The following is a 56,957-nucleotide window of genomic DNA, read 5'->3' on the forward strand; positions in this document are numbered from 1 at the left end:
CACAGCCATGCTATTGCGCAGCGGACGGCCGAATGCCGGCACGTCTATTTCGAAGACATCGCCGTCAGTCGTCGTGACGCCGTTTGCGCAACTGAGAATAGGTGCACCAAAGAAGTACGCATGCAAATCGCCCGGACGACGGAACATGTCGTAGCGAAAGTGGTAGTGCTCGAGATTGCGAACCGAGTGCGACATGTTGCTCTCGCCGCTGAGGAACTCGCCTTCCCAGATCGGTGCGCCGTCGCGTACGACGCGCACACTGCCTTTGAGATCTTGAGGGAGCGGACCCAGCAACAACTCCGGACCGAACGAGCACGGGCGCAGCTTGGAGTGCGCGAGGTATAGATAGTTGAGTGCTTCGGTGACTTGATCCGAGAACTCGTTGCCGATCGCAAAGCCGATACGAAATGGCGTACCGTCTTCCGCGATGATGTAGAAGCCGACTACCTCGGCTTCTTCTCCGCCTGCGAGTGCGAACGAAGGCGACGGAAGCGGTACTTCCGGAGGCACTACGCAAGTGCCGACGCCTTTGAAGAACCACTCGGGTTGCACGCCGATGGCGTCGGCGTCGGGCTTGCCGCCGTCGAGTCCCATGCGGAAGATTTTCATCGAGTCGGTCAGGTCTTCGTCGGCGCCATGCGCGAGCTCGTGCATCTTGTCACGTGCGTCGGCACTGCCGAGATGAGTCAGACCGGTGCCGGTAATCAGGAAGCGCGCAGGCTCCGGATGATCGAGCGGTGCGAGAATGCGCCGCTCGCGAAGGATCGCATCGTAGTCCGCCAGCTCGTCGCCGAGTTGTGCGCGAACGGTCTCATCCAGCGTCGTACCTGCTGCGATTGCGCGATTCGCCAGTTCGTAGACCGTGTGATCGCCGGTTACGACGCGCAACGCGCCGTCGTCGTCGATTGCGCCGACGCGGCGTTCGCCCTGCGAGGTCATGAACTGGATGAGGCGCATCGAAACTCCAATGGTTGATGGGTCGACAGGAATGCCGGTTGGTCTCCTCGCGCTGTGCGAGACCGGCGAATCGTGCGTTCCGTTTAGGCAAGCCGCTCTGGCTGGAATCTGGTTGCGATCCTGAGGATGCAAGATTCTCTATTTGTTCGGCTTGACGGAACGGCGTTCCGTGAATATGATCCAGATTGCCACATCACTTTCTATTGCGCAAGCTTGGCGCGTGCGCGCGCTCGTCCATGCCACCGGAGGTCACTCAGTGACAGAACCAGCCAAAACCGCTGAAAAGACCGCTGACGGCGCGCAAACGCTTCGTAGCGTGAGTCGCGCGCTGGAGGTGTTGTTGACCTTGGGGCGGGGCGATAAAGACGGCATGGCCGTCGCGGAAATCGCAAAGGAAGTGGGTGTATCGAAGAGCACCGCATTCGCGTTGCTCCAGGCGCTGCTCGCACAAAACTTCGTGTCCGATGTGCGGCTCGGTGGCTCGCGTCGCTACAAACTCGGGCTCGCGCTGGTGCCGCTCGGCGATCGCGCGGCAGCCGGCGTTGCGATCTCGCAGCTCGCCACGCCGGTGCTCCAGCAACTGACCGAAGCAACCGGTCTGACATCGCGTCTCGCCATTCTCGACGACGGTTACGCGGTGGCACTCAACCGTGTCGACGGTCCGGGCATCTTTCGTATCGCCACCTCGCTCGGTCAACGCGAATTGCCGCACTGTTCGGCACTTGGCAAGTCGCTGCTCGCACTGTTGCCGCCGGGGCGCGTGCTCAAACTGCTCAAGCGCATCGGCATGCCGCGTCGCACCGAACACACCATCGTCGTGCCGACCGATCTGATGAAGGATCTCGTGCAAGTGGTCGAGCGCGGTTATGCGTTCGACGACGAAGAGGACCATCTCGGCGTGGTCTGCGTGGCCGCGTCCATTAGCGATCGCAATGGCGACGGCGTCGCGGCGATCAGCGTCACGTGCATGAAAAGCGGTCGCTCGCAAGACGACCTGAATGCGTTGGGGCGCACCGTGCGCGACTATGCCGACCGCGTCAGCGCGTTGCTCGGCGCCACCGCAGGCGACTGATACACGCTTTATCGATGTCTGTCCGGACGAGCGCGCCGCTCACGCCGCGCATTGTCTCGCCGCGCTTTTTCCGCCGATTGACACCCTATATATGAATGAATAGTATGGGCATCGCAGAACGTCGTTCGGCCAAGCAGAACAGTAAACGTACTTTGATCGGATGTGGTTAGACATGCGGCGTCTCGCGAACCTTCCGTCGGCGGGTTTCGACTGTGCCGCCGACGCTGGGGATTTTTATGTTCAAGCCGTTTCTCGACCTGTTCAATTTTCAGGGCGTGTCCGATTATCTGCCGGACTTGCTGCGCGGCGCGCTAATCAGTATCGAACTCACCTTATGCGTGATGGTGATCAGTTTGCCATTCGGTCTGGTGCTGTGCCTGATGAAAATCGGCCGTTCCCGATTGCTGGCGACGCTCGCGTCGTTTTATATCGAGGTGATCCGCGGCACGCCCGCGTTGCTTCAGCTTTTTTATATCTATTTCGTGTTGCCGGCATTTGGTGTGCGTTTCGATCCGTTTACGGCGGGTGTAATTGGTCTTTCAATTAATTACTCGGCGTACCTTTCCGAAGTTTATCGCGCCGGTATCGTGTCGGTGCCGAAAGGGCAGATCGAAGCCGCTAAAGCGCTCGGCATGTCACGCGTAAAGATGCTTCGGCTGATTATCCTGCCGCAAGCGATCCGGATCGTCGTACCGCCGCTCGGCAATTATTGTATTTCGCTTTTCAAAGATACCTCGCTTGTGTCAATTGTCACCGTTCGCGAGTTGATCTTCACCGGTCAGATCATCTCATCGACCAATTTTCAATATTTCACGGTATTCACGATCATTGGCGCGATTTATCTGGCATTCTCCTATCCCGGTGCGCTGATCGTCAGATGGCTGGAGCGAAAGATGGCGGTGGGAGCCAAGGCTCGGCGCAATCCCGAAGCAGGAGTCAATGCCCAATGATTCGCCTCGATCACATCAATAAGTATTTTGGACATCACCATGTCCTGAAAGACCTGTCGTTGACCGTCGACGAGGGCGAGGTGGTGTGCGTGATCGGTCCGTCGGGTTCCGGAAAATCGACGATGCTTCGCTGTATCAACAAGATGGAAGATATTGCGGACGGCACGATCTCGATCGAAGGACGGCCGGTATATCGCCATCAGCGGAACGGCAAAACCGTCGTCGATAGCGAAAAGCAGATCGAGGCAATTCGCGCGAAAGTCGGGATGGTGTTTCAGTCGTTCAATCTGTTTCCGCATCTGAGCGTCGAGAAGAACATCACGGTCGGGCCGGTTCACGTATTGAACCTGCCGGCCGCGCAAGCAAAACAGGATGCGCATGCGTTACTCGAGCGCGTCGGGCTCGCGCACAAAGCCGATGCGTATCCGCACGAATTGAGCGGCGGTCAGCAGCAACGGGTCGCAATTGCGCGCGCGCTCGCGATGCGGCCGAAAGTCATGCTGTTCGATGAAGTCACCTCCGCGCTCGATCCCGAACTGGTCGGCGAAGTGCTGCAGGTGATGCGCTCGCTGGCGGCCGACGGCATGACGATGATCGTCGTCACGCATGAAATGGGTTTTGCGCGGGAAGTCGCGGACCGCGTGGTGTTCATGGCCGATGGCCGGATTGTCGAAGAAGGCGCACCGTCGGCGTTATTTCAATCGCCGACACAGGAACGGACCCAGAATTTTCTCCGCTCGGTGATGGTGAGGAATCGGGAGTTGGGTACGGCCGTAATCTAAAGAACCATGAAATATCCACATCTAAACGGGAGTCAACTATGAAATCGTTGGTCGGGGTTTTTGTCGCGCTTGGATTACTGTCGATGTTCGCCCAACCGGCGTTGTCCGCCACGACGGCCGGTATTCCGGGCGTCAGTTTCAACGGCGGCGACGGCTCCTACAAACGCGCGGTTGAAAAAGGCATCACGCTGGTGATCGCGGCGGATCCGCCTTCCACGTTCCAGGACGAAAAGACCAAAGAATTCGACGGCACCGACGTGCGCGTGTTCAAGGAAATCACGAAACGACTCGGCATTAGCAAGGTCACGTGGAATATCGTACCGTTCGACGCGATGATCCCGACGCTGCTCGCCGGTCGCGCGGATGTGATCGTCGACAACCTGCACGAGAACGAAAAGCGCCTCCAGGTCGTGCAATTCACGAGTCCGGCGTACTGGTACGGCTCCGGCATCGCGGTGCCGCGCGGCAATCCGAAGAACATTCACGGCTGGAAGGATTTTGGCGGCAAGACGATCGGCACGCTGCGCGGCACGGTCAATCACCAGTTGCTGGCAGACCGTAAGGACCTGAAGGAACTGAAGCTCTACACGAGCAATGAAGCGGAGTTTTCGGATCTGATCGCAGGACGTATCGACGTCGCGATGGAAGACGACGTGAAAATCGGCCAGTTCCTCAAGCAGCATCCGAACGTGGCGATGGAAATGGTGACGGACTATAAGCCGCTGCCGGAAGAGTACGGCTATGCCCGTTACGCGCTGCGTCCGGCCGACGTCGATCTGAACTACGCGGTGTCGCGTGCGCTGGACGAAATTCGCGCCGATGGCACGCTGTCGCAGATCGTCAAGAACTTCGGCTACACCGACCGCAATCTCTGGTACTTCCCGGTCAAGAACTGATCGTTCTACCCGTTGTATTGCATTACCGGCCGCCTGCCGCGGCCGGTTTCACCGAAGCCGCCACCGCAGGCGTCACCTCGATCCGCCGGAAGATCAGCGCGGACACCAGCGTAATCACGCCGACGCATACGAAGCTCATGCGAAACCCGAGCGCCGCCGATCCCCATTGATCGGAGAACAGGCTGACGAGTCCGCCGCCGATCGACACGCCCAGACCCATCGCCAGCATTTGCACCATCGAAAACAGGCTGTTGCCGCTGCCTGCGTCTTCGTGCGAAAGCCCTTTTAGCGTGACGCTGTTCATCGCCGCGAACTGCATCGAATTGGACGCGCCGAAGATAGCGAGCACGACGATCTCGACTGCGATCGGTGTGCCGCGCGTGATCAATGCAAACGCAACGATCGACGCACCCACGATCAACGTATTCACCAGCAGGAACGTGTCGTAGCCGTAGCGGCGAATCAGCGGCGCGATCGCGCGCTTGGCGATGATGCCGGCAATCGCCGCGGGCAACATCAACAGGCCGGAATGCAGCGGCGTATAGCCGAGTTCGAGTTGCATCAACAGCGGTACGAGAAACGGCACCGCGCTCGATCCAATCCGGCACACCAGATTGCCGATCAGCCCGACGCTGAAATTCGGCTCGCTGAACAACGCGAGTTTGAACAGGGGATTGCGGCGACGCCGTGCATACGGCACGTACGCGAGCGCGGAGGCGAGACCCAACACGAACAGGCCGGCCGACCATGCGCCGCGATGTGCATGGACCGGCGCGTCGACCGCCAGCGAAAACGCGATCATGCACAGCGACACCAGCGCGCAACCGGCCAGATCGAACGGCGGTGCCGCGCTGCCGTTCGAGCGCGGCAGATAGCGCTGCACCGCGAACATTCCAATCACGCCGATCGGCACGTTGATCAGGAAAATCCAGTGCCACGTCGCGGCTTCGACGAACCAGCCGCCGAGCGTCGGTCCGATGATCGGCCCGACCTGTCCCGCGACCGAAATGAGTGCCAGCGCGGACACGTATTGTTCGCCGGTCACGCTGCGCAGCACGGCAAGGCGGCCGATCGGCATCAGCATCGACCCGCCGACGCCTTGCAGCACGCGCGCGATCACCAGTTGCCCCAGGCTGTGCGCGCTTGCGCAGCACAGCGAGCCCAGCACGAAGATCAGGATCGCCGCGAAGTACACGCGGCGTGTGCCGAAACGGTCGGCGAGCCAGCCGGAAGCGGGCGTCAGCATTGCCATCGTCAGCGTGTACGCGACGATGACCGGTTGCATCACCAGCGGCTTGACGCCGAGGCTGTGCGCGATGGAGGGCAGCGCGGTGTTGACGATCGTCGTGTCGAGCGCCTGCATGAAAAAGCCTGCGGCGACGATCCACAACAACGCGGTATGGCTTGAATCCTTGCTCATCTGAACTTCTCGGTACGCCGCTGCTCGCGACGGACATCGCGTTGTGCGCGGATGTCGCGCACATTCGACGCAATCATTGGAATTCCGACATGATATTGTCATCGACGTCGATCGGGAACCCCACTGGCGACGCTGACTGTCAAAACGCCCTTGGCGGGTTTTTTTTCCGCCGCCATACTCGGCGCAGCGCGTGCCCGACGCGGCGCGCCAGCAGACTTTCAATGCGCTTGCGGTCGATCCCTGAGGAGCACGGACATGAAGCCAATCACCGCTGAGCTCGCCGCGCCGCTGCCGCTCGATGGCGCGACCGTTTCCGCGCTGCTCGATCTGGCGCGCGGCGGTCCGTTCGATGCGATTCGCGACCGCTGTTTCGATCGTCTTTCGGAATGGTTTCGCGAACCGGCGCTGGGTCTGTATCTGCTCGATGGCGGTGGCGCGCCGTTGAGTCGCCACACGCGCGACGTCCCCGACGGCTTTCTCGACGAATACGAAGCATCGGTGCGCCGGCGCGATCCGGTGTTGCGCTATTTGCTGCGCGCGCAATGTGTGGTCGCCGGTGAATCGCTGTTCGGCGCGAACTGGCGCCGCTCGACGGTCGGCACGCATCTGCTGCGCTGGGGTTTCGCGCACAACATGCAAGGCCCGCTGGTGGTCGGCGGGACGGTGATCGGCACGTTGAACGTCGCGGTGTCCGGCGATCGCGAGGCTTTCAGCGTCGCGAATGTCGAGCGATTCGGCTGGGTGTGCCGCGCGGTATCGGTTGCGCTGGATAGCGGTGCGGTCTCGGCGCAACACGCCGAACGCGCAGCCGTCCGCGATCGCGACGACGCCATCGCGCAGTTGCCGCCGCGTGCCGCGGCCGTCGCGCGTCTGATCTGTACCGGTGCGTCGAACAAGGCGATTGCCCGCGCTCTGGATATCTCCGAGTACACGGTCAAGGACCACGTGCAGGGCTTGTGCCGACGCTTCGGCGTACACAACCGCACCAGTTTGTGCGCGCATCTCACCGGCCGGTCAACCCCCTCTTTCGGCGGGATTGAGGCGCTAAAAGTGGCGCATTAAGTTTCCGTCTAGCGGTCCGCCGGGCCGCATCGACACACGGAAACCATGAACGCCTCCACACAAAACGGATCGCTGGACGCGGCCGACACGAAAGACCGATCGACACACTGCCGCCTGAACGACGGCGGATTCATCACGCGCTCGGCACTGATTCCGTGGACGCGGCTGAACAAACCCGGACTCGAAGGGATTCAGTACAAGATCCTGAATTTCGACGAGAACCGCAGCTATATGGTGGTGCTCAATACGTTCGATCCCGGCTCGCGTTTTGCGCCTCACAAGCATCTCGGCGCGGTGGAAATCTTTATGTTGTCGGGCTCGTTCTTCTACGATAACGGCCAGGTGTTCGCCGACGATTTCATGCTCGAAGCCGGTGGCGTCACGCATGCGCCCGGTTCGGACGAAGGCGCGCTGATGCTGGCGATTTTCCACGGCCCGCTACAGATTCTCGATAACGAAGGGCAGGTGCTGGTGACGGTCGGAATCGACGAGATGTACGACCTTGCCAAAGACAACGACGCGGTCGCGCATCTGCAAAAGACCCAGCATCGCGTGGCGCTGACGTCGGAGGGTTGACGCGTTCAAGTGCAGCGATAACCGTCGGGATGCGCGATAGCACGCCGACGGCCGCGCACTTCAGGCAGGCTTCGATACATCTGTGATGAACGCGGCGAGTAGCGGATCGAATGCGTCCGGACGATCCCAGAACGGCGCGTGTCCCGAGCGTTCGATCGTCAGTTTTTCGCCGCGCCACAGATTGCCGATCTTCACGCCGGACATGAAATCGAGGTTCACGAACGGCTCGTCGATCCCGTTGACGACCGCCAGCGGCAGCGTAGCGTTGGCGGCGATCAGCGCCTGATTCGCGCCTTTGCCCGCCGCGAAACTCTCGAACATCAGCCGGCGCGCGCGGCCGTCGGTGCGCGCAACCGCGTCGAACAGAAACGGTTCGAACGGCTCGCCGCAAGTGCTCTTGCCGTAGGCTTGCACGTCGGCGGCCGAGAAATGTTCCTGGCCCGCGAGTCCGAGATCGCCGCTCGCGATAAACGCGTTGCCGACGTTCTCCGCATCGACGGGCGGCGTGCCGGTAATCATCAGGCCGAGCATGCCGGGAAAGCGCGAAATCATTTCCAGCCCGATGTGTCCACCCAACGACCAGCCGAACACCACGGCCTGGCGAATCTCCAGCCGTTCGAGCACTTCGGTCATCGCGTCCGCGTAGCCGTCCATGCTGTAGCTGCGCACGGGGTCGAGCGCGTCGGACGAGTTGCCGTGGCCGGGCAGATCCGGCGCGATCAGACGCCACGTGTCGCCGAGGCTGCCTTCGAGTTGATTGCGGAAGATCGCACCGGCGCTCGAATTGCCGTGAATCAGGATGACCGGAACGCCTCGACCCCCGCTCTCGCGCACTGCGATCGATCCGTGGCTCGTCTTCACTGCATATTCCCGCACGCTCATGTCGAGGTCTCTCGTGGGAGGCGCATCGAGGCGCCCATACTGCGTTGGTGGATGAGAATCAGGGGTAATGTATGGCGTTTTATGCGTTGTTACTTCGACAGCCGCAGCTTTCGCGACAACACGATTCCCTTCGCCGGACTCACCAGCCACACCGCTTGCACGTCCACATGCAATGTCGATGTACGGGTGGTGATGTCGGTCGGTTCGTCGTTGGTCGGATCGGTGTGCTCGACGCTGTCGGTCAGATACGGCGGCGCAAGCCGTCCCACCAGCACCACCGCGAAGTCGCCGTTGGCTTCGTCGAAGGCGGTATGCGTCAGCGGCACGCGCCCTTGAATCTGCGCCTTGTTCACCTGGCCCGAGTCGAGCTGGATCACGTCGATATGCTGGATATAGCCCTTCGCTTTCGCTTCCGGCGCCACCACCAGTCCGCGTCCGCGCGGCCCGGTAATGGTCTTTTTCAACAGGATCAAACCCGGCGTGCCGTCACCGGAAAGATCGACGTTTACCGACAACGAGCGCGCTTTGGGACGGTACAGGATCCCGTAGGGCGCCTGCACGACGAAGGCGATCTCGTGATCGAGGCCGGCTTTCGCGAGATCGGGGTCGTGCTGCGCGGCATGCGTCGGCACGCGAATCAGCTTGCGCACGCGATCGGTCAGCGAAGGCTTGTCGGCCACCGGCGCTTGCGTCGCGAGCGCGTCGCGAATCGCGACCGGATCGTCGCCCTTCATGGGTTTGGTCGCGAGCGACGGGATCGATTCGGGCGCTTCGGTGCCGGTCGCTTCGGACACGGCATGCGTGACCTTGTGCGCGACCGCGGCCGCGCCCGTCAGGATGTCGGCGTGCGCGACCGACGCCACGCAAAGTGGGAGGCAAGCCAGAGCGCTAACAAGTTTCACGCGGCTGAACGGATTTTTCGGCTTGAGCACAACCAGGTCCTATCGATTCCAGGTCCAACTTCCGACGACTGCCTCGCCTGAGTAGCGCGCACGCATCGCCGATCAAGCTGTCGGCAAAATCCAGAATCTTAAGCCAGCAAAATAGATCCGGTACAGAAGTCGAGCGTGCGGCCACGCGCTTCCGGCAGCCCGGCGTCCGGCTTCGGACGCATATCGCGCGAATTGAACCGAACCGCAGGCAAGTTGCCGCTAAAGCGAAGTTCGATCCGAAAGGGTTCGTAATACGGAGCGCAGTCGCAGCGGGCGCGAATCCATATTCAACACCTTGCATGCGCGCCGCGCTACGCCGATAGATCGCAGGCCCGCTCCACGCCGTCACACGACTTCCAGAAAATGTGAAGATATTCACATTTCGCCGAAGCCCGCCTCCTGTTTGACTTCGTTTCGCGTTGCAACGCGCGCGTCGAATCGCCATCCCACATACTGTTCCGCGCGGCTGAAAGCCTTTTGCCAGCAAGCTTTGGTGCGGCTTTCAGGGCCACGTCCGCGATGCAGGTTTTCCCTATGTGATGATCGTAACAAAAATGGTGTAATCTGATATCAAGTTATCAATCAATGTTGTGCGACGCGCAACGGAAGACCCTCTATGTACGATGAAGCATCTCGTTCTGTCATTGCCTGGCCTGGTCGCGCACCCGCTTCGACGGCGCGTGCCCGCAATCCTGGCGTTCCGTTCGATCTCGGCTGGCTCGACACGCTGCGCGTGAACCGTTCGGCGGTCGAGCAGCGTGTTGCCACACTCGGCACGCGCCGCTCGGTGAAGAAAGACGCCCAGGCCGGCTGGCTGCTCAAGGCCATCACCTGCATCGACCTGACGACGCTTGCCGGCGACGACACGGCGGGGCGCGTCGAGCGTTTGTGCGCGAAAGCGCGGCGGCCGGTGCGCGACGATCTGCTCGAAGCGCTCGGCATGCAGGATCACGCCATCACCACCGGCGCGGTCTGCGTCTACCACCGGTTCGTCGGTACAGCGGTCGCGGCGCTTGCGGGCAGCGGCGTTCCGGTCGCGGCGGTCTCGACGGGTTTTCCGGCCGGATTGATTCCGCATCCGCTGAAGCTGAAGGAAGTCGAGGCATCGGTGGCGGACGGCGCGGCGGAAATCGATATCGTCGTCACGCGCGAACACGTGCTGACCGGCAACTGGCAAGCGCTGTACGACGAGATGCGCGATTTCCGCGCGGCGTGCGGCGACGCGCACGTAAAGGCAATTCTCGCGACCGGCGACATTCGCACGCTGTCGAACGTCGCCAAGGCTTCGATGGTTTGCATGATGGCGGGCGCCGATTTCATCAAGACGTCCACCGGCAAGGAAAGCGTCAACGCCACGCTGGCCGTGTCGCTGGTGATGGTGCGGATGATCCGCGAATACTTCGAGCGCACCGGCATCGAGATCGGCTTCAAACCGGCCGGCGGCGTATCCACCGCGAAGTCGGTGCTCGACTACCAGATCCTGATGAAAGAAGAACTCGGGCGTCAGTGGCTCGAACCGGATCTGTTCCGGATCGGCGCATCGAGCCTGCTGGCCGATATCGAACGCCAGCTCGAACACCACGTGAGCGGACGTTACTCCGCTTTCCACCGTCACCCGGTTGCGTGACCTCGCATTAACGAAGACCCCAAATGAGCGTAGCTGAATACTTTTCTTCGATGGAATACGGTCCCGCCCCGGAAGACGACAAGGCCGCGCGCGCGTGGCTCGACACCCACGCCAACGGCTTCGGCCATTTCATCGGCGGCGCGTTTCATGCGTCGGCGTCGGTCTCGTCAGCGGGTGACGGCGAGTCCGCGGAGACCTTCGAGACGCGCGAACCCGCAACCGGCCGCGTCCTCGCGACGATTGCGCAAGGCGGAGCGAAAGACGTCGATGCCGCTGTGTCGGCGGCGCGCGATGCGTTGCCTGCATGGCAGGCGCTGGGCGGCCCGGGACGTGCGCGGCACCTCTATGCATTGGCGCGGATGGTGCAGCGGCACAGCCGGCTGTTTGCGGTGCTGGAATCGCTCGATAACGGCAAGCCGATCCGCGAAACCCGCGACATCGATATTCCGCTCGTGGCCCGACATTTTCTGCATCACGCCGGTTGGGCGCAACTGCAGGACAGCGAGTTGTCCGGATGGCAATCGCTTGGCGTGATCGGTCAGATCGTGCCGTGGAATTTCCCGCTGCTGATGCTCGCGTGGAAGATCGCGCCCGCATTGGCGACCGGCAATTGCGTCGTGCTGAAACCGGCCGAATTCACGCCGCTGACCGCGTTGCTGTTCGCCGAACTCGCGCACCGCGCCGGTTTGCCCGCAGGCGTGCTGAATGTCGTGACCGGTGACGGCCGCACCGGCGCGGCGCTGGTCGAGCATCCGAAGGTCGCGAAGATCGCGTTTACCGGTTCGACCAGCGTGGGTCGTCAGATTCGCGCGGCCACGGCGGGCTCGGGCAAGTCGCTGACGCTCGAACTCGGCGGCAAGTCGCCGTTCATCGTGTTCGACGATGCGGATCTCGACGGCGCGGTCGAAGGCGTCGTCGATGCGATCTGGTTCAACCAGGGACAGGTGTGCTGCGCGGGTTCGCGTCTGCTGGTGCAGGAAGGCGTCGAGGCGCGTTTTATCGACAAGCTCAAACGCCGGATGGCGACGCTGCGGGTCGGCAATTCGCTCGACAAGAGCATCGACATGGGCGCGATCGTCGACGAAGTGCAGCTGGAACGGATCGCGTCGCTGGTCGCGCAAGGCGAGCGGGAAGGTTGCGAAGTCTATCAACCGTCGAATCTGACGATGCCCGAAGGCGGCGTGTTTTTCCCGCCGACGCTCGTGACCAAAGTTGCGCCCGCATCGACGCTGGCGCAGGAAGAAATCTTCGGACCGGTGCTGATCGCAATGAGCTTTCGCACGCCCGACGAAGCGGTCGCGCTGGCGAATCATTCGCGCTATGGCCTCGCCGCGAGCGTGTGGAGCGAGACCATCGGCCGCGCGCTCGATATCGCGCCGCGCCTCGAATGCGGCGTCGTGTGGATCAACGCAACCAATCTGTTCGACGCGGGCGTGGGTTTCGGCGGCTATCGCGAGTCGGGCTTCGGCCGCGAAGGCGGACGTGAGGGCATATACGAGTACCTGAAGCCGCGCGCGTGGACTAATCTGCCGCTGCGTTCGAACTCGCGCGGCGATGCGAAGCACGCGGAAACAGATGCAGGCGCCGACGTGTTCGCGAGCACGATGGATCGTACGGCAAAGCTCTTTATCGGCGGCAAGCAGGCGCGCCCCGACAACGGTGCGTCGCGGGTGGTGCGTTCGCCGTCGGGCGTGATCGTCGGGGAAGTGGGCGACGGTACGCGCAAGGACATTCGCAATGCCGTCGCGGCTGCGCGCAACGCGGCAAAGTGGTCGCAGGCGAGCACGCATAACCGCGCGCAAGTGCTGTACTACCTCGCGGAAAACCTGTCGGCGCGAGCGGACGAATTCACGCGTCAACTGATGCTGCGTGCCGGCGCCGACGCGTCCGACGCGAAGCGCGAAGTCGAGGCGTCGATCACGCGTCTGTTCACTTACGGTGCATGGGCCGACAAGTTCGACGGCGCGGTGCATACGCCGCCGCTGCGCGGTGTCGCGCTGGCGATGAACGAGCCGCTCGGCGTGGTGGGCGTAATCGCGCCGGACGAAGCGCCGCTGCTCGGCTTCGTGTCGTTGATTGCGCCCGCGCTGGCGATGGGCAATCGCGTGGTGGCGGTGCCGGCCGAGACATGTCCGCTGATGGCGACGGATTTTTATCAGGTCGTCGAGACCTCGGACGTGCCGGCGGGCGCGTTGAATATCGTCACCGGCGAGCAGGCGTCGCTGGCCAGAACGCTTGCGCAGCACGACGACGTGGACGCGGTCTGGAGCTTCGGCGGCGCGGCGCTGTCGGCGATGGTCGAGCGTGAGTCGGTCGGCAATCTGAAGCGAACGTTCGTCGATTACGGGCGTGTGTTCGACTGGCACGACGCATCGACCGAAGGCTTGCCGTTCCTGCGGCAGGCGGTGCAGGTGAAGAACATCTGGATACCGTACGGCGATTGACCTTACCGGCTGGATCGCCTGATTCCCAATGACGCAGGCGCGGGCTCAGACCTGATAACAGGCACCCGCATGATGGAGGAGACACATGCTGAAGAATATCGATCCGTTGCTTAACGCCGATGTGTTGTACGCACTCTGCGCGATGGGCCACGGCGACGAAGTCGTGATCTGCGACGCGAATTTCCCGGCGGATTCCGTCGCGCGTCAGACCGTGCTCGGCAAGCTGCTGCGCATCGACGGCGCCAGCGCGCCGCGTGCGATTCGCGCGGTGCTGTCCGTGTTGCCGCTCGACAGTTTCGTCGATCATCCGGCTGAGCGGATGGAAATCGTGGGCGACGCCACGACGCTGCCGGCCGTGCAGCGCGAAGCGCAGCGCGAAGTCGATCATGCGGAAGGCCGCGCGGTGCCGTTCGCGCCGGTCGAACGTTTCGCGTTCTACGAGCGCGCGAAAAAAGCGTACTGCGTGATCGCGACTGGCGAAGGTCGCGGCTACGGTTGCTTCATCTTCAAGAAAGGCGCCGAGCTGGCACCCGATGCGCCGTCTGCGGAGGCCTCGCAATGAGCGTCGTGATCCTCGGCATCTACGTGACCGATCTGAGTTTTCGCGCAGCCCGCATGCCCGCACTCGGCGAGACGATCGCGGGCAGTGCGTTTGCGATGGGGCCCGGCGGCAAAGGCTCGAATCAGGCTGTCGCCGCCGCGCGCGCCGGTGCCGACGTGGTGTTCTGCACGCGGATCGGCGGCGATGCGTTCGGTGAAATTGCACGCGCGACGTGGGCCGCCGAAGGCATCACGTCACGCGCGACCGTGCTGGACAACATGCCGACCGGCGCCGCGCATATCTACGTCGACGACGTCACCGGCAGCAATGCGATCATCGTCGCGGCGGGCGCGGCAGGCACGCTCGGACCGTCCGACGTCGAAGCGATCGAGGCGGACATTGCGAAAGCCAGCGTATTCGTCACGCAACTCGAACAGCCGGTTCCGGCCGCGAAACGTGGCCTCGAACTCGCACGCAAACACGGCGTGACGACGGTGTTCAATCCCGCGCCCGCGATCCCGTTCGACGACGACATGTATCCGCTGTGCGACTACATCACACCGAATGAAACCGAAGCGGCGACACTGACCGGCGTGCCGGTCGAGAGCATCGACGATGCCCGTCACGCCGCCGATGTGCTGCTGTCGCGGGGCGTGAAAGCGGTGATCGTGACGCTCGGCGAAGCGGGTGCGTTGCTGCACACGCGCGAGTTGTCCGAGCATGTTCCGGCGTTCAGATGTGGGCGTGTAGTCGAAACGGCCGGCGCGGGCGACGGTTTTGCAGGCGGCTTCGCGGCAGCGCTGGCGCGCGGCGATTCTCCGCTCGACGCGGTGCGTTTCGGTTGCGCGCTGGCGAGTCTGTCGGTGACGCGCGCGGGAACCGCGCCGTCGATGCCGACCCTCGACGAGATCAATGCAGTGCTCGACGCGCAACGCGCGCTCGCGCATCAATCATGAGCGGCACGACGATGCAAACCTGGCTCAAGGACCGGCAACTGAATTTTCTGGTCGGCGTGAATCTGCTGATCGTGATTGTCGCTACCGTGATGTCGCACGGACAGTTCGTCGATATCGACAACCTGCAATCGATGGGTGGCCAGTTGCCCGAACTCGGGCTGCTGGCACTCGGCATCATGCTGTCGATGGTATCGGGTAACGGCGGCATCGATCTGTCCGGCGTCGGCCTGGCGAATCTGTCCGGCATGATCGCCGCGATGCTGCTCCCGCATCTCGTCTCCGCCGACGATTCGCCTGCGCTGTATACGGCCGTATTCATCGCGGTCGTGGTCACGATGGGCGCACTCGGCGGCGCGTTGAACGGTGTCGTGATCGCGCGGCTGCGTCTCACGCCGATTCTCGCCACGCTCGGCACGTCGCTGCTGTTCACCGGCATTGCCGTGGTGTTGAGCAACGGCGCGTCGGTGCGGGTCGAATACGTCGATCCGTTGTCGGCGATCGGCAACGGCACGTGGTTCCAGATTCCGGTCTCGTTCGCGATCTTCGTCGTCACGGTGCTGGTGCTCGGCTGGGTCCTGAAGCGCACGCCGTTCGGCTTGCGGCTGTTCCTGATGGGCACCAATCCGAAAGCCGCGTTCTACGCAGGTATTCCGCGTAGCCGGATGCTGATCGTCACGTATTGTGTGTGCGGCGTGCTCGCGTCGCTCGCGGGATTGATCAGCGCGTCGCATACGTCCAGCGCGAAATGGGACTACGGCAACTCGTATCTGCTGATCGCGATTCTGATCGCCGTGATGGGCGGCGTGAATCCGGCTGGCGGTTATGGTCGGATCGTATGCGTGTTTCTGGCCGCGACCGCGCTGCAATTTCTGTCGAGCCTGTTCAATCTGCTCGGCGTGTCGCAGTTCTTCGGCGACTGTGCATGGGGATTTCTGCTGCTCGCGTCGCTGGCGTTTGCAGGCGGCGAGAAAGTGCGCACGATCTTCGGGATCGGCGCGAAAACTTCTGCGACGACTGGACGTTAGGACGGGAACGACAGTCGCGCAAATCGATGCGTCATTCATGTGTAGCACATTCGAACCAAATAGGAGACATCGCATGAAACTGAATAAACTCGCACTCGCTGTGGCGGGCGTCGCGCTGACGGCGGGCGCGATTTTCACCGCTCAGGCCGCAACCGACGAAACCATCGTCACGGTCGTCAAGGTGACCGGCATCAACTGGTTCAACCGGATGGACGAAGGCGTCAAGGAATTCGGCAAGGAAAATCCGAACATCAAGGTCTATCAGACCGGCCCCGGCCGCGCCGACGCCGCGCAACAACTGAAGATCATCGAAGACCTGATCGCGAAGAAAGTGTCGGCCATTGCGGTCGTTCCGTTCGATCCGCCGACGCTCGAACCCGCACTGAAGAAGGCGATGGATCGCGGCATCAAGGTGGTCACGCACGAAGCGGACAACGCGAAGAACACGATGGTCGATATCGAAGCGTTCGATAACACCGCATACGGCGCGGGTCTGAACGAGCGTCTCGCGAAGTGCATGGGGCAGCAGGGCAAATGGGCAGTACTGGTCGGCTCGCTGGGCAGCCGCTCGCAGGTTCAATGGGCCGACGGCGGCATCGGCAACGCAAAGGCCAAGTATCCGAAGATGGACCTGGTCGAGCCGAAACTCGAAACCAACAACGACGGCGAACAGGCTTATAAGGTCGCGAAGGAAGTGCTGCGCAAGCATCCGGATCTGAACGGCTTCCAGGGCTCGTCGTCATTGGATGTGATCGGTATCGGACGCGCGGTCGAAGAGGCCGGCAAGGTCGGCAAGATCTGCGTGTACGGCACGGGTCTGCCTACGGAAGCGGGCAAGTTCCTCGAAAGCGGCGCGATCAACGGCATCGCGTTCTGGGATCCGAAGCTGGCCGGCATCGCGATGAACAAGGTCGCGCAAATGCTGGTGGCGGGCAAGACGGTCGAGAACGGCGCGGACCTTGGCATCGTCGGCTATAACAAGGTGACGGTGAGCAAAGGTCCGGGCAAGGGCATCATCGTGCGCGGCGCGGGCTGGGTGGACGTCGACAAGTCGAACTACAAACAATATCCGTTCTGATGTCTGGCCGCGCGAATCGTGTGAAGCGCGCCGCGCTTCATGCACGGATCGCGCGGCCTTCAACGTAGCAGGTGAACATGAGTCAGGCACCGCTTCTCGAAGTCGTCGATATTCATAAACGCTTTACCGGCGTGTATGCGCTACGCGGCGTGAGCCTCACGTTCGAACGCGGACAGATCTACCATCTGCTCGGCGAGAACGGCTGCGGCAAGAGCACGCTGATCAAGATCATCTCGGGCGCGCAACCGCCCGATCAGGGCGAACTCGTGATCGAGGGCGTGCGTCATGCGCGTCTGTCGCCGCTGGAGGCACTCGGCGCGGGCGTCGAAACGGTGTACCAGGATCTGTCGTTGCTGCCGAACATGAGCGTCGCGGAAAACGTCGGCCTGACCGTCGAACTCGCCGCCCATCACGGCAAGCTCGCGCGTACTTTCGATCGCAAGGCGCTCGCGCAAAACGCCGCGCGCGCGCTCGAAGCGGTCGGCTTGCCCGGTAACGCCGAATTTCAACGCACATTGATCGAACAGTTGCCGCTCGCGACGCGCCAACTGGTGGCGATTGCGCGTGCGATCGCCAGCGAAGCGCGTTTCGTCATCATGGACGAGCCGACGACATCGCTGACGCAGAAGGAAGTGGACAACCTGATCGCCGTGCTTGCGAAGTTGCGCGCGGACGGTGTCGCCGTGCTGTTCGTGAGTCACAAGCTCGACGAGTGCTTTACGATCGGCGGCGAAGTGATCGTATTGCGCGACGGTCAGAAAATGGCGCAAGGCCCGATCCAGAATTTCACCAAGGCGCAGATCAGCGAACTGATGACGGGCAAGCATCTGTCTACCGAACGCTATCGTCAGGTGAGCGGCGGCGATGCGAACAGCGTGATTCTCGACGTCAAATCGCTGGGACGCCGTAACCAGTTTTCGGACGTGTCGTTCTCGTTGTATCGCGGCGAAATTCTCGGCGTGACCGGCTTGCTCGACTCGGGCCGCAACGAACTCGCACGCGCACTCGCGGGCGTGAGTCCGGCCGATAGCGGCACCGTGACGCTCGACGGTCAGCGCGTGCGTCTGCATACGCCGTCCGATGCGAAGCTGCAACGAATCGGCTACGTGCCGGAAGACCGCCTGAACGAAGGGCTTTTTCTCGACAAATCGATTCGCGACAACGTCGTCACCGCGATGATTTCGACGCTGCGCGACCGCTTCGGCCAGATCGACCGGCGACGCGCGCACGCGCTCGCGGAAAGCACGGTCAAAGATTTGCAGATCGCGACACCCGATGTCGACAAGCCGGTGCAATCGCTGTCGGGGGGAAATCAGCAGCGCGTGCTGATCGGCCGCTGGCTCGCGATCGACCCGCGCGTGCTGATCCTGCACGGCCCGACCGTCGGCGTCGATGTGGGATCGAAAGACATCATTTACCGGATCATGCAGCGCCTGTCGGCGCAAAGTATCGGGATCATCCTGATCAGCGACGACTTGCCGGAACTGCTGCAAAACAGCGACCGTATCCTGATGATGAAAAAAGGCCGCGTCGCCGCCGAATATCGCGCCGACGAACTCGACGAAGCCGGCCTGTATCACGCACTTCTTTCCGAGGCGGCCTGACTTAGGTGAACAGCAATCTCATGAACGAATCGATTCGTACCGCGCCGCGTTCCGACACGGGCGCCACAGTCAATCCCGCCGTGGAGACCATTCCGCCGCGCGTGCGCAACCTCGATATGCGCGCGCGGTTGATGCGCAATCCCGAGTGGTTCACGGTCGCGCTGATCGTGCTGACGTGTTTGATTGTCGGCGCACTCAACCCGCGTTTCTTCCAGTACGCGACGGCGTTCGACCTGTTGCACTCGGCAACCACGATGGGGATCTTCGCAATGGGCACGCTCGTCGTGCTCGCGTCGGGCGGCATCGACGTGTCGTTCACGGCAATTGCCGCGTTGACGATGTACTCGCTGACGAAAGCCGTGTTCGCATGGTGGCCCGATGCGCCGTTCGCGCTGATCCTGCTGGCGGGCGCGATTGGCGGCACTTTGCTGGGCGTCGTCAACGGCATGCTGGTGCATCGTCTGAAAGCGCCTTCGCTGATCGTGACGATCGGCACGCAATACCTGTTTCGCGGCGTGTTGCTGACATTCGTCGGCACGCAGTTCTTTATGAACATTCCGCATAGCATGGACCGTTTCGGCCAACTGCCGTTGTTCTTCTACACGACCGCCGACGGGCTGCGCGCGGTGTTGCCGGTTTCGGTGATCGCGCTTGTCGTCACGGCCGTGCTGACGTGGTGGTTGTTGAATCGTACGATGATGGGGCGCGGCGTCTACGCGATCGGCGGCAGCTTGCCGATTGCCGAACGGCTCGGCTACAACGCGCGTGCGATCCAGTTGTTCGTGTTCGGCTACACGGGAATGCTTGCAGGCGTTGCCGGCATTCTCCATGTATCGACGAACCGGCTCGCGAATCCGTTCGATCTGGTAGGCACGGAACTCGATGTGATCGCTGCGGTGATTCTTGGCGGCGCGCGGATCACGGGCGGCACGGGTACGGTAATGGGCACTTTGCTAGGCGTTGCGCTGGTGACGTTGATCAATAGCGTGCTGATCCTGATCGGCGTGCCGAGCACGTGGCAAAAGGCGATTATCGGCGCGTTTATTCTGATTGCCGGTACGCTGTTCGCACTTGGACGACGTAACTAACGCACGCTAGACCCGACGCGTTTCATGGCGTCGCAGACAGCAAAAAAGCGGTGTAGCGACTGTGAGTCGCTACACCGCTTTTGTTTTGCGTGTGACTTAAGCCACTTGCCGGTCACACCTCGCGCATTACTTCTTGCGTATTGTCTGACCGAGTTCGGTGATTACCGAATTAAACGCATCGAGTTGAGAGAAGCGAACGGCCTTGACCTTGCCGAGTTTGCTTTGATCGACGACCAGATGCGACTCGACGGCGCTCTCCATCGCGGCCTGTTTGATCGCGACTTCGTGGAAGTTCCAGCAGGTCACGCCCCGTGCTTCATCGACACCGCCTGCCGATAAAAACGCCTTGTTGATGCCCATGCGCCGCAGCGTCTCGACGCTCTCGTCGCTCGCGAACGAATCCGACGACGACATATAAACGCCGCCGAGCAGGATCATGCGCACGTTAGGCTTGCGACGCAAAATCTCCGCGACGTTCAGCGAATAGCACACCACGGTCAGATGCATTTCAGTGGGAATCAGCCGCGCCAAAGCAACGAGCGTGGTGCCGCAGTCGATAAAGATGGTTTCGTCGTTAGCGAGCAGCGACGATGCGACGGCGGATGCTTCTGCCTTGGCCTGCGCGAAATGATCTTTTTCGTCTTCGATGGTGTAGCCGGCGCCATTGGGGACGTCGGCTGCGCTGACGATATAGCCGCCGAGATACGTGAACTGCGTGGGTGTAGCCGCAATATCGCGGCGCACCGTCATTTCCGATACCTGTAGCAGCGTGGCGGCATCGCGCAGATGCATCACACCCTGCTTTTTCAGGGTGTCGGCAAGAAGCCGCAAGCGATCGATTTTGGCCATCTGGCAAGGCGTGCGGGCTGCGTGGAAAGGGCGGCCACGAACGTTAGATTAGAGTCATGGGGTGAGAGAATTATAACAATGCGGGTCGTGCCACAGCGCGCTTCGACCAAATATTTCACATGGAATAAAGGACGTCTTTTTAACGCTCGCCTCGATCCCGTTTTATGTCCGCAGCCGATGCGCGGTACGCGAAGTCGTGATACGTTCGCGTGAGAACGACTAACGCTAACCGGATCTGGAGTTGCTGGACACGCTATGAGAATTTTGCAAAAGCTCGCGCTTGTTTCGTTGTTGTGGATGGTCGCGGTATCGGCATTGGCCGATCAGAATCCGCCGGGCGCAGACGATGTATTGCACGACGACCTTTCGCTTCCTTACCTTCTGCATGTGCCGCAATCCGGTACGAAGGGCGCACCGCTGATCGTGCTGCTTCACGGCATGGGTAGTAACGAGCGCGATCTTTACGCATTGAAAGCAGCCTTTCCGGCGCGCTTTGCCATTGCATCCGCACGCGCGCCGTACACGTTGGGCGACGACAGTTATCAGTGGTATCGAAGCACGCAGGTCCATGGACGGCTCGATGGCGACCCGGCGCAACTCGATGCGTCGCGCGTGAAAATCGCAAAGCTCGTCGATCAGCTGGTGAGTCGTTATGGCTTCGATTCGCGCGAGGTTTATCTGGTCGGCTTTAGCCAGGGCGCGATTATGAGTTATGAAGTGGCGCTGACAAATCAAGGCCTTGTCAAAGGAATTGGCGTGATGAGCGGCGCGATCTACGAATCGTTGGTGCCGCAAATCAAGGCATCTTTCGCGCTGTCGCATCTCCACGTATTTATTTCCCACGGCGATGCCGATAGCCGGATTCCCGTCGCGTATGCGCAAAGTGCGTCGCTGTGGTTGACCCGCTTTGGGATCAAGCCGGCGCTTCACGTCTATCCCGGCATGGAGCATCAGATCAGTGAGAGTGCGTTGCGCGATCTCGTCGACTGGCTTTCGAATCAGTAAGCTTGAGTCTGGGTTTTATGTTGTGCGCGCAATGATCGGGTGTCGTTTCGGTGCGGCTTTCGATCTTTCTCTACCGCGCATAACGTTACGCTCTTTCTCCACTTTGCTATTTCCGTAACGCCAGGAAATATCCCGTTTCGCGTTCAACCATCAAGAATACGGACGGCTTGCCGTTACTCGACAGGCTGCCCAATAAAAATTGAAATGAACCGGGGATTTAGTTTGAAAATGACTTTAAGCGCGCTTGCGACGTGGATCGCATGCGCAGGCAGTATTGCAGGTCTGGCAGGATGCGCGACCAACGATCAGGGCCTGCTCGTTGTCGATCCGAACAAGGTCACGGCAGTCGTCGCGGCCGTGCTGGCACCGCCGCCGCCCGTAATCGTCGAGACCGCTTACCAGCCGGTCCCGACCGACGTATACGTCGCGGGTATCGCAGATCGTGACGTGGTGTTTATCGGCGGCGATACGTTTATCTGGGTTGTCGGGCCGAACGGCCAACGCCATCGTCAGTTCTACGCCCACGGCGATCATCGCTCGGACGTGTTCCATCGACGCGATCAACTGCATTCGGTGATGGCGGAACATGGTGGCCATTTGCCGGAACACGCAATTGCCGCGCATGATGCGGGCGGTCATGCGGGTGGTGCGGAACACGGCGGCATGAACGGCGATCATCACGCAATGGCGGGCAATGCGCCTGGCGCGCATGGCGCGGCACCCGGCAAGAGTGCACCGCCGGCGAAGTCCGACAAGAAAGAAAAGAAGACCTGAAGCCAGCACGCGCATGCACTGACGTGACGGGTTGACTCAACCGCATGACAGCGCATGCAATCGTGCAAGGCTGGATATCGTTGGGTGGCACACAGGGCCGGGAATGCATCCCCGGCCCTTTGTTTTGTGTGTCGTTTAATCGAACTTGACCGTCGTGACCCAATTCGGATTCTTGCCGGTTTCGTACTGACCGGACGCCTTGAGTGCGCCGCTCGCCGGATCGATCCGGTAAGCGCTCAGATGGTTCGACAACTGTCCGACTGCGAACAGATAATGCCCGGACGGATCGATATCGAAACCGCGTGGCTGCGTTTCCGTGGCCCATGTGCCGATGCGCGTCAGCTTGCCAGAGTGTGCCTCGACGCTAAAGCCGTTCAGCGTGCTCGAAGTGCGCTCGGACGTATAGAGGAAGCGGCCGTCCGGCGTCAGATGAAGATCCGCGCCCCACGGTTTGCGCGTACCGAAGTCGGGCGGCACGATCGAGACGGTCTGGATGGGCTTGACGGTGTCGGTCGATTGATCGAATGCGAGAACGTGCAGCTTGCCGTCGAGTTCATCGATCAGGTAAACGCGCTTGCCGTCGGCAGAAAACACGAAGTGACGCGGACCGGAATTGGCCGGCAAGCGATAACCCGGTGCGGCGTCCTGAGTCAACTCGCCGGTCGATGCGTCGAACTTGAAGCGCAACCACACGTCGGAACCGAGCACCGATGCGAACACGTAGCGGTTATCGGGCGCGCTGCGGATCGCGTGGGCCATCGGGCCGGTCGGAAACGTCTGGTACGCGTCGCGGGCAATGCCCGTTGCGTCTATGTGGCTCGCGGACAGCATGTTGCCGCCATACGACGCGCCGAACAGATAGCGGCCGGTGTTATCGACCGACAGATACGCCATGCTTTCCGGCAGCGGTGCGGAACCGAGCGGAATCAACTGACCGTCGAGCGGATTGATCGCAAGGCTCAGCACGCGGTACGGCTTCGAACGCAATCCCGCATACAGATGATGGTGATCCGGCGACAGCGCCATTGGCATAGCCGTGCCGCCGACGTGCAAGGTCTGGATCGGCGTCAGCGTGCCGTTGCCGTCGTCGAGCTGGAATGCGGAGATGTCTTCGCTATCGGCATTGGAGACGTAGACGAAAGTCTTTGCGTGAGCGGTCGAGGCGAGTGTGCCGAGTGCGACGGCGCCTGCCGCCAGCGCGTGGCGGAGCCGGATTGAGTGGTTCATTGGCGGTGTCTTATCGTTGTCGTCGGTGCATCCAGCGCGGCTGAATGGCAGTTTTTGTCGTTAGTCATCATATAACATATTGCGACGTATTGTCGCGGTTGACGCCGATATTGCGGACTTTTAGCGTCTGACGAAACGACTGGTTCGCCGAGTTAAAGATAAGACGTCGTATAACAAAACCGCTGCCGGCAACCGGCACTTCCGCAGCACCTCAACCGCCGAACAGTTCGCTGCGCGCGGCGCTCATGATCGACGCAATCGCCGGATGGCTGATGCGGCGCTCGATCGAAATGGCGAAAAACTCTTCGACGATCGTGTCGATCTGGCCGACTTCGATCAGCGCATGTTCGCGTTTCAGTTGTGCGGCCAGCACGCCGGGCGCGAACAGCACGCCGCGTCCCTCGCGACCGAACGCGAGCGTCAACGCGCTGTCGTCGAATTCACCGACGATACGCGGCCCGATGCTGCGCGACTTCAACCAGTGATCGAGCTTCCTGCGCACAGCGGATTCAGTGCCGGGCAAGAGCGTGGGCATTTCGTCGAGCGATGCCGGGAAATTGCTTTTAGCCCTTGCAGCAAGTGCTTTCGGCGCAAAACAACTGAGCGTCGAGCGGCCGAGCGAATGGTTGAACGCCTTCACGTTCACGTCGGACGGAATCGGCGCATCGGCGATGATCAGGTCGAGCCGATGCACCGCCAGTTGCGAAAGCAACGAATGCAGTTTGCCTTCCTGACAGATCAGGCGCAGCGAGTCGGACTGATTCAGCGCCGGTTCGAGCAGTCGATACGCAACCGTTTTCGGCACCGAATCGGCAATGCCGACGCGCAATTGCGTTTGCGCGACTTCCTGCTCGCGTCGAACCGCGCTTTCCAGTTCCGCACCGAGCGAAAAGATCTCGTCGGCATAGTCGAGCGCGAGACGACCGGCGTCGGTCACTTCGAGATTCCGGCCGCTTTTCCGGAAGAGCTTCTTGTCGAGCGCGTCTTCGAGCAGCTTGATCTGACCGCTCAGCGTTTGCGGCGTGATGTGCAATTGCGTGCCCGCACGCACCAGGCTGCCGGCACGAGCCGCGACCCAGAAATAGTACAGATGCTTGAAGTTCACACGCGCTCCCGGGTGCCGTCGATCATTCGGTTTTTTCGAATCGATTGCATCGAAAATACGAGTTTTATATCACGGGCAGGTCCGCTACATTGAGTCATGTCGTAGGCGTTTTGAAAGAAACGAGCGACACCTTCACACTGGAGATCGACGATGACCACCGTAGCGCAACTCTTGAAATCGAAAGCCGACAGCGCGTTTCATACTATCGACGCAGCCGCGAGCGTGTTCGAAGCCATTGCTTCGATGTCGCGCAACGGTATCGGCGCGCTGGTCGTCACGCGCGGTGCGGAGGTGTGCGGGATCGTCACGGAGCGCGACTATGCGCGCAAGGTGATCTTGCAGGACAGGTCGTCGCGCAGCACGCAAGTGGACGAAATCATGTCGCGCGCGGTGCGCTATGTGAATCCGCAGCAGACGTCCGACGAATGCATGGCGTTGATGGCGGCGCATCACATCCGTTATCTGCCGGTGATCGAGCGTGGCGTACTGGTCGGGTTGGTGTCGATCGGCGATCTGGTGAAGAACCTGATCGCGGAGCAACAGTTCGCGATCGATCAACTGGAGTTCTACGTGCACGGCGAGATGCAGGCGACGAGGTCGAGCTCACATGCCGCCGGTCGCGCGATCGCGCTTGCATAAGCTGACGCGTTCACCCGTCCACGCGCGGCGCGCCCGCAGGTTCGCCGCGCGTGCGATCTGGGCTTAACCGGCTCGCTCCGCGTCGTCCGGTTTCGCGTGCTTTTTCGGGCGCGCGCCGGCACGCTGAAACAGGCCGCTGAATTCGGTGCCGGCGTCGCGGATCAGTCCGATCAACGTCGTCGCCATCGTCGTCATCAGGTCGATATCGCGGCAGATCAGGCCGATCGTCATATCGGGCAAGGGCTCGTGCAGCGCGATCTTGCGCAGACGCGTGCGGTACTCCGGCATATGAAACGGCAACTCGGACCACAGGCTGACGACGTCGGTTGTAGTGGCCATTTCCGCATACAGCGACGTGGACGTGCAGCGTAAAACGTGTTTTGGCGGCGCGATGTCCTGCACGCTGAACATCGAACCGATCAGGCTCGTCGTGTCGTCGAGCGCGTCCCAGCTCAGCCAGCGCGCGTCCGTAAGTGTCCTGAGCGAGCGCGCGCCGCGCATCGGATGATCTTTGCGCACGGCGAGCGTGGTCGGAACCGTATAAAGCGTTTCCCAATAGAAGCGCGTGTCGCTGGGTTGTCCGATTCGCGAAACGAGGCCGAAATCCAGCGATCCATCCGCGAGACCTTCCTGAATCTGCGCGGGCCGCAACTCGAATACGTTGACGTTGACTTGCGGGTAGTCGCCGGAAAATGCGCGCAATGCAGCGGCGAACGGCCCGGTGGACGACACCGGCGTCACGCCGACGGTGACCGTGCCGCGCGCCACTCCGAGCAAGGTCGCGATATCTTCGTGCGCATGCCGCAATTCCTGCTCGATTGCGCGTGCATGCCGGATCAGGCTTTGACCGTACGGCGTCAGTTGCGCGCCTTTCGCCGAGCGCACGAACAAGGGCGCGCCGAGTTCGGTTTCGAGATCGGACAGCGACTTGCTGACGGCCGGCTGCGTGATATGCAATGCACGTGACGCCTCGTGAATGCTGCCGTTTTCAGCGACGGCGATCAGTGAGCGAAGCTGATGAAGTTTCATGGTCGATCCACTCGAAGATGCGCGAGCCGCTCGCCGCGCAGGCTCCAGTGTGGAGATAAAAAATATTGATTGCTATAGAAACGACTGGTTTTCATACGGTCGATCGCGCAAGTGGATCAAGTCACAGGCACCGCGTTGTTTCGACGGCACCGGGCTATTCTGGTCTGCCGTATCATGTTCGATCCTCCACGCTGACCGCCCACGAGGCGGATCGACATGACCGATACCACCGGATCGACCAATCCGCTGTTGCAAGACTGGCAGACCCCGTACCAGTTGCCGCCGTTCGCGCAGATCGAGCCCGCGCACTTCGCGCCGGCTTTCGCAGTCGCATTCGACGCCCATCTCGCGGAGATCGACGCGCTTGCCGCGAATGCCGCCGCGCCGGATTTCGGCAACACGGTCGCTGGGTTCGATGCGAGCGGCGCACTGCTGGATCGCGTGCGTCTGACCTTCGAGAATCTCTGCGCGTCGGCGTCGCCGCCCGCGTTGCAGGCGGTCGAGCGCGAGATGGCGCCGTTGCTCGCCGCGCACGACAGCAAGGTGTCGATGCATGCCGGTTTCTTCGCGCGTCTGAATGCGGTGTACGGGCAGAAGGACACACTTGGTTTGACCGAGGAGCAGGGTCGTCTGCTAGATCGTCTTCACACCGATTTCGTCCGGACCGGCGCAACGCTGCAAGGCGACGCGCGCGATCGTTTCGCCGCGATCGCCGAGCGTCTCGCGAATCTTCATACCCAGTTCGCGCAAAACATTCTCGCCGACGAATCGAGCTACCAGTTACCGCTGACGGGCGAAGCCGACCTCGCCGGTTTGCCGGATTTTCTGCGGAGTGCCACGCGTAGCGCCGCGCAGGAGCGGGGCGTCGATGGCTATGTGATCACGTTGTCGCGTTCGCTGGTCGAGCCGTTTCTGACGTGGTCCACGCGTCGCGATCTGCGCGAACGTGCGTGGCGCGCGTGGACGGGGCGCGGTGAATCGGCCGCACGTGATAACCGTCCGCTGGCCGCGCAGATTCTCGCGTTGCGTCAGGAGCAGGCGCAGTTGCTCGGCTATGACAGTTTCGCGGATTACGCGCTTGCCGACCGGATGGCCGCGACGCCGTCGGCGGTGTACGACTTGCTGAGTCAGGTGTGGGAACCGGCGAAGGCCAGCGCCGAACGCGAACGCCAGGCACTCGCCGCGCAAGCCGTCGAGATCGGCGAACCGGGCGATATCGAACCGTGGGACTGGTATTACCTGTCCGAGAAAGTGCGCGCGGCCCGCTACGCGCTCGACGATGCCGAAGTCAAACCGTACTTCAGCCTCGACGCGATGCTGGGCGCGATGTTCGATTGTGCCGAGCGTCTGTTCGGCGTGCGCTTCGTCGAGCAGACCGGCGTGCCGCTTTATCACCCCGACGTGCGTGTCTGGGAAGTGCGTCGCGGCGACCGGCTGGCCGGCGTTTTTCTCGGCGACAACTACGCGCGACCGAACAAGCAGGGCGGCGCGTGGATGCACGTGTATCGCAAGCAGACCCGCAACGGCGGCGACGTGATTCCGGTGGTCGTCAATAACAACAACTTCGCGCGCGGCGGCAATGGCGCAACCTTGTTGAGTTTCGACGACGTGCGCACGCTGTTCCATGAATTCGGCCACGGTCTGCACGGCTTGCTGTCGAACGTGAACTACACGCGTCTATCCGGCACGTTCGTGCCGCAGGACTACGTGGAGTTGCCGTCGCAATTGCTGGAGAACTGGGCGACGGTCCCGGAAGTGCTGGCGAAGCATGCGCGTCACGTGACGACGGGCGAGCCGATTCCGGCTGCGCTGATCGAGCGGATTCGCGCATCGCAAACCTTCAATCAGGGCTTTTCGACGGTGGCGTATACGTCGTCGACGTTGATCGATATGGCGCTGCATCTGCAGAAAGACGCGGCGAATATCGACATCGCGCGGTTCGAGGCCGACGAGTGCAAGCGCCTGGGCGTACCGCGCGAAGTCGGCATGCGGCATCGCTTGCCGCACTTCGGGCATATCTTCGGCAGCGCGTATTACGCGGCCGGATATTACGTCTACATGTGGGCGGAAGTGCTCGAAGCCGAAGCGTTCGATGCGTTCGAAGAAGCGGGTAACGCGTTCGATCCCGCGCTTGCCGACAAGCTGCAACGCTACGTCTATAGCGCCGGCGACAGCCGCGATCAGCGCACCGCATTCCGCGCATTTCGCGGACGCGATCCGCAAGCCGCGCCGATGTTGCGCAAGCGTGGATTGCTCGCGGGCTAACGTCTGACCGCTCGCGGCAGACGACAGAAACCGGCGGCGCATGCGTCGCCGGTTTGTCGTTTACGGCTCACACCAGGCGTGGATCAGGACTCGAATACGGCTTGATGATCGGCGGCGACGATGTCGGTCCGCAGTGAACCGGCACGATCGGAAAGTAGTCGCTGAACTTCGGCACCGTCGGCATTGCCGGAAATGGCGGCACCACCGGATTGGGGTTGGTGGCGTTGTAGTTGAGCGGGACGGCTTCACCACCGCGGATGGATTTCAGGGCCTTGCGGTCGAGCGCGTCGGCATGAGGCAGATCGTGGACTTGTACAACGTGCATGATGATTCTCCCGGCAATGGATAGGTAACGAGCGCTCGGCGACGCCGGGCTCATCCAACGAATTGCACGCACCATGCCAGTCGCGCGAAGGCTTGCTGGGTGCGGGCTCGTGACCTGCGTCGGGTGCCTGGACCCGTTACCTGACGGGAGTGCACCATCCGCATTCGTTGCTTGTGTTGGAACGCTGCCGACATACGGTGCTTCAGGCGAGCTGCTATCCGGACGGATCGACGCGCGGCTTTTCGATGCCATTGGGCAGTCGCCTGAACGGGGCAGTCGCTCGATCGAATCATGTGGGCGTACCGTAAGCGCACATTGCTAATCTGCATTGTTCCCTCGCCGATCCACTCAACGCAGAGATAAGTGATGATCTCCAGAAACATCCGCCGGGCAACCGCAGAAGATGTAGCGGTAATTACACAAATCCGGAACGACGCGCACGCAAAGAAGGTCACCTACGGTGACTATGCGTGGGGCAGGGAAGGGGAAGGATTTTCGGAACGATGGGTGCTAAACAGTCTGTCACGAAGAGCTGTCTATGTTGTCGAGCAGGACGGCTTACCGGTCGGCACGTTCTCTCTGGATTGGAGCGATGATGCGTACCGGGGGCCGCAAGAGCCGGTCGGGGGCTACGTGCATGGCCTTTCCGTACGAAAAGGCTTTAACGGCCTTGGGCTTGGCAGTTTCATGATTAGTTGGTGCGCCAATCAGGTAATCACGCAGAAAAGACGTTTTATTCGGCTTGGGTGTGATGCGAGAAACGCGAGGCTGTGCGCCTATTATGAGTCGCTCGGTTTTATCCGGGTAGGCGTCGCGCCCATGCCCGAGCACGGCGACTATAGAGAGTCGCTGTACGAGAAACCGCTGGTAATACGTGACCCGAAAGTCGAAGGGGAAAACGATAAATACCAAGGCGACTCAGAATAACGAGGAATAGCCCCGTTTCGCCGTCGCTCCCACGCTTTTCCTTCCCGCCACCTTACAACCCACGCGGTTGCACCCCTCTCTTCATCAGGTAATACCCTAGGATGGCTTCCACCGCCGTCGCGGCTCTGCTATAAATCCGTCCCCAAGCTGATTACGTTTTAGCAGCGTTTAAATTGATCTCGTGCCGATAACGAGATCATGCCGTCGAGAGGAAGCCGTATGGCGCGCGTCGTAGTGGTGGGCAGTATCAACATGGACATGGTGGTCGAAACGGACGTGTTTCCCCGTCTGGGTGAAACCCTGTTCGGCAACGGTTTTTCGACCCATCCCGGTGGCAAGGGCGCGAACCAGGCGGTCGCCGCCGCGCGACTGGGCGCCGACGTCACGATGATCGGTTGCGTCGGCGACGACGCGTTCGGCGCGCAATTGAAGGCGACGCTGGCGCGCGAAGGCGTCGATACGCAGTTCGTGTCCACGGGACGCGGTCCGACCGGCATCGCATCGATCACGCTGTCGGGCGGCGATAACGCGATCGTCATCGTGCCCGGCGCGAATCACGAGCTGTCGGCGGACGACGTGGACCGCGCGCGCGATGCAATCCGCGACGCCGACATCGTGCTGGCCCAACTCGAAGTGCCGCTCGCCACCGTGCTGCACGCGGCCCGGGTCGCGAAGTCGCTCGGCAAGCCGTTCTTTCTGAATCCCGCGCCGGCCGTCGCGCTGTCCGACGAACTGATCGCGCTGACCACGCTGCTGACGCCCAACGAGCACGAGCTCGCCACCGCGCTCCAGACCGGCCACGCCGACTGGCAAGCCACGCTCGCCACGATGCCCGGCCGGATCGCGATGACGCACGGCAAGGAAGGCGCGTACTACACCGACGCCGCGGGCGAACTGACGCATCAGCCGGGTTTCGCCGTGAATGCCGTCGATACGACCGGCGCGGGCGACACCTTCAACGGCGCATTGGCCGCGTTCTGGCATCTCGGCGCCGCCGAAGCGATGCGTCGCGCGAATGCGGCGGGCGCGTTGTCCGTCACGCGCGCGGGCGCGCAGGGCGGCATGCCGACGCTGGCCGAACTCGAACGGTTTCTGGAGAAAGCATCGTGAAAAAGCTCGGACATCTGAATCGCGATATCGCGCGTGTGATGGCCGCCATGGGCCACACCGACTGCCTCGTGATCGCCGATTGCGGCTTGCCGATTCCTGACGGAGTCGAATGCATCGATGTGTCGCTGAAGCTCGGCGTGCCGGGTTTCTTCGACGTGCTCGACAGCGTGCTGGCCGACTTCAAGGCCGAACGCGTGGTGTTCGCCACCGAAGCGCTGACGCAAAACGCCACGGTCGCCGAGCGCATTGCGCAGTTCGCGGTGGACGGCTTGGTCACGGACGATGTCCCGCACGATGAATTCAAGCGTCTGTGCCAGCACGCGAAAGTCGTGATTCGCACCGGCGAATGCAGTCCGTACGCTAACGTGATTCTCCATTCCGGCGTGATCTTCTAAGAGGTCTGTCATGCAAGTGACAATGCGCGGCATCGACAAGGCATTCGGCCCGGTTCGCGTGCTCGACAGCGTGCATTTCAACATCGGCGGCGGCGAAATCCACGCGCTGATGGGTGAAAACGGCGCAGGAAAATCGACGCTGATGAAGATCCTCAGCGGCGTCTATCTGCCGGATCGCGGCGAGATTCTGGTGGACGGCAAGCCGGTGCAGATTCGCGATACCGTCGATGCGGAACGCGCGGGCATCGCGATCATTCACCAGGAACTGAACCTGATCCCGCAGTTGTCGGTGATGGAAAACATGTTCCTCGGGCGCGAGCCGAGCCGCTTCGGCGTGGTCGATCGCAAGGCGATGCGCGCGCAGTCGCGCAAGTGGCTCGATACGGTCGGCGCGCAACGGATCGATCCGGACATGGAAGCCGGTCGTCTGTCGATCGGTCAGCAGCAACTGGTGGAAATCGCCAAGGCGCTGTCGCTCGACGCGCGCGTGCTGGTGATGGACGAACCGACCGCCGCGCTGACGCATCATGAAATCGACACCCTCTTCGAGATCATGCTCGCGCTGAAATCGCGCGGCGTCGCGCTGGTGTACGTGTCGCACCGGATGGAAGAAATCTTCCGCATTTGCGACAAGGTCAGCGTGTTGCGCGACGGCCAGTTCGTCGGCGAACGCGTGACGCGCGAGACCAGTTTCGACGATATCGTCCGCCTGATGGTGGGACGCGAACTCGGCGAGCGTTTTCCGAAGCGCAGCACGACACCGGGCGCGGTCCGTCTGCACGTGTCGGACCTCGCGGACGACGGCAACGTGTCCGGCATCACGTTCGACGTGCGCGCGGGCGAAGTGCTGGGCATCGCCGGATTGATGGGCGCGGGCCGCAGCGAAATTCTCCGCACGCTGTTCGGCGTGAACCGCAAGACGGCGGGCACGGTCACGCTCGACGGCAAGCCGCTCGACGTGCGTGACGCGACCAGCGCGATCGACGCGGGCATCGGTTTCGTCACTGAAGACCGCAAGAATCAGGGCCTCGTGCTCGGCATGTCGGTCCGCGAAAACGCGACGCTGGTTCACCTCGACAACTACGCGCGTCTGGGCGTCGTCGATACGGCCGCCGAACGCGACGCCGTCGATCAGCTTATCAAGCAGTTGCGCATCCGCACCCGCGATGCCGAACTCGACGTGAAGTCGCTGTCGGGCGGCAACCAGCAGAAAGTGGTGTTCGCGAAGTGGCTCGCGTCGCCGCCGAAAGTGCTGCTGCTCGATGAACCGACGCGCGGCGTCGATGTGGGCGGCAAGGCGGAGATCTACACCATCGTCAATCAACTGGCGTCGCAAGGCGTCGCGATCGTGATGGTGTCGTCCGAACTGCCCGAAGTGCTGGCGATGAGCGACCGCGTGCTGGTGATGCATCAAGGCCGTCAGAACGGCATTTTCCCCGCCGACGGCGCGACCCAGGAACTGATCATGACCGCCGCGACGGGCGGCGACGTGACAGCGGCCGGCGACGCAGCGGCAGCCTGATTCAATCAATCCGAAGGCGGCCGATGCCGCCGCGCACCGAGAACCGAGATGGCGCAATTAACCATGACTCCGACTACCAGGGCCACGCTGCAAAAGCTCGGGCCGTTCATCGCGTTGCTGATCGTGTCGGTCGGGCTGGCGATCGTCAGCCCCGACTTCCTGACGCTCGACAACCTGCTCAACGTAATGCGCCAGGCGTCGATCAATGCACTGATCGCGTTCGGCATGACGCTGGTGATTCTGCTCGGCGGGATCGATCTGTCGGCGGGATCGGTGCTCGCGCTGTCGTCGGTGATCATCGCGAGCTTGATGCACAACGGCACGCCCGCCGTGCTCGCGACGCTCGCGGGTCTCGCTTCCGGCGCGCTGATGGGTCTCGTCAACGGCATCGTGATCAGCAAAGGCAAGGTCGCGCCGTTTATCGCGACGCTCGGCTCGATGACGGTGCTGCGCGGACTCGCGCTGGTGGTGTCGAACGGCAGCCCGATCAGCGATTTCAACAGCGACTTTTTCTCGATGCTCGGCGGCGGTTACGTGGCCCGGCTCGTGCCGATTCCCGTCGTGCTGATGCTGATCATGTTCGCGGTGTTCTGGTTTGTGCTGAAGAAGACGGTGTTCGGCCGTCACGTGTACGCGACGGGCGGCAACGCGGAATCGTCGAAGCTGTCGGGCGTGAAAGTGGATCGCATCCAGTTGTGGGTGTACACGATCTCCGGCGTGATGGCCGCGATCGCGGGCGTGGTGCTGACCTCGCGCCTGAACTCCGCGCAACCCACGGCGGGCACCGGCTACGAACTCGACGCGATCGCGGCGGTCGTGCTCGGCGGCACCAGTCTGACGGGCGGCCGTGGCTGGATCTTCGGCACGTTGATGGGCGCACTGCTGATCGGCGTGCTGAACAACGGCCTGAATCTGCTCGACGTGTCGTCGTTCTATCAGCAGGTCATCAAGGGCGGCGTGATCCTGCTGGCCGTGCTGATCGACCGCGGCAATAAAAAATAACGATATTCCAGGTTTTTTTACTACTTGCAGGTTTGAGGAGATAAGGATGAAAAAGATCGTGACGCCGTTGATCGGCGCATTGCTGATCGCCGGTCTGGTCGGTTGCTCGAAGCAGGGTCCGGATACGGCCGCTTCGTCGGCACCGGCATCGGACGCTGCTGCGGGCGGCGCGGTAAAGATCGGTCTGTCGATCTCGACGCTGAACAATCCGTTCTTCGTGTCGCTTCGCAAGGGCGCGGAAGACGAGGCGAAGAAGGAAGGCGTGACGCTGATCACCGTGGATGCGCAGAACGATCCGGCGAAGCAGCAGGCGAGCGTCGAAGACCTGATCCAGAAAAAGGTCAACGTGATCCTGATCAACCCGACGGATTCGTCGGCGGTCGCGAACGTGGTGAAGGAAGCGACCAGCAAGGGCATCAAGGTGATCTCGCTTGACCGCAGCGTGAACGGCGCGGAAGTCAGCTCGCATATCGCGTCGGATAACGCGGCAGGCGGCAAGATGGCGGCGGATTTCATCGTCGAAAAGCTCGGCGGCAAGGGCAATATCGTCGAACTGCAAGGCATTCCGGGTTCGTCGGCGGCGCGTGAACGCGGCGCGGGTTTCGACGACGAAGCGCAGGCAAAGGGCGGCGTGAAGATCGTCACGAAGCAGCCGGCCGACTTCGACCGCGCGAAGGGTCTGTCGGTGATGGAAAACATCATCCAGAGCAACAAGGACATTCAGGGCGTGTTCGCGCAGAACGACGAGATGGCGCTCGGCGCGGTCAAGGCGCTGCAGGCGGCGGGTCTGAAAGACGTCGTGGTGGTCGGTTTCGACGCGACCGAAGACGCGATGGCGGCGGTCAAGGCGGGCACGATGTCGGCGACGGTGCAGCAGCAACCGGAACTGATCGGCCAGTACGGCGTTCAGACCGCGAAGAAACTCGCCGACGGCCAGACCGTCGACAAGTCGATCCCGGTGCCGCTGAACCTGTTCAAGCAGTAACGCGGATCGTCGCGAGCCGGACGCGCGTCCGGTATCGACCGACTTCGCAGCGTCTCGAACGCGTAGTACCATCCGGCTTTCAGGGCCGGTGAAAACGCCCCCGCCCTCGGGGGCGTTCACATTTTTGACTCCAGGAATATAGCGTGTCCCAGTTCGAGCGCCTGACTATCGACGACATCGCCCGGCTGGCGAACGTGTCGCGCACGACGGCCAGCATGGTGCTCAACGGTTACGCGGAGCGCTACCGCATTTCCGCCGCGACGGTCGAGCGCGTGTTGCAGGTCGCGCGCGACAACCACTTCACGCCGTCGCAATCGGCGCGCGCGTTGCGCTCGCGACGCAGCAACACGATCGGCCTCGTGATTCCCGATCTGACCAACTCCGCGCACGCGGCGCTCGCGCAGGCGATGGAATCGTTGTGTCGCGCGCAGTATGGCTATCAACTGGTGACCGTCACCAGCGACGAAGATCCGTCCCGCGAAACCGAAGGCATCGCGCATCTGGTCGCGCATCAGGTGGACGGGATGATCGTCGTGCCGTGCACCGCGGACGCGAAGCGCTACGACAAGTGGATCAAGCGTTTGCCGGTCGTGTTCGCGGATCGCCGTGTCGACGGCAGCGCGATTCCCTACGTCGTGACCGACGCCACGGAAACTGTCGCCACGCTGGTCGGCGATGCGTTGCGGCAGGGCATTCGCGAAGTGGTGTACTTCGGCGGTCAACGCGAATTGTCGGCCAGTCGCGACCGGCTTGCGGGCTACCGGCAGGCGCTGGCCGCGCACGGTTTGAAAGAACACGAAGACTGGGTATTCGAGCGCGATTATCAGCGCGATTCCGGACATGCGTTGATGCAAGCCTGGTTCGATGCGCACGGCCGCTATCCGCAGGCGCTGTTCGCGGGATCGATCACGCTGCTGGAAGGCGTGCTGTCGTTTATCAGCCAGACCCACAAGCTGACGCAAGCGCCCGAGCGGCTGATGACCTTCGACGATCATCAATTGCTCGACTGTCTGCCGCTGACGATCGACGCGATCGTGCAGGATAGCCATCAACTGGCCGAACAGAGTCTGCGCAGCGTGATGGCGATGCTCGACGGCGACAGCGACGCGCCCGAATCGATGCGGGTGCCCGCGCGCATTCACTACCGGCGCGGCGGGTAATCTGGCCGCACGTGACGCCACGCACCCTTGAGTCGAGCGCCGCGTTCGCCGTGCCCTAAGCCCGGCTGGCGCGCACGGTTTTCAGTCTTGCTGCAAACTGTATCGATTCATTCTGATCATTGCGTGCCATGCAGCCACCTGACCTCAATCTCCTCGTCGCGCTCGACGCCTTGCTCGAAGAAGGCTCCGTGGTCGGCGCGGCGCATCGGATGAATCTGAGCGCGCCCGCGATGAGCCGTACGCTCGCGCGGATTCGCGACGTGATCGGCGATCCGATTCTCGTGAAGATCGGCCGGCGGATGGTGCCGACGCCGCGTGCGCTCGCGCTGCGCGATCAGGTGCGCGATTCCGTCGAAAGCGCCGTGCGGCTGCTGCAACCCGAGCGCGAAGTCGATCTGGCGACGCTCGAACGTCACTTCAACCTGCACGCGAACGACACCTTCACGGGTTCCTTCGGCGGCGAGTTGCTGGATCGCGTGCGCCGCGACGCGCCGCGTTCGGTGCTGCGGTTTCAGCCCGAAAGCGACATCGAAGCGCACGTCGTGCTGGACGGCAAAACCGACCTCTTTATCAGCGCGCTGCGTCCGATGGGCCCGGACGTGCACGTGCAGCGGCTGTTCACGACCACCTTCGTCGGCCTCGCGCGCGACGATCATCCGATCTTCGACGACGAAATCACACCCGAGCGTTTCGCGTCTTACGACCATATCAGCGTATCGCGGCGCGGCCGGAACACTGGCCCGATCGATACCGCACTCGACGCGCTCGGCTTGCGCCGCACGGTGTCGATGGTGGTGCCGTCGTTTCATTCGGGCGTGTTCGCGTTGGGCCGCTCGGATCTGATCGTCGGTTTGCCCGAACATGTCGCCGCGACCGCGAAGAAACTGGGCATGCGCGTGCGCTCGTTCGAGATCCCGATTCCGCTCGAAACGATCGTCGTGATCCAGGCGTGGCATCCGCGTTTCCAGAGCGATCCCGCGCATCAATGGCTGCGCCGCGTGATCCGCGATGTGTGCGGCGGATCGGCGTCCGATCCGGCGTAACGCGCGTCACCAAGAGTGCGTCTGACGCACTGCTCGGTTGCAAACATTGCAATTTTCGAATCGATCGGTGATTCGTAGACTGGCTCCATTCCAACCCGGGGAGCCGGTTTCATGTCTTTTTTCGATACGGCCTGTCGGGCCGCTTCAACGCACTGTGCGCGGCGTCGCGAGCGGCGGTCGGCGTGAGCGCCGTCGTCGGTGCGGCGGCCGCGTCCGCGTCCGGCGCGACCGGTCACGCGCGATCCGCACCCGCCCAGGCTCGGACCCAGCCGGCCGCGCCCGCGTTCAACGGGCGTGTGATCGTCGGGCTGCTGGGCGTGCTGATCGCCGTCGTAATCGCCCAACTCAACGACCACGTAACCGATGTCGCGATGCCCGATATTCGCGGCGCGATGGGTATCAGCCGCGACGGCGCGTCGTGGCTCGGCACGGTGTATCAGGTGACGCAGGTGTCGGCGATGATGTTTGCGCCCTGGTGCTCCGCAACCTTCTCGTTGCGACGCTTCACGATCGGCGCGGTGGTTGCGTTCGCGCTGCTCGGCATCGTGTTCCCGTTCGCCCCGAGCTTCGGCGCGCTGCTGACGCTGCGCGCGTTGCAAGGTCTCGCGGGCGGCTGCCTGCCGCCGATGCTGATGACCGTCGCGCTGCGGTTCCTGCCGCCTCAGATCAAGCTGTACGGCCTCGCCGCTTATGCGTTGACAGCGACCTTCGCACCGAACCTCGGCACGCCGCTGGCGGCGATGTGGACCGAGTACGTCGGCTGGCATTTCCTGTTCTGGCAGATCGTGCCGCTCGCCCTGGTCTCGATCGGGATGGTCGCGTGGGGATTGCCGCAAGATCCGCTGCGTCTCGAACGGTTTCGCCAGTTCGACTGGCGCGGCGTGCTGCTCGGCTTTCCCGCCATGGCGATGCTGGTCGTCGCGTTACAGCAGGGCACGCGGGCCGGTTGGACCGACGCGCCGTGGATCGTCGCGCTGTTCGCGGGCGGCGTCGCGACGATGGCGCTGTTTCTCGTCAACGAATGGTTCCATCCGTTGCCGTTCTTCAAGATGCAATTGCTCGCGCGACGCAATCTGTCGCACGCGCTGATCACGCTGGGCGGCGTGCTGCTGATCCTGGTCGCGGTGCCGGGCGTGCCCGCCGGTTATCTGGCGGAAGTGCGCGGCTACCGGCCGTTGCAGACGGCGCCGCTCGCGCTGTTCGTCGCGCTGCCGCAGTTGCTCGCGTTGCCGGCGGTGGCCGCGCTGTGCAATCTGCGCCGCGTCGATTGCCGTTGGGTGCTGGCGACCGGGCTGGGGCTGATCGCGCTGTCGTGCGTTGCGGGCAGCTATATGACGTCCGACTGGATTCGCGACAACTTCTACGTGCTTCAGATCATGCAGATCGTCGCGCAGCCGATGGCGGTGATTCCGTTGCTGCTGCTGGCGACCAACGGCATGACGCCGATGGAAGGGCCGTTCGCGTCGGCGTGGTTCAACACGGTCAAAGGCTTCGCCGCCGTGGTCGGCGCAGGCGTCACCGAAGGTTTGATGGCGATGCGTGAGCGTTTCCATTCGAATCTGCTGATCGATCAGCTCGGCAACCGGCCGCAAGCATTCGCCCTCGCGCAACACGATCTCGCCACACGTCTGAATCTCGACCCGCACGCCGTGCTCGGGTTGCTCGATCAGCGGATTCGCGAGCAGGCGCTGGTGCTGGCATCGGCGGACGTGTTTCGTCTGATGGCGGTGATTGCGCTCGTGCTGATTGCGCTGATTCCGTTCATGCCGACTCGCGTCTATCCGCCACGCGCCGGTGCGCCCGCCGCGCCGATGCCGTCGGCGTCGTCTGTCAAAAATTGAGCATTGAAACCCTCCAGGAATTGAAAAGGTTGACCCATGTCTGAGTCGAAATCGAACAAGAAAATCTACATCGGCGGGACGCTGGTCATCGTGCTGATCGGACTATGCGCCGTGCTGGCTTACCGCGTGATGAAGCCGTCCGGACAAAGCACCCAGGACGCCTACGTCAGCGCCGATTTCACCGTGGTCGCGCCGCGCGTCGCCGGTCAGATTGCGACCTTGAGCGTCGACGATAACCAGATCGTCCACAAAGGTCAGGTGCTCGCACAGATCGACGACCGCGATTATTCGGCCGCCGTCGCGGCGGCCGAAGCGAACGTCGCGGTCGCGCAGGCCACCATCGATAACGTGGCCGCGAGCATCGTCCAGCAGCAGTCGCTGATCGATCAGGCCGCCGCCGCATTGACGGCCGCGCACGCCGGTTACGTGTTCGCCCGCGCCGATTACGACCGCTACACCGATCTCGCGCAACACGGTGCGGGCAGCATGCAGAACGCGCAGCAGGCGCGCTCACGCACCGACACGGCATTCGCCGACGTCTCGCGCAACGATGCCGGACTGAAGGCCGCCAGACAGCAGGTTGCGGTGCTGACGACGCAGCGCGCGCGTGCCGAAGCATCGCTGTTGCAGGCGAAAGCCGCGCTCGATACGGCGCGGCTGAATCTGTCGTGGACGCAGATCGTCGCGCCGATCGACGGCGTGGTCGGGCAGCGTGCCGTGCGGGTCGGCGCATACGTGACGCCGGGCACGCCGATGCTGGCAGTCGTGCCGCTGCAGCAAGCCTACGTGGTGGCGAATTTTCAGGAAACGCAGCTGACCGACGTGCGGCCCGGCCAGGCTGCGCAAGTGAGCGTCGATACGTATCCGGGCGTCGTGTTCGACGGCACGGTCGAGAGTTTTGCGCCCGCGACCGGCGTGACCTTCGCGGCCATCGCGCCCGACAACGCGACCGGCAATTTCACGAAAGTGGTCCAGCGGATTCCGGTCAAGATCGTATTGCGCGAAGGGCAGGCGTCGCTGGATAAATTGCGCGTGGGGATGTCCGTGGACGCGACGATCCGTACCGGCGCGAGCATGCACGCATCAAAGGTGACCGACACCACCGACACCCCTCACGCCGCCAACGCCGCCGAGGTCGCCGCACGATGAACCTGCTGACTTCACGAATCGTTTCGAGCGTGTGCGCGCTGAGTGTGCTGGGACTTGCGGCGTGTACCGTCGGTCCGGATTTTCAGCGTCCGGCGGCGAGCTTGCCCGATCGCTGGAACACGGCCGAAACCACGCAAACAGACGCGAAACCGGACGACAAAAACCCGTCGCAGATTGTGGACGGCGCGCTCGATCCGCAATGGTGGAACGCATTCAACGACGCCGAACTGTCGTCGTTGATCGAACGCGTCGCGACGTCGAATCTCGATGTCAAGGCCGCGAGCGCGCGGCTGATGCAGGCGCGCGCCGCGCGTCGCGTGACGGGCGCGGATGCCGCGCCTTCGGTCGACGGCAACGCGTCGTATCAACATGCGCGATCCAGCCAGAAAGGCGTGCTCGATATTTCCGGACTCGACGGCAAACACGATTACAACGTATGGCAACCCGGTTTCGATGCGTCGTGGGAACTCGACTTGTGGGGCCGCGTGCGACGCGAAATCGAATCCGCCGACGCAACGGTCGAAGCGAGCGCGGACCTGCGTCGTGACGTGTTGCTGGCGACGCTGGCCGAAACCGCGAACGACTATATGCAGTTGCGTGGCGTGCAGGCGCAGCAGCGAATCGTCGCGCAAAATCTGGAGATTGCGCGGCATAGCCTTGCATTGACGCGCATCCGTTTCACCGACGGCGTCGCGACGCATCTGGATATGGCGGAAGCGTCGGCGCAGGTGAGTGCGATCGACGCGCAATTGCCGTTACTCGACAACCAGCGCGTGCGTCTCGTCAATGCACTGAGTCTCCTGATGGGCGCACCGCCGCGCGCACTCGAAAGCGAGTTGCGCGAGGCGGCGCCGGTGCCGTCGATGCCCGCGCGCGTGCCGGCCGGTTTGCCGTCCGGACTGGCGGAGCGCCGGCCCGACATCCGCGCGGCCGAAGCGCGTCTGCATGCAGCGACGGCGGGGATCGGCGTTGCGGTCGGCGACTTCTATCCGCGCGTCACGTTGTCCGCGGATTTCAGTTTGCAGGCGCTGCATGTCGGCGATCTGGACACATGGGGCGCGCGGATGTTCGGTATCGGTCCGGCGTTGACCGTTCCGCTTTTCGACGGTGGACGTCTGAAGGGACAGCTCGCGCTGCGCAACGCCGAACAGCAGGAAGCGGCGATCGGATTTCAGCGCACAGTGCTCAACGCATGGCACGAAGTGGACGACGCGATGAGCGATTACGACGCTCGCCAGACGCATCGCGACCGGCTCGCCGACGCGGTTGCACAGAACACCATCGCGCTCGAAAACGCGCAGCGTCAATACGTTGCAGGTGCAACGGATTTCCTGAATGTGTTGACGGTGCAGAAGGATCTGCTCGGCACGCAGCAGGCACTGGCCGCGAGTACCACGGATGTCGCGGTGTCGCTGGTGACGTTGTTCAAGGCGCTGGGCGGGGGCTGGCAGACGACGTTTCCGGCGTCGTAGACGGGCGCCTGTCCGTAACGGCGTCGTCACGCGCATAGCGGCTGAAACATCGCGAGCAATCACAACAACCCACGAAAGGCACTTCCCTCGACGCACGGCTTAAGACAAGATTGTCGGCTCATCCCACGTTGTGCCGCCAACGCGCAACGGAACATAACCGGAGACAAGCCAGCAAGATGAAAGCATTCGTTAAGGGAACAGCAGTCGCGTTGATGATCGCAGCGTCGGCGTTCAGCACGGTTCGCGCGACCGAAGTGCGCGTGATGACGTCGGGCGGATTCACCGCCGCGTACAAAAAGCTCGGGCCGGGTTTCGAAAGTGCAACCGGCAATACGCTGGTTACGATCCTCGGTCCGTCGATGGGGCAATCGGCCGAAGCGATTCCGAACCGTTTGAGTCGCGGCGAATCCGCCGATGTCGTCATCATGGTCGGCTATGCGCTCGACGACCTGATCAAACGCGGCGTCGTGGTTCCCGCGTCGCGCGTCGAACTCGGCGATTCGCGCATTGCAATGGCCGTCAAGCGTGGCGCGCCGACGCCCGATATCAGCAGCGTCGACGCATTCCGGCAGACGCTGCTTCACGCGAAATCCGTCGCGTATTCCGACAGCGCAAGCGGCGTGTACATCGAGAAAGAAATGTTCGCCAAGCTCGGTATCGAAGACCAGATGAAGGGCAAGGCAAAGCGCATCCAGCGCGTGCCGGTGGGCAGCGTCGTGGCGAGCGGCGACTACGAAATCGGCTTCCAGCAGGTCGCGGAACTGATGCCGATCCAGGGCATCACGCTGGTCGGGCGGATTCCGGAACCGATGCAATCGGTCACGCGTTACGCGGCCGGGATTCCCGTCAACGCGCCGCATCCCGCGGAAGCGAAAGCGCTGCTCGACTATCTGTCGTCGCCGGGCGTGCAGCCGGTCGTCAGATCGACGGGCATGGATCCGGTCGACGGCCGCTGATCCGAAGCCCGGCGCGACGCGCCGAGCCGCGTCGCGCCGGGAGTTTGATCCACGTCGAATGATTTGGCACTTTGTCCTCAAGCTCCGACGAAGCCGGCCGTTAATTGAGAGATCGTACAACTCGGATTTGACGCGGCATGCGCAACATAACGGTTCGGAGCAGTCTCCTCGGCGTCCTCGTGATTTTCGCGACGATGATCCTGTTCGGCGGCATCGTCGGGGTGTTTGCGCTGGGACGCGCGAACGACAGCGCGCAGCGTCTGCACCAGATCGCCACACAGGAAGTGCTCGCGAACGATGGCTACAAGGACACCGCGCGCACCCGCGCTGCGTTGGCGCGCGCGTATTCGGCGCTGAAGGAACGTAACGACGCGGCGTCGCGCGACGCCGCGCTCGACAGCGCATCGAAGTCGATCGCCGCGGCCGCGCGCGACACCGAAGCATTTCGTGGCGCGCCGCGTTTCGACGGTCAGGACGACGCGCTCAAGCAGCAACTGGTCGAATCGTCGAACCGGCTGGCGAAGCTGCTGCAAAGCGCGTCCGACGCGCTGCGCAGCGGCGACACGGCCGCTTACGCCCAGATCAACGACCGCGACATCACCGCAGCGGGCGCGGCTTACTCGACGGCCGTGGAGCAGTTTCAGCGCGTCGCCACCGACCTGTCCAACGACGCGGTCGCGCGCGGCAATACCGAATACAACTGGGTCGTCAGCATGGTCGTGGTGGGTGTCGGCATGGCGCTCGGCCTGATCGTCGTCACGTACTTCGTGTTGCGCCGGATCGTCACCGGTCCGCTCGGCGAAGCGGCGCGTCTGCTCGACCAGATCGCGTCGAACGATCTGACCGTGCGGATTCCCGAGGCCGGACGCAACGAGATCGGCCAGTTGTTCAGCGCGATGAGCCGGATGCAATCGGGCTTGTCGCGGACCGTGTCGAGCGTCCGCGATAGCTGCGAGGCGATCTACGGCGGCGCGCAGGAGATCGCATCGGGCAACCTCGATCTGTCGAGCCGTACCGAGCAGCAATCGGCGTCGCTCGAAGAAACGGCGGCGAGCATGGAGCAACTGACGTCGACGGTCAAACAGAACGCCGAGAACGCGGTTCAGGCCAGCAAGCTCGCCACCAACGCGGCGGCCGTGGCACAGCGCGGCGGCGACGTCGTACAGCGCGCGGTCCAGACGATGACAGCGATTCAGGCGAGTTCGCACAAGATCGCCGAGATCACCGGCATGATCGACAGCATTGCGTTCCAGACCAATATCCTGGCGCTCAACGCGGCGGTCGAATCGGCGCGCGCGGGCGAGCAGGGGCGCGGTTTCGCGGTGGTCGCGGGCGAAGTGCGCACGCTGGCGCAACGCAGCGCGGGCGCCGCGCGCGAGATCAAGGAACTGATCGGCGTGTCGGTCGAGGACGTGCGCAACGGCAGCAGTCTGGTGGTGCAGGCCGGCGACACGATGGACGAGATCGTCGGCGCGGTGCGCAGCGTCGCGGCCATCATGTCGGAGATTACGTCGGCGACTGTCGAGCAGAGTTCGGGTATCGAACAGGTCGGACTGGCCGTCAGCCAGATGGATCAGGTGACGCAGCAGAATGCGGCGCTGGTCGAAGAAGCGGCGGCAGCGGCTGGCGCGCTCGAACATCAGGCGCAATCGATGAAAGACGCGGTTGCGGTGTTTCGGGTGGCGCGCGTGTGATGCAGCGGGCCTGAGCGCGGCGATCGGAGCGGCGTCCTATACTGGCGGTTCGCATCCAACCGGCGGCCGTCATGCACGTGTCCAGCACGCGCCAGGCGCCCGCAACGCACCGTGACGAGGACGTCGAGCATGTATATCGCAATGAATCGCTTCAAGGTGGCGCTGGGTTCCGAGGCCGATTTCGAAGAGCTCTGGACCAGCCGCGACACGCATCTGAAGGAAGTGCCGGGCTTCGTCGAGTTTCATCTGCTGAAAGGCCCAACCCGCGACGACCACGTGCTCTATTCGAGCCACACGATCTGGTCGAATCATGCCGCGTTCGAAGCGTGGACCCAATCCGAAGCCTTTCGGGCCGCGCACCGGAACGCGGGCGGCGGCACGCGCTCGCTGTACCTCGGGCATCCGGAGTTCGAGGGTTTCGAGGTGATTCAGACGGTGAAGTAAGGGTATACACTGAGAAAACGTTGTCGGCGGGTGGGCGGTTGAGCGGGTAACCGAATGTGACAACGTGCGATTGCGCGGACGGATCGCGCGTAACGTAGGGTAAACTCAGCCCTCACTCTCCCAGGAACGACATGACGCACTATCCGCAGGAAGAGTTGACTTCGCTTTGGGGGCGTATGACCCCTTATCTCGCTTTGGTGGAATCCGCACAAACGGACACAATCGAGCCGATTGGCCGAATGATCACCGATACGGCCGAAAAACAGGCCTTCGCGCTCCACGTCACCGATGCAAAAGCAGCGGACGACACCTCTGAAACCCCCACCGGTCATAGCGCTACCTATACTCGCCAGAAACTCGACGGCGAAGCGTGGGGACCCTGGGTTCGCGAGCTTTATTAAGCGTCGGGGACGCATCTCGGTGCAGATGCTAATTGGCATTTTTGATATCGCGTGGTACAACGCTATCTTGTGATTGATCACGCGTTGAGGCGTGATTGTCATGAATGCAGCACCTAACACTTACTGGATTAAAAATGGCAACAGGTATTGTGAAGTGGTTCAATGATGCGAAGGGCTTCGGTTTCATCACGCCGGACAACGGTGGCGAAGATCTGTTCGCGCATTTCTCGGAAGTTCAAGGCAGCGGCTTCAAGTCCCTGCAAGAAGGTCAGAAGGTGAACTTCGAAGAAAAGCAAGGCCCGAAGGGCAAGCAAGCGGCTAACATCACGCCGCTGTAAGTTCTCGCGCTAGCGCAAGAAAATAAGCTCGCTTCGGCGAGCTATTTTTTTGCCTGCGAATCGTCATTTTTACCGTGACGTCTCAAGTCGCGCGTCACAGTTACCGTTTTCGCTGGGTCTCCGACGGCGATTCGCCAAACTTCCGCTTATATTCGAGCGCAAAGCGCCCAAGATGCGTGAAACCGCAATCCAGCGCGATTTCCGCAACGCGCGCATCCGGTCCCGCGAGCCGCAGTGCTTCGCGCGCGCGCTCGAGGCGCGCCTGGCGCACGTACTGCATCGGTGTGATGCCGCGAAAGTGCTGAAAACCGTCGGTGAGGGTGCGCACGGGAACGCCGATCGCCGTCGCAATGTCCGTCAGTTGAAGCCGTCCGGCCAGATTGGCCAGCACGAAATCTTCCGCGCGACGCACGAAAGCAGGCGCCAGCACGTTCGATCTCGTGCCGCCGGGCGTCTCCAGATGCCCGAGCGCCAGCAGATCGATCAGCAAACCTTCCACGTGCGCCGCGATTTGCGGATTGTCGCGCGCGCTGTCCAGCAGATCCGTCGATCCCGCCACTGCCTGCAACTGCTGCATCCAGCCGCGTAACGGCGCATTGGCGAGCGGCACGACCGGCGAAAACCGCCGTTCTTCCATCAAGCGCCGCGCGACGAAGGCCGCAGGATCGATCCGCAGGATGAATTGCTCGCAACCGGGTGACAGCACCGCGTCGAAGTGCTCGCCGGGCGCGCACAGCACGCCTCGCTCGGTGTTGACGATCACCGAGCAATCCATCGTCCGGACCTGCGCTTCGCCCGCGACGCAAAACATCATCAGGTAGTAACCGTCGACCGCTTCGACGTCCACCCGCATCGCGTCCCCGAACGCGATCGTGCCCATCCCGAGCCGCCCGAGCTTCACGAAATCCATATGCGAACGCCCGCGTCCCGTTCCCGACGGGGTCAGCGAATGCGGTTGCATCACGCGCGAAATCAGTTCGCGCGTCTCATCGAGGTCGCTCGACTCGAAGAGCCGGTGACCGCGCAACGCATCGGGACGAAAAAAAGCACGTTCGGACATAGCCGTCGATCATGGGGGAAAACGCAGGCGCATTCCGCAGCTTACACGCGGTGAGCCGTGGAAATCTGCCAGAAACGGATAGCCGCGCAGCGCCGGCACCGAAACTGGATAGACGCATCATTTTGACCTTTCAAAAATCAACCCATGTCGAAAGCCGTTGAAACGGCCTACCGAAATCCCCCAATCGGAGAAAACGCCATGGAAATGGTCGAGTCACCCTTGCGCCCAATGAGCATGCCCGAGTCGGACTACGTCAAGTTCCCGCACGAAGACGGCTCGCGCGTGCCGTACAAGGTGTTCAGTTCGCAAGCCGTTTACGACCGCGAGCAGGAACGCATCTATCGTGGCCCGACCTGGAATTTCGTCGCGCTCGAAGCGGAAATCCCGAATGCCGGCGACTACAAGAGCACCTTCGTCGGCGATACGCCGGTGGTCGTCACGCGTCTCGAAGACGGCAGCCTGTCGGCGTGGGTGAACCGCTGCGCGCACCGTGGCGCATCGGTGTGCCGCAAGTCGCGCGGCAACGCGACCTCGCACACCTGCGTGTATCACCAGTGGAGTTTCGACAATAGCGGCAACCTGCTCGGCGTGCCGTTCCGTCGCGGGCAGAAGGGCATGACCGGCATGCCGGCGGATTTCGATCCGAAGAACCACAGCCTGAAGAAGCTGCGCGTGGACAGCTATCGCGGCCTGGTGTTCGCCACCTTCAGCGAAGAAGTCGGCCCGTTGCCCGAATACCTCGGCGCGGAAATGCGTCCGTGGATCGACCGTATTTTCCATAAGCCGATCGAGTATCTCGGCTGCACGCGTCAATTTTCGAAGTCGAACTGGAAGCTTTACTTCGAGAACGTGAAGGATCCGTATCACGCGAGCATGCTGCATCTGTTTCACACCACCTTCAACATCTTCCGCGTCGGCATGAAGGCGCGTTCGATTCCCGACGCCACGCACGGTCTGCACAGCATCATCACCGTGACGAAGACGGGTGAAGACACGTCCGCCGCGTATAAGCAGCAGAATATCCGTTCTTTCGACGAAGGCTTCGCGCTGGAAGACGACTCGATTCTCGGTCTGGTCTCCGAGTACGAAGAAGACACCACCAATCACATCCAGCCGATCTTCCCGCAACTGGTGATCCAGCAGATTCACAACACGCTGGTCGCGCGTCAGTTGTTGCCGAAAGGCCCGAACAGCTTCGAACTGATTTTCCACTTCTTCGGCTATACCGACGACACGCCCGAGTTGCGCGAACTGCGTATCAAACAGGCCAACCTGGTGGGCCCGGCAGGCTATATCTCGATGGAAGACACGGAAGCGACCGAACTGGTGCAACGCGGCACGATTCGCGACGCAGATGCGACGTCGGTGATCGAAATGTCGCGCGGCAACCCGGACCAGCAAGACACCGTCATCACCGAGAGCCTGATCCGCAAGTTCTGGGTCGGTTATCAGAAGTTGATGGGCTACTGAACGTCGAGGAAAAAATCATGGAAGCAATGAAGCTGTGGTTCGAACTGCACATGCTGCAGGACCAGTACATCAACAACCTCGACAACGACCGTCTCGAAGCGTGGCCGACGCTGTTCACCGAAGACTGCCTGTACGAAATCGTGCCGAAAGAAAACGCGGACATGGGTTTGCCGATCGGCATCATCTACTGCACGAATCAACGCATGTTGCGCGATCGCGTCGTGTCGCTGCGCAACGCGAACATTTACGAAGAGCATAGCTACCGTCACATGACGTCGGGCCTCGCGGTCGTCAGCGAAAAAGACGGCGTGATCGAAACGGAAAGCAACTACGTGGTGATCCAGACGCGTTCCAACGGCGAGTCGAACGTGTATCAGGCCGGCAAGTACTACGACCGCGTCGTGCGCACGCCGGACGGTTTGCGCTACAAGGCCAAGCGCGTGATTTACGACACTTCGCGCGTGCAGACCCTGCTCGCGACGCCGATCTGAGGAGCAGGCAATGGATCAGGTCATCAACGGTTGGCAGACGCTCGGCGCGCTCGACGACTATACGGAAGGCGAGCCGGTCGCGATCGTGTCGGGCTCTAAGCAGATTGCGATTTTCCGTCTCGGCGACGAAGTCTTTGCGCTGAACGATCTGTGCACGCACGGTCATGCACGTCTGTCGGAAGGCTACGTCGAAGACGGCTGCGTCGAATGTCCGCTGCATCAAGGGCTTTTCGACATTCGCAGCGGTGCGCCGCGATGCGCGCCGGTGACGGAAGCCGTGCGCAGTTTCCCGATCCGGATCGTCGACGGACAGGTTGAGATTCATGTCGAGTAAGCCGTTCGTGATCGTCGGCGCGGGACACGCGGCGCGTCGCGCGGCCGAGTCGCTGCGCGAGCGCGACGCCGACGTGCGCATCGTGATGATCGGCGCGGAGCCGGAGTTGCCGTACGACCGGCCGGTGCTGTCGAAAGACGCGCTGATGAATCACGACGGCGAGCATCGCGCGTTTATTCGCGACGCCGCGTATTACGACGCGCAACGCATCGAATTGCGACTCGGCGTAAGCGTCGTGTCGATCGATCGCGCGCAACAGGTCGTGCAGCTCGACGACGGCAGCACGCTCGGCTACGCGCGTTTGCTGCTGGCGACCGGGTCGCGCGTGCGGCGTTTCACCGGCCCCGTCGACGACGGTGTGACGCTGCACTATGTTCGCACTGTCGCCGACGCTCGCGCGTTGCGCGCAGCGCTTGCGCCGGGTAAGCGCGTCGTGGTGTTGGGCGGCGGCTTTATCGGTCTCGAAGTGGCGGCATCGGCGGCGACGCTCGGATGTACGGCTGTCGTGATCGAACCGGCTGCCGCGCTGCTGCAACGCGCGATGCCTCGCGCGATCGGCGAGTTCATTCTCGCGATGCACGCGTCGAAGGGCGTGGACGTGCAGCTGAATACGAAGCCGCTCGGCATCCGTCGTCGCGCGAGCGGCGATGGCGAGTGCGCGATCGTGGAAACGGATCGCGGCGAGATCGACGCTGACGTCGTGGTGATCGGCATCGGCGTGGTGCCGAACGTCGAGCTTGCGATGGAAGCCGGACTCGACATCGACAACGGCATCGTCGTCGATGCGCAATGCCGCACCAGCGATCCGGCGATCTTCGCGGCGGGCGAAGTCACGCAACATTTCAATCCGCTACTCGCGCGTCAGGTCCGCATCGAGTCGTGGCAGGTCGCCGAAAATCAACCGGCGATTGCGGCTGCGAACATGCTGGGCGACGCGCAAACGTACGCGGAGATTCCGTGGTTATGGTCCGATCAGTTCGACTGCAATCTGCAAACGCTCGGTGTCTTCACCGACACGCAGACACTCGTCACGCGCGGCGTGCCGGGCGACGGCACGTTCACGCTGATGGCGTTGGGCGAGTCGGGCGAGTTGCAGGCAGTGGCCGCCGTGAATGCCGGACGCGATATCGGCGCATGCAAGCGACTGATGGCGGCGGGCAAGGTACTCGACGCGGCGAGTCTCGCCAATCCCGCCATTACACTGCGTTCGATGCTTTAAATGAAATGATTGTCTAGCCGTCGTAAAGGCACATTAAAAACGCGCTTTGCTAACCGCAAGCGCGTTTTTTCTTTTCCCACATGAGTTTAAAACAATGACAGGAATGGTCCTTGCGAATGGCCGGGCCGTCGCCTATAACTTGCGAAGACCGGGCGCGTCATTGCGTCCGGTTGTGAATTCATCATTGCTGTCGTTAGCTGAATCGAAACAATCACTCCAACTCAAACGACTCACGCGAGGGCATCGTGGATCTCGAAACCGTCCGCGTATTTCTGATGACCCGAGGCATCGACCTCGGCACGAAGGTGATCGGCGCGATCGTGCTGTGGATCGTCGGCCGGTGGTTGATCGGGTTGATCATCGGCCTGTTGCGCAAGGTGTTGTCGCGCAATGGCAAGGTCGATCCCACGCTTGCGCACTATCTCGGCTCGATACTCGGCGCACTGCTGAACCTGCTGCTGATCCTCGCGATCCTGCAGGTGTTTGGCGTACAGACGACGTCGTTCGCGGCGCTGCTGGCGGGTCTCGGACTCGCGATCGGAACCGCGTGGGGCGGCTTGCTCGCGCACTTCGCTGCGGGCATCTTCATGCAGGTGTTGCGCCCGTTCAAGGTCGGCGATTACGTATCGGCGGGTGGTGTGACCGGCACGGTTCAGGAATTGGGATTGTTCGGCACGACGATCATCACGCCGGACAACGTGACGACGATCGTCGGCAACAACAAGATCTTCTCCGATACGATTTCGAACTACAGCGCACTGCCGGTGCGGCGCGTCGAGCTGACCGCGAAGATCGCCAACGGTGTCGATCCAACCGACGCGATGAACCGCTTGCGCGCGGCCGTCACGCAGATTCCGAACGTCGCGGAAACGCCTGCGCCGGACATCGAAGTCCTGTCGTTTACGCCGGAAGGTCCGCTACTATGCGTGCGGCCTTATTCGCATACCGACCACTACTGGCAAGTGTATTTCGACACCAATCGCGCGATCATTCAAACCTTCAGGGACGCGGGATATCCGACACCGGAAACGCCGCTTGCGCCGCGCGTCGTGACGTAGCTTAAGGTGACGCACAACGGGAACTTCACGTTCCCGTTGTGTTTTCAGCTTAAGGCTTTGGCGATGGAGGCTACCTGTCTGAACGTAGCCGACCGCCGCGCTCAACCGTTAGAACGGAAACTGCCGCTGTCCCATCTGCACGGTGATCCACTTCAGTTCGGTCATTTCTTCCATCGAGTACCGTCCGCCTTCGCGTCCGCTGCCGCTCATCTTCGTGCCGCCGAACGGCACGTGCGCCTCATCGGACACGGTCGTGTCGTTGATATGCACCATGCCCGCCTCGATGCGCAGCGCGAGATCGAACGCTTTTTGCAGGTCGTTCGTGATGACGCCCGACGACAGCCCATACGACGTGTCGTTGGCTACGTGCAGCGCTTCTTCCGAATCTTCGACGCGAATCAGCGACGTCACCGGCCCGAAGCTTTCTTCGTCGTAAATTTTCATCGCCGATGTGACGTCGGCCAGCACGGTCGGCTCGTAGAAATTGTCGCGATGCGTGCCGCCCATCAGCAGACGCGCGCCTTTCGCAACCGCATCCTCGACCTGGCTGTCGATCACGCCGCATTGCGAACGACGGATCAGCGGTCCGATCACCGTTTTCGGGTCGCGCGGATCGCCGACCTGATACGTTTTCGCGCGTGCAATGAACGCCTCCGCGAACGCATCGTAGACCGGCGCTTCGACGATGATCCGCGAATTTGCCATGCACACCTGGCCCTGGTGGAAGAAGATGCCGAAACACGCGGCACGCACCGCGTAGTCGAGATCGGCGTCGCGCAACACGATCAACGGATTCTTGCCGCCGAGTTCCAGCGTGACCTTCTTCATGTGCTTCGCGGCTTCGACGGCGAGGTAACGGCCCACGCGTGTCGATCCGGTGAAGGTCAGCATGCGCACGCGCGGATCGGTCAACAGCACGTCGCCGACTTCGCTGGCCGGGCCGGGCACCACGTTCAGCACGCCGGCGGGCAGGCCGCCACGCTCGAACAGTTCAGCGATCTTCAGACCGGTCACCGGCGTCTCTTCCGACGGCTTCAGCACGAAGGTATTGCCCGCGGCGATCGCCAGCACGACCTTCTTCATCGCGAGCCAGAACGGCGCATTGAACGGCGCAATACCGGCGATCACGCCGAGCGGACGACGCAGCGTGAAGCCGAGTTGCCCTTGCATGCTATGCGGCAAGGTTTCGCCGAACACATGCCGCGCGTCGCCCGCCGCGCTGCGCAACAGATCGATCCCGCTCATCACTTCGAACATCGCTTTCGGATAGGTCGAGCCGGATTCCTCGATCAGCACGTCGCGCACATCGTCGGCCATCGCGGCCAGCGCGTCCGCGCACGCGAGCAGGATGTCGGCACGCTTCGACACGACCATATTGGCCCACATGTCTTTCGCGCGGTGCGCGGCATCGACCGCCCGCATCGCGTCGGCGCGGGTCGCCTGATGCACGTCGGCGAACTGCTCGCCGGTGGCCGGGTTGTAGTCGGGAAGGGTCTGACCGTCGGACCCGGCGACCCACTGGCCGTCGATAAACAGTTTGCCTTCGCGAACGACGCGCGCGGCGGCGAGATCGGTTGTCATGGTGATGCGACTCCTGAAAGGATAGGTCGTTTGAAGTGCGGAAGGGTCGTGCGGTGGTACTGCGTCAAGCCGGCGCGCTGTCTTTCCAGCGTGCCATCAACGTGTTCGACGGCATCTTTTCATCCATCAGCTTGCGTGCGGCCTCGATACCCGAAACCGGCAGGCCGGTCGGATCGAGCAGGCCGATCTGCGTGAGTACGCTCGCCTGATCCCAGTAGATGTGCTCGTTGTAGAGCTTCGGTCCGCGAAATCCGACTACCACCAGCATCGGGATTTCGACGTACTTGCCGGTCGGCGCGACACCGGGCAACAGCCAGTCGATTTCGCAATCGTGCGTGAAGCACAGGATGAATTCATCGACCATCCGGTCCACGCCGACCACGCGCGAGATCGGCACCATCTTCGTGTCGGCGGGATTGTTGTGGATGAAATGGTTCGTGTAGAAGCGCTTGAGTTCGGTGTAGCCGGTGCCGCCCGTCATCGTCGGGACGTGGTTAACGTAGGGCTGCGGCACCATCGTTTGCATCGTCGCTTCGGGGTCGCGCGCGGCGAATTCGAGGTAGAAGTGATGGTCGGCCAGCGCACTCAGATCGTAGTCCGGGCCCATCGTCTTGCGGAAAATATCGAGGCTGCGCGTATGCGCGGGCATCGCGGCGGTCTTGACGAAGGTCGGGCCGCTGCGATTGAACGCGTGACCGGCATCCGGGTACACGTAGAGCTTCACGCTCGGCTTGCCCGCGAGCGCGGTCTTGATCGCTTCGACCGCTTCGGGCGGATTCATCGGATCGGTTTCGCCGAAGTGCAACGCGATGGGACACGTGATCTTCGCCGCGAGTTCGAGCGCGTCCTGAATGCCGACGCCGTAATAACCGACCGCGCAATCCACACCGCATTCCGCCGCTGCCAGATACGCGAGCTTGCCGCCCAGACAGAAGCCGAGTGCGCCTACTTTGCCGGTCGATTCCGGCATCGAGCGCGCGTATTGAACCGTTGCGCGAATATCGTCGAGCGCGCGCGCGACATCGAAACGCTGGTAGTAGTCGAATGCGCGTGCGTGATCCGCTTCGGTATAACCGAGCTCGATGTTCGGTTCGAACTGATGGAACAGGTCCGGCGCAAGCACGACGTAACCTTCGCTCGCGTAGAGGTCGGCGACCTCGCGCATCTCCGCGTTGACGCCGAAAATCTCCTGCAACAACACGACGACTGGGCCGCTGCCCGATTCCGGCAACGCGAGATACGCATCGAATGCCGATCCGTTCGACGTGATCTTGATCTGCTTCGACATGAGGATTTCCTTCGTGGATCGAAAGTGGAAAATGTGGGGAATGCCGTGTATCAGTCGGCCTGGCCGATGCGGCTGAACCAGTCGCGCGGCGACACGCCCTGGTCGGGTCCGAGAATCGAAAAGCCGCCGTCGACCGGAATATCGACGCCGGTAATCCATGATGCATCGGCGGAACACAGGAACGCGACGACCTGCGCAATCTCATGGCCGCGTCCGACCCGCCCAAGCGGATGCAACGCATGGCCGACGCGATCCGCGGCCTCGATCGAGCCGTGTGCAAGCTGTTCGAGCGAAGGCGACCACGTCCACGCGGGCGACACCGTGACCGCGCGGATGCCGTCGGGCGCAAGCGTGACGGCGAGGTTGCGGGTGAACTGCTGCAACGCTGCCTTGGACGCCGGATACAGCGCGCGACCGGCCGCGCCGAACTTGCCGCCGGTGCTGCCCAGATTGACGATCACGCCGCCACGGGCCAGATGCGGCGCGGCTTTCTGCGCGAAGATCGCGGCGGAAACCAGATTCACGTTCAGCAGATGCGCCCACTGCTCGCGCGTCGATGCAAGACCGGAATCCGCATAGGTGCAGGCGTTGTTGACCAGAAAGTCGATGCGGCCGAAGTGCTCCAGCGTTGCGTCGATCACGTGGTCGATCTGCGCGTCGTCGGTGATATCGGTTTCGATGAATCGGGCCGCGTCGCCGAGCGAGTCCGCAACGTCGCGGCCCGCTTTTGCGTCGAGTCCGAGCGTCATCACGCACGCGCCAGCCGCAACGAGACCTCTCGCGATGTCCGCGCCGAGTCCCTGCGTACTGCCGCTGACAATCGCGACCTTGCCGGCGAGGCGGCCATGTAGACGCGTGGAATGGGGCGTGCTCATCGTTGGATCTCCCGTTGCGCGAGTGCGGTATCGACCGTCGCGATGTCCGCCAGCAAACGCATGCTGTCGAGCGACGCAGCGTGGATGGCCGGATCGGCGGCGGCGCATGCGTCGGCGGCAACCGTGACTTCGTAGCCGAGATCGACTGCATGACGCACAGTCATTTCCACCACCGAATGCGTCGCCACGCCGGCCACGATCAGATGACGCACGCCGAGCTTCATCAGGATCTGTTCGAGCGGTGTGCCGATAAATGCACTGGTCCGCTGATGCCGGATCACCAGTTCGTTGGCGCGTGTTTCGTCGGGCTGAAGCGCATCGTAAAACGCAGCGCCCCACGTGTTTTCCTGCACGGCGCCGAGTTCGGCCGTCTTGCGGAAAATCCAGCAGTTCTGCACCAGATCCGCATAGTCGGGACGAAACGCGATACGCACGTGGATCAACGGCAACGCGGCGTGCCGGGCGCCCGCGATCAGCTTCGCCGCAGCCGCGATCACGCGGTCGCGCGCCGGGTCGGACGCGGACAGGCCGACGCGAATCTTGCCGTCCGGATGCAGCACGTCGTTCTGATAATGCAGCGCAAGCACGGCAGTGCGCTGCAACGGGAGCAATGAAGTAGACGCGGGCGACGTGGGCATCACACGAACACTTCCAGGTTCGCGAACACGTCGGCGGCGTTGATCAGATCGACGCGCTTCAGATAGATTTGCCAACCGCCCGATTCCTGCGCGACCAGTTTGTGCGTCGTGAGGCCGGCGAGCTGGCGCTGACCGTTGCGCCATTCCGCAAGCATGAAGGTCGAATGGACGATCAGGCGGCCGGCATCATCGGTGCCGTCGATCATCACATTGCCGATCACGCGCGCGGTGCGCGTCGCCGGTTGCTGCGACCAGTTGCGCGGATTCGTGATGCGTCGCACGCGCACTTCGCGCAACGTCGCGTCTTCCCAGAACAGCGAAATATGGTCGCGCGTGCTGGTTTGACCCGGCTCGTGCGGCATCCAGTACATACCGTCCGGCGTCCATAGATCGAGCCAGCCGTCGAATGCGCGAGTGTCGAGCAGGCGCGCCTCGCGAAACAGAAACTGCTCGACATCGACGCGCAACGCGTCGGTGACGCGAACCGGACGGGCAACCTCGGTGGAGAGATCGAAGCGAGTGTCGAACAGCATCAGCGCGCTCCTTGTTCAGCGACGGTTTCGTTGAGCATGAAGCGCTTCCACGCCGCGAACTGATTGCGCATCGGCAACTCGCTGGTGCCGTTGATCGACACCATGCCGTTTTCGACGGCGAGATCGGTGCCTGCATAACGGTGCATGCTGATCCAGTCGCCGCCGTTGGTCATGTTGCCTTCCTGGCAACGCGCATAGACTTCGACATCGTCCGGCATCACGTTCGACGACGGCGAATTGATGACGTTCGCGTAGGTCATCGCGCGTTCGAAGACGGATTCGGGCGCACCTTTGAGCTTGAACAGCTGGATTTCGACCAGCGTGCGATCCACCGACAACGGACGGATCACGCGGAATTGCTGGAACACCGTGTGCGGCGAACCACTGCCGTAAATCACCGTGTTATGGCGGTTCATGCCGAGAATTTCGCGCGCACGCGTCTCGCCGTACGCTTCGGTCAATGCGGCGAAATGCGCGCTCGACACTGGATCGCGTTCGGCGGCGGCCGGATCGAAAATGCCTTCCATATAGCCGTGGCCGTTCTCATACGCGCGCAATTCGAGCTTCTCCCAGAACTCGTAGGGTTCGCCGTTGCCTTCCATGATCAACAGTTCGAACGGCAGCGAGCCTTCCGCCTCGGCTTGCGAGCGCGCGGACACCACCGACGATTCATGCGTGACGGGCGCGTGCATCGTGTCGTGCAGGTTCTCGTAGAACACTTTCCAGTTCGAGCGTTGCAGGACGCGGAATACGCCGCCGGCCACTTCGATTTCGCCGACCGGCGAGCGGTCGCACAGGTTGTCGATCGACGATGCGACGCCGTTCAGGAACGTCTCCAGCGTTTGTCCTTCCGCCGACTGG

At 62.2% G+C, this 56,957-nt stretch carries 55 protein-coding genes (2 of these 55 cut by a window edge); 39 read left to right on the plus strand and 16 right to left on the minus strand.

The annotated features are described in order from the left end of the window. Nucleotides 1-957 carry the 5' portion of an AraD1 family protein gene (gene araD1 / locus PW947_RS08090; RefSeq protein WP_299630710.1) on the minus strand. The gene continues 36 nt to the left of window position 1, outside the view, so the window shows 957 of its 993 coding nt (coding positions 1-957); the start codon lies at nt 955-957; its stop codon lies off the left edge, out of view. A gap of 256 nt (nt 958-1,213) precedes the next feature. Between araD1 and PW947_RS08095 the strand changes: the two genes are divergently transcribed. The 4 genes from PW947_RS08095 to PW947_RS08110 all read left to right on the plus strand — a co-directional run bounded on the left by PW947_RS08095 (nt 1,214) and on the right by PW947_RS08110 (nt 4,657). Further along, complete coding sequence (locus PW947_RS08095; protein WP_299630712.1) at nt 1,214-2,029, plus strand: IclR family transcriptional regulator; 816 nt, start codon at nt 1,214-1,216, stop codon at nt 2,027-2,029. 212 nt (nt 2,030-2,241) lie between these two features. Continuing rightward, the gene (locus PW947_RS08100) at nt 2,242-2,979 is read left to right on the plus strand and encodes an amino acid ABC transporter permease (RefSeq protein WP_299630714.1); all 738 of its coding nucleotides are present in this window, start codon (nt 2,242-2,244) and stop codon (nt 2,977-2,979) included. Further along, nucleotides 2,976-3,761 (plus strand): ectoine/hydroxyectoine ABC transporter ATP-binding protein EhuA, encoded by a 786-nt coding sequence (gene ehuA / locus PW947_RS08105; RefSeq protein ID WP_299630716.1) that lies wholly within the window; start codon nt 2,976-2,978, stop codon nt 3,759-3,761. Before PW947_RS08100 ends, ehuA begins: the two co-directional genes overlap by 4 nt. A gap of 38 nt (nt 3,762-3,799) precedes the next feature. Continuing rightward, nucleotides 3,800-4,657 carry an ABC transporter substrate-binding protein gene (locus PW947_RS08110; protein WP_299630717.1) on the plus strand — a complete coding sequence of 286 codons (858 nt, stop codon included), beginning with the start codon at nt 3,800-3,802 and terminating at the stop codon, nt 4,655-4,657. 22 nt (nt 4,658-4,679) lie between these two features. Here PW947_RS08110 and mdtD read toward each other — a convergent pair whose 3' ends face one another. Further along, nucleotides 4,680-6,179 (minus strand): multidrug transporter subunit MdtD, encoded by a 1,500-nt coding sequence (gene mdtD, locus PW947_RS08115; protein WP_299630718.1) that lies wholly within the window; start codon nt 6,177-6,179, stop codon nt 4,680-4,682. 153 nt (nt 6,180-6,332) lie between these two features. Here mdtD and PW947_RS08120 point away from each other — a divergent pair, with 153 nt between their 5' ends. After that, nucleotides 6,333-7,139, plus strand: coding sequence for a LuxR C-terminal-related transcriptional regulator (locus tag PW947_RS08120; protein WP_299630720.1), 807 nt, complete (start codon nt 6,333-6,335; stop codon nt 7,137-7,139). Between the two features lie 45 nt (nt 7,140-7,184). Continuing rightward, a complete protein-coding gene (locus tag PW947_RS08125) occupies nt 7,185-7,715 on the plus strand; it encodes a cupin domain-containing protein (RefSeq protein ID WP_299630722.1) in 531 nt (176 codons plus the stop codon). A gap of 60 nt (nt 7,716-7,775) precedes the next feature. Here the strand turns inward: PW947_RS08125 and PW947_RS08130 are convergent, their stop codons facing one another. After that, nucleotides 7,776-8,576, minus strand: coding sequence for an alpha/beta hydrolase (locus tag PW947_RS08130; protein ID WP_299630724.1), 801 nt, complete (start codon nt 8,574-8,576; stop codon nt 7,776-7,778). A gap of 110 nt (nt 8,577-8,686) precedes the next feature. Then, nucleotides 8,687-9,460, minus strand: a complete 774-nt coding sequence (locus PW947_RS08135) for a hypothetical protein (RefSeq protein WP_299630726.1) — start codon at nt 9,458-9,460, stop codon at nt 8,687-8,689. A 685-nt stretch (nt 9,461-10,145) separates the two neighbouring features. On the opposite strand from PW947_RS08135, the gene deoC reads away from it, so the two are divergent. The 8 genes from deoC to PW947_RS08175 all read left to right on the plus strand — a co-directional run bounded on the left by deoC (nt 10,146) and on the right by PW947_RS08175 (nt 19,892). Beyond that, nucleotides 10,146-11,156, plus strand: coding sequence for a deoxyribose-phosphate aldolase (gene deoC / locus PW947_RS08140; RefSeq protein WP_299630727.1), 1,011 nt, complete (start codon nt 10,146-10,148; stop codon nt 11,154-11,156). Between the two features lie 23 nt (nt 11,157-11,179). Next, nucleotides 11,180-13,600, plus strand: a complete 2,421-nt coding sequence (locus PW947_RS08145; RefSeq protein WP_299630730.1) for an aldehyde dehydrogenase family protein — start codon at nt 11,180-11,182, stop codon at nt 13,598-13,600. Between the two features lie 85 nt (nt 13,601-13,685). Beyond that, nucleotides 13,686-14,162, plus strand: coding sequence for an RbsD/FucU domain-containing protein (locus tag PW947_RS08150; protein WP_299630731.1), 477 nt, complete (start codon nt 13,686-13,688; stop codon nt 14,160-14,162). Next, nucleotides 14,159-15,097 (plus strand): ribokinase, encoded by a 939-nt coding sequence (rbsK, locus tag PW947_RS08155; protein ID WP_299630733.1) that lies wholly within the window; start codon nt 14,159-14,161, stop codon nt 15,095-15,097. Before PW947_RS08150 ends, rbsK (PW947_RS08155) begins: the two co-directional genes overlap by 4 nt. Further along, nucleotides 15,094-16,122 carry an ABC transporter permease gene (locus PW947_RS08160; protein WP_299630734.1) on the plus strand — a complete coding sequence of 343 codons (1,029 nt, stop codon included), beginning with the start codon at nt 15,094-15,096 and terminating at the stop codon, nt 16,120-16,122. Before rbsK (PW947_RS08155) ends, PW947_RS08160 begins: the two co-directional genes overlap by 4 nt. 73 nt (nt 16,123-16,195) lie before the next feature. Then, on the plus strand, nt 16,196-17,200 hold the full coding sequence (locus PW947_RS08165) for a substrate-binding domain-containing protein (protein ID WP_299630736.1): 1,005 nt from the start codon (nt 16,196-16,198) through the stop codon (nt 17,198-17,200). A 77-nt stretch (nt 17,201-17,277) separates the two neighbouring features. Next, nucleotides 17,278-18,804: a sugar ABC transporter ATP-binding protein gene (locus PW947_RS08170; RefSeq protein ID WP_299630737.1), complete on the plus strand. Its 1,527-nt coding sequence runs from the start codon at nt 17,278-17,280 to the stop codon at nt 18,802-18,804. 20 nt (nt 18,805-18,824) lie between these two features. Beyond that, entirely contained in the window at nt 18,825-19,892 is a 1,068-nt protein-coding gene (locus PW947_RS08175; protein ID WP_299630738.1) for an ABC transporter permease, read from the plus strand. Nucleotides 19,893-20,018: 126 nt separating this feature from the next. On the opposite strand, the gene PW947_RS08180 is transcribed toward PW947_RS08175, so the two are convergent. Beyond that, complete coding sequence (locus tag PW947_RS08180) at nt 20,019-20,741, minus strand: DeoR/GlpR family DNA-binding transcription regulator (RefSeq protein ID WP_299630739.1); 723 nt, start codon at nt 20,739-20,741, stop codon at nt 20,019-20,021. A 255-nt stretch (nt 20,742-20,996) separates the two neighbouring features. Here PW947_RS08180 and PW947_RS08185 point away from each other — a divergent pair, with 255 nt between their 5' ends. Next, nucleotides 20,997-21,746, plus strand: coding sequence for an alpha/beta fold hydrolase (locus PW947_RS08185; RefSeq protein WP_299630740.1), 750 nt, complete (start codon nt 20,997-20,999; stop codon nt 21,744-21,746). Between the two features lie 228 nt (nt 21,747-21,974). Continuing rightward, nucleotides 21,975-22,520 (plus strand): hypothetical protein, encoded by a 546-nt coding sequence (locus PW947_RS08190; RefSeq protein WP_299630920.1) that lies wholly within the window; start codon nt 21,975-21,977, stop codon nt 22,518-22,520. A gap of 135 nt (nt 22,521-22,655) precedes the next feature. Here PW947_RS08190 and PW947_RS08195 read toward each other — a convergent pair whose 3' ends face one another. Then, nucleotides 22,656-23,747, minus strand: coding sequence for a beta-propeller fold lactonase family protein (locus tag PW947_RS08195; RefSeq protein ID WP_299630744.1), 1,092 nt, complete (start codon nt 23,745-23,747; stop codon nt 22,656-22,658). Between the two features lie 211 nt (nt 23,748-23,958). Then, the gene (gene nhaR, locus PW947_RS08200; RefSeq protein ID WP_299630747.1) at nt 23,959-24,852 is read right to left on the minus strand and encodes a transcriptional activator NhaR; all 894 of its coding nucleotides are present in this window, start codon (nt 24,850-24,852) and stop codon (nt 23,959-23,961) included. Nucleotides 24,853-25,002: 150 nt separating this feature from the next. On the opposite strand from nhaR, the gene PW947_RS08205 reads away from it, so the two are divergent. Continuing rightward, on the plus strand, nt 25,003-25,491 hold the full coding sequence (locus tag PW947_RS08205) for a CBS domain-containing protein (protein WP_299630749.1): 489 nt from the start codon (nt 25,003-25,005) through the stop codon (nt 25,489-25,491). A 63-nt stretch (nt 25,492-25,554) separates the two neighbouring features. Here PW947_RS08205 and PW947_RS08210 read toward each other — a convergent pair whose 3' ends face one another. Next, nucleotides 25,555-26,520: a LysR substrate-binding domain-containing protein gene (locus PW947_RS08210; protein ID WP_299630750.1), complete on the minus strand. Its 966-nt coding sequence runs from the start codon at nt 26,518-26,520 to the stop codon at nt 25,555-25,557. Nucleotides 26,521-26,736: 216 nt separating this feature from the next. Between PW947_RS08210 and PW947_RS08215 the strand changes: the two genes are divergently transcribed. After that, entirely contained in the window at nt 26,737-28,785 is a 2,049-nt protein-coding gene (locus tag PW947_RS08215; RefSeq protein ID WP_299630752.1) for a M3 family metallopeptidase, read from the plus strand. A gap of 67 nt (nt 28,786-28,852) precedes the next feature. Here the strand turns inward: PW947_RS08215 and PW947_RS08220 are convergent, their stop codons facing one another. Then, nucleotides 28,853-29,110, minus strand: coding sequence for a hypothetical protein (locus PW947_RS08220; RefSeq protein ID WP_299630753.1), 258 nt, complete (start codon nt 29,108-29,110; stop codon nt 28,853-28,855). Nucleotides 29,111-29,476: 366 nt separating this feature from the next. Between PW947_RS08220 and PW947_RS08225 the strand changes: the two genes are divergently transcribed. The 16 genes from PW947_RS08225 (at nt 29,477) to PW947_RS08300 (ending at nt 45,549) form a co-directional block, all read left to right on the plus strand. After that, complete coding sequence (locus PW947_RS08225; RefSeq protein WP_299630755.1) at nt 29,477-30,037, plus strand: GNAT family N-acetyltransferase; 561 nt, start codon at nt 29,477-29,479, stop codon at nt 30,035-30,037. Nucleotides 30,038-30,256: 219 nt separating this feature from the next. Next, nucleotides 30,257-31,147 (plus strand): ribokinase, encoded by an 891-nt coding sequence (gene rbsK, locus PW947_RS08230; RefSeq protein WP_299630756.1) that lies wholly within the window; start codon nt 30,257-30,259, stop codon nt 31,145-31,147. Beyond that, nucleotides 31,144-31,542: a D-ribose pyranase gene (rbsD, locus tag PW947_RS08235; RefSeq protein ID WP_299630758.1), complete on the plus strand. Its 399-nt coding sequence runs from the start codon at nt 31,144-31,146 to the stop codon at nt 31,540-31,542. Before rbsK (PW947_RS08230) ends, rbsD begins: the two co-directional genes overlap by 4 nt. A 10-nt stretch (nt 31,543-31,552) precedes the next feature. Then, nucleotides 31,553-33,064 carry a sugar ABC transporter ATP-binding protein gene (locus PW947_RS08240; RefSeq protein WP_299630760.1) on the plus strand — a complete coding sequence of 504 codons (1,512 nt, stop codon included), beginning with the start codon at nt 31,553-31,555 and terminating at the stop codon, nt 33,062-33,064. A gap of 63 nt (nt 33,065-33,127) precedes the next feature. Continuing rightward, nucleotides 33,128-34,066 (plus strand): ribose ABC transporter permease, encoded by a 939-nt coding sequence (rbsC, locus tag PW947_RS08245; RefSeq protein WP_299630762.1) that lies wholly within the window; start codon nt 33,128-33,130, stop codon nt 34,064-34,066. Between the two features lie 46 nt (nt 34,067-34,112). Further along, on the plus strand, nt 34,113-35,051 hold the full coding sequence (rbsB, locus tag PW947_RS08250) for a ribose ABC transporter substrate-binding protein RbsB (RefSeq protein ID WP_299630764.1): 939 nt from the start codon (nt 34,113-34,115) through the stop codon (nt 35,049-35,051). Nucleotides 35,052-35,194: 143 nt separating this feature from the next. Then, on the plus strand, nt 35,195-36,211 hold the full coding sequence (locus PW947_RS08255) for a substrate-binding domain-containing protein (protein ID WP_299630765.1): 1,017 nt from the start codon (nt 35,195-35,197) through the stop codon (nt 36,209-36,211). 128 nt (nt 36,212-36,339) lie between these two features. Beyond that, complete coding sequence (locus PW947_RS08260; RefSeq protein ID WP_299630767.1) at nt 36,340-37,254, plus strand: LysR family transcriptional regulator; 915 nt, start codon at nt 36,340-36,342, stop codon at nt 37,252-37,254. Nucleotides 37,255-37,436: 182 nt separating this feature from the next. Then, a complete protein-coding gene (locus PW947_RS08265; protein WP_299630768.1) occupies nt 37,437-39,095 on the plus strand; it encodes an MFS transporter in 1,659 nt (552 codons plus the stop codon). A gap of 36 nt (nt 39,096-39,131) precedes the next feature. Beyond that, on the plus strand, nt 39,132-40,244 hold the full coding sequence (locus PW947_RS08270; RefSeq protein ID WP_299630769.1) for an HlyD family secretion protein: 1,113 nt from the start codon (nt 39,132-39,134) through the stop codon (nt 40,242-40,244). Continuing rightward, nucleotides 40,241-41,716 carry an efflux transporter outer membrane subunit gene (locus tag PW947_RS08275; RefSeq protein ID WP_299630770.1) on the plus strand — a complete coding sequence of 492 codons (1,476 nt, stop codon included), beginning with the start codon at nt 40,241-40,243 and terminating at the stop codon, nt 41,714-41,716. The genes PW947_RS08270 and PW947_RS08275 overlap by 4 nt, the downstream gene beginning before the upstream one ends. A gap of 176 nt (nt 41,717-41,892) precedes the next feature. Next, complete coding sequence (locus tag PW947_RS08280; protein WP_299630772.1) at nt 41,893-42,672, plus strand: substrate-binding domain-containing protein; 780 nt, start codon at nt 41,893-41,895, stop codon at nt 42,670-42,672. 137 nt (nt 42,673-42,809) lie between these two features. Next, the gene (locus PW947_RS08285; RefSeq protein WP_299630773.1) at nt 42,810-44,366 is read left to right on the plus strand and encodes a methyl-accepting chemotaxis protein; all 1,557 of its coding nucleotides are present in this window, start codon (nt 42,810-42,812) and stop codon (nt 44,364-44,366) included. 129 nt (nt 44,367-44,495) lie between these two features. Beyond that, a complete protein-coding gene (locus tag PW947_RS08290; RefSeq protein ID WP_299630775.1) occupies nt 44,496-44,810 on the plus strand; it encodes an antibiotic biosynthesis monooxygenase in 315 nt (104 codons plus the stop codon). A gap of 131 nt (nt 44,811-44,941) precedes the next feature. After that, nucleotides 44,942-45,211: a hypothetical protein gene (locus PW947_RS08295; RefSeq protein WP_299630777.1), complete on the plus strand. Its 270-nt coding sequence runs from the start codon at nt 44,942-44,944 to the stop codon at nt 45,209-45,211. A gap of 134 nt (nt 45,212-45,345) precedes the next feature. Continuing rightward, nucleotides 45,346-45,549 (plus strand): cold-shock protein, encoded by a 204-nt coding sequence (locus PW947_RS08300; RefSeq protein ID WP_299630778.1) that lies wholly within the window; start codon nt 45,346-45,348, stop codon nt 45,547-45,549. Nucleotides 45,550-45,649: 100 nt separating this feature from the next. On the opposite strand, the gene andR is transcribed toward PW947_RS08300, so the two are convergent. Then, nucleotides 45,650-46,609 carry an anthranilate 1,2-dioxygenase regulatory protein AndR gene (gene andR, locus PW947_RS08305; RefSeq protein ID WP_299630779.1) on the minus strand — a complete coding sequence of 320 codons (960 nt, stop codon included), beginning with the start codon at nt 46,607-46,609 and terminating at the stop codon, nt 45,650-45,652. Between the two features lie 198 nt (nt 46,610-46,807). Here andR and andAc point away from each other — a divergent pair, with 198 nt between their 5' ends. The 5 genes from andAc (at nt 46,808) to PW947_RS08330 (ending at nt 51,181) form a co-directional block, all read left to right on the plus strand. Continuing rightward, nucleotides 46,808-48,079, plus strand: a complete 1,272-nt coding sequence (gene andAc / locus PW947_RS08310) for an anthranilate 1,2-dioxygenase large subunit AndAc (RefSeq protein WP_299630781.1) — start codon at nt 46,808-46,810, stop codon at nt 48,077-48,079. A gap of 17 nt (nt 48,080-48,096) precedes the next feature. Then, nucleotides 48,097-48,570 carry an anthranilate 1,2-dioxygenase small subunit AndAd gene (gene andAd / locus PW947_RS08315; RefSeq protein ID WP_299630783.1) on the plus strand — a complete coding sequence of 158 codons (474 nt, stop codon included), beginning with the start codon at nt 48,097-48,099 and terminating at the stop codon, nt 48,568-48,570. A 10-nt stretch (nt 48,571-48,580) separates the two neighbouring features. Next, on the plus strand, nt 48,581-48,904 hold the full coding sequence (gene andAb / locus PW947_RS08320; RefSeq protein ID WP_299630786.1) for an anthranilate 1,2-dioxygenase ferredoxin subunit AndAb: 324 nt from the start codon (nt 48,581-48,583) through the stop codon (nt 48,902-48,904). Continuing rightward, nucleotides 48,894-50,123, plus strand: a complete 1,230-nt coding sequence (gene andAa, locus PW947_RS08325) for an anthranilate 1,2-dioxygenase system ferredoxin--NAD(+) reductase (RefSeq protein ID WP_299630787.1) — start codon at nt 48,894-48,896, stop codon at nt 50,121-50,123. Before andAb ends, andAa begins: the two co-directional genes overlap by 11 nt. A 245-nt stretch (nt 50,124-50,368) precedes the next feature. Next, on the plus strand, nt 50,369-51,181 hold the full coding sequence (locus PW947_RS08330) for a mechanosensitive ion channel family protein (protein ID WP_299630788.1): 813 nt from the start codon (nt 50,369-50,371) through the stop codon (nt 51,179-51,181). Nucleotides 51,182-51,289: 108 nt separating this feature from the next. On the opposite strand, the gene PW947_RS08335 is transcribed toward PW947_RS08330, so the two are convergent. The 6 genes from PW947_RS08335 to PW947_RS08360 all read right to left on the minus strand — a co-directional run. Then, the gene (locus tag PW947_RS08335; protein ID WP_299630790.1) at nt 51,290-52,762 is read right to left on the minus strand and encodes an aldehyde dehydrogenase family protein; all 1,473 of its coding nucleotides are present in this window, start codon (nt 52,760-52,762) and stop codon (nt 51,290-51,292) included. Between the two features lie 64 nt (nt 52,763-52,826). Continuing rightward, complete coding sequence (locus tag PW947_RS08340; protein ID WP_299630791.1) at nt 52,827-54,050, minus strand: dienelactone hydrolase family protein; 1,224 nt, start codon at nt 54,048-54,050, stop codon at nt 52,827-52,829. Between the two features lie 50 nt (nt 54,051-54,100). After that, nucleotides 54,101-54,925, minus strand: a complete 825-nt coding sequence (locus tag PW947_RS08345) for an SDR family oxidoreductase (RefSeq protein WP_299630793.1) — start codon at nt 54,923-54,925, stop codon at nt 54,101-54,103. Continuing rightward, on the minus strand, nt 54,922-55,563 hold the full coding sequence (locus PW947_RS08350) for an isochorismatase family cysteine hydrolase (RefSeq protein ID WP_299630794.1): 642 nt from the start codon (nt 55,561-55,563) through the stop codon (nt 54,922-54,924). Before PW947_RS08350 ends, PW947_RS08345 begins: the two co-directional genes overlap by 4 nt. Beyond that, a complete protein-coding gene (locus PW947_RS08355) occupies nt 55,563-56,096 on the minus strand; it encodes an aromatic-ring-hydroxylating dioxygenase subunit beta (RefSeq protein WP_299630795.1) in 534 nt (177 codons plus the stop codon). The genes PW947_RS08350 and PW947_RS08355 overlap by 1 nt, the downstream gene beginning before the upstream one ends. Then, nucleotides 56,096-56,957 carry the 3' portion of an aromatic ring-hydroxylating dioxygenase subunit alpha gene (locus PW947_RS08360; protein WP_299630796.1) on the minus strand. Its footprint extends 464 nt past the window's final position, so the window shows 862 of its 1,326 coding nt (coding positions 465-1,326); the start codon falls outside the window, past its right edge; it ends in the stop codon at nt 56,096-56,098. Before PW947_RS08360 ends, PW947_RS08355 begins: the two co-directional genes overlap by 1 nt.

The sequence above is a fragment of the Paraburkholderia sp. genome (genome assembly GCF_028283785.1).
Taxonomy (GTDB): domain Bacteria; phylum Pseudomonadota; class Gammaproteobacteria; order Burkholderiales; family Burkholderiaceae; genus Paraburkholderia.

Excerpts from the sequence above, each read along its gene's own strand:
- rbsB (WP_299630764.1), top strand. The coding sequence starts at position 34,113 with ATGAAAAAGATCGTGACGCCGTTGATCGGCGCATTGCTGATCGCCGGT.
- PW947_RS08170 (WP_299630737.1), top strand. The coding sequence starts at position 17,278 with ATGAGTCAGGCACCGCTTCTCGAAGTCGTCGATATTCATAAACGCTTT.
- PW947_RS08285 (WP_299630773.1), top strand. The coding sequence starts at position 42,810 with ATGCGCAACATAACGGTTCGGAGCAGTCTCCTCGGCGTCCTCGTGATT.
- rbsK (WP_299630733.1), top strand. The coding sequence starts at position 14,159 with ATGAGCGTCGTGATCCTCGGCATCTACGTGACCGATCTGAGTTTTCGC.
- PW947_RS08225 (WP_299630755.1), top strand. The coding sequence starts at position 29,477 with ATGATCTCCAGAAACATCCGCCGGGCAACCGCAGAAGATGTAGCGGTA.
- PW947_RS08260 (WP_299630767.1), top strand. The coding sequence starts at position 36,340 with ATGCAGCCACCTGACCTCAATCTCCTCGTCGCGCTCGACGCCTTGCTC.
- andR (WP_299630779.1), bottom strand. The coding sequence starts at position 46,609 with ATGTCCGAACGTGCTTTTTTTCGTCCCGATGCGTTGCGCGGTCACCGG.
- PW947_RS08210 (WP_299630750.1), bottom strand. The coding sequence starts at position 26,520 with ATGAAACTTCATCAGCTTCGCTCACTGATCGCCGTCGCTGAAAACGGC.
- PW947_RS08335 (WP_299630790.1), bottom strand. The coding sequence starts at position 52,762 with ATGACAACCGATCTCGCCGCCGCGCGCGTCGTTCGCGAAGGCAAACTG.
- PW947_RS08175 (WP_299630738.1), top strand. The coding sequence starts at position 18,825 with ATGAACGAATCGATTCGTACCGCGCCGCGTTCCGACACGGGCGCCACA.
- rbsC (WP_299630762.1), top strand. The coding sequence starts at position 33,128 with ATGACTCCGACTACCAGGGCCACGCTGCAAAAGCTCGGGCCGTTCATC.
- rbsK (WP_299630756.1), top strand. The coding sequence starts at position 30,257 with ATGGCGCGCGTCGTAGTGGTGGGCAGTATCAACATGGACATGGTGGTC.
- PW947_RS08280 (WP_299630772.1), top strand. The coding sequence starts at position 41,893 with ATGAAAGCATTCGTTAAGGGAACAGCAGTCGCGTTGATGATCGCAGCG.
- PW947_RS08275 (WP_299630770.1), top strand. The coding sequence starts at position 40,241 with ATGAACCTGCTGACTTCACGAATCGTTTCGAGCGTGTGCGCGCTGAGT.
- PW947_RS08220 (WP_299630753.1), bottom strand. The coding sequence starts at position 29,110 with ATGCACGTTGTACAAGTCCACGATCTGCCTCATGCCGACGCGCTCGAC.
- PW947_RS08345 (WP_299630793.1), bottom strand. The coding sequence starts at position 54,925 with ATGAGCACGCCCCATTCCACGCGTCTACATGGCCGCCTCGCCGGCAAG.
- PW947_RS08205 (WP_299630749.1), top strand. The coding sequence starts at position 25,003 with ATGACCACCGTAGCGCAACTCTTGAAATCGAAAGCCGACAGCGCGTTT.
- PW947_RS08160 (WP_299630734.1), top strand. The coding sequence starts at position 15,094 with ATGAGCGGCACGACGATGCAAACCTGGCTCAAGGACCGGCAACTGAAT.
- PW947_RS08295 (WP_299630777.1), top strand. The coding sequence starts at position 44,942 with ATGACGCACTATCCGCAGGAAGAGTTGACTTCGCTTTGGGGGCGTATG.
- PW947_RS08215 (WP_299630752.1), top strand. The coding sequence starts at position 26,737 with ATGACCGATACCACCGGATCGACCAATCCGCTGTTGCAAGACTGGCAG.
- PW947_RS08190 (WP_299630920.1), top strand. The coding sequence starts at position 21,975 with ATGACTTTAAGCGCGCTTGCGACGTGGATCGCATGCGCAGGCAGTATT.
- PW947_RS08350 (WP_299630794.1), bottom strand. The coding sequence starts at position 55,563 with ATGCCCACGTCGCCCGCGTCTACTTCATTGCTCCCGTTGCAGCGCACT.
- PW947_RS08120 (WP_299630720.1), top strand. The coding sequence starts at position 6,333 with ATGAAGCCAATCACCGCTGAGCTCGCCGCGCCGCTGCCGCTCGATGGC.
- andAc (WP_299630781.1), top strand. The coding sequence starts at position 46,808 with ATGGAAATGGTCGAGTCACCCTTGCGCCCAATGAGCATGCCCGAGTCG.
- PW947_RS08340 (WP_299630791.1), bottom strand. The coding sequence starts at position 54,050 with ATGTCGAAGCAGATCAAGATCACGTCGAACGGATCGGCATTCGATGCG.
- PW947_RS08300 (WP_299630778.1), top strand. The coding sequence starts at position 45,346 with ATGGCAACAGGTATTGTGAAGTGGTTCAATGATGCGAAGGGCTTCGGT.
- andAb (WP_299630786.1), top strand. The coding sequence starts at position 48,581 with ATGGATCAGGTCATCAACGGTTGGCAGACGCTCGGCGCGCTCGACGAC.
- PW947_RS08165 (WP_299630736.1), top strand. The coding sequence starts at position 16,196 with ATGAAACTGAATAAACTCGCACTCGCTGTGGCGGGCGTCGCGCTGACG.
- deoC (WP_299630727.1), top strand. The coding sequence starts at position 10,146 with ATGTACGATGAAGCATCTCGTTCTGTCATTGCCTGGCCTGGTCGCGCA.
- PW947_RS08185 (WP_299630740.1), top strand. The coding sequence starts at position 20,997 with ATGAGAATTTTGCAAAAGCTCGCGCTTGTTTCGTTGTTGTGGATGGTC.
- PW947_RS08355 (WP_299630795.1), bottom strand. The coding sequence starts at position 56,096 with ATGCTGTTCGACACTCGCTTCGATCTCTCCACCGAGGTTGCCCGTCCG.
- PW947_RS08180 (WP_299630739.1), bottom strand. The coding sequence starts at position 20,741 with ATGGCCAAAATCGATCGCTTGCGGCTTCTTGCCGACACCCTGAAAAAG.
- andAd (WP_299630783.1), top strand. The coding sequence starts at position 48,097 with ATGGAAGCAATGAAGCTGTGGTTCGAACTGCACATGCTGCAGGACCAG.
- PW947_RS08150 (WP_299630731.1), top strand. The coding sequence starts at position 13,686 with ATGCTGAAGAATATCGATCCGTTGCTTAACGCCGATGTGTTGTACGCA.
- PW947_RS08270 (WP_299630769.1), top strand. The coding sequence starts at position 39,132 with ATGTCTGAGTCGAAATCGAACAAGAAAATCTACATCGGCGGGACGCTG.
- PW947_RS08110 (WP_299630717.1), top strand. The coding sequence starts at position 3,800 with ATGAAATCGTTGGTCGGGGTTTTTGTCGCGCTTGGATTACTGTCGATG.
- ehuA (WP_299630716.1), top strand. The coding sequence starts at position 2,976 with ATGATTCGCCTCGATCACATCAATAAGTATTTTGGACATCACCATGTC.
- mdtD (WP_299630718.1), bottom strand. The coding sequence starts at position 6,179 with ATGACAATATCATGTCGGAATTCCAATGATTGCGTCGAATGTGCGCGA.
- PW947_RS08125 (WP_299630722.1), top strand. The coding sequence starts at position 7,185 with ATGAACGCCTCCACACAAAACGGATCGCTGGACGCGGCCGACACGAAA.
- PW947_RS08240 (WP_299630760.1), top strand. The coding sequence starts at position 31,553 with ATGCAAGTGACAATGCGCGGCATCGACAAGGCATTCGGCCCGGTTCGC.
- PW947_RS08145 (WP_299630730.1), top strand. The coding sequence starts at position 11,180 with ATGAGCGTAGCTGAATACTTTTCTTCGATGGAATACGGTCCCGCCCCG.
- andAa (WP_299630787.1), top strand. The coding sequence starts at position 48,894 with ATGTCGAGTAAGCCGTTCGTGATCGTCGGCGCGGGACACGCGGCGCGT.
- PW947_RS08195 (WP_299630744.1), bottom strand. The coding sequence starts at position 23,747 with ATGAACCACTCAATCCGGCTCCGCCACGCGCTGGCGGCAGGCGCCGTC.
- PW947_RS08290 (WP_299630775.1), top strand. The coding sequence starts at position 44,496 with ATGTATATCGCAATGAATCGCTTCAAGGTGGCGCTGGGTTCCGAGGCC.